This is a genomic window from Streptomyces hokutonensis, assembly GCF_000376565.1.
Classification (GTDB): domain Bacteria; phylum Actinomycetota; class Actinomycetes; order Streptomycetales; family Streptomycetaceae; genus Streptomyces; species Streptomyces hokutonensis.
Genome location: NZ_BARG01000065.1, coordinates 1 through 57,545, shown reverse-complemented (window position 1 = coordinate 57,545; position 57,545 = coordinate 1). Strand labels below are relative to the sequence as shown.

Annotated in this window: 47 protein-coding genes and 1 pseudogene (1 of these 48 running past the window's edge); 15 read left to right on the top strand and 33 right to left on the bottom strand. The window is 70.4% G+C overall.

The genetic code is table 11. The features are described 5' to 3' along the window. The 7 genes from SSP08S_RS38165 to SSP08S_RS38135 all read right to left on the bottom strand — a co-directional run. Positions 1-918, bottom strand: the 5' portion of a protein-coding gene (locus SSP08S_RS38165; protein ID WP_043260012.1) for an RNA polymerase sigma factor. Its footprint begins 624 nt before the window's first position; 918 of the gene's 1,542 nt are visible here — the first part of the coding sequence; it begins with the start codon at positions 916-918; its stop codon lies beyond the left edge, outside the window. Positions 919-1,348: 430 nt separating this feature from the next. After that, a complete protein-coding gene (locus tag SSP08S_RS38160) occupies positions 1,349-2,236 on the bottom strand; it encodes a FadR/GntR family transcriptional regulator (protein ID WP_086022045.1) in 888 nt (295 codons plus the stop codon). A 162-nt stretch (positions 2,237-2,398) separates the two neighbouring features. Further along, positions 2,399-4,501 carry an ATP-binding cassette domain-containing protein gene (locus SSP08S_RS38155; RefSeq protein ID WP_026179193.1) on the bottom strand — a complete coding sequence of 701 codons (2,103 nt, stop codon included), beginning with the start codon at positions 4,499-4,501 and terminating at the stop codon, positions 2,399-2,401. Positions 4,502-4,592: 91 nt separating this feature from the next. Then, positions 4,593-5,351 (bottom strand): NUDIX hydrolase, encoded by a 759-nt coding sequence (locus SSP08S_RS38150; RefSeq protein WP_019072914.1) that lies wholly within the window; start codon positions 5,349-5,351, stop codon positions 4,593-4,595. A gap of 130 nt (positions 5,352-5,481) precedes the next feature. Beyond that, on the bottom strand, positions 5,482-7,464 hold the full coding sequence (locus tag SSP08S_RS38145; protein WP_019072913.1) for a glycogen debranching N-terminal domain-containing protein: 1,983 nt from the start codon (positions 7,462-7,464) through the stop codon (positions 5,482-5,484). Between the two features lie 431 nt (positions 7,465-7,895). Further along, a complete protein-coding gene (locus SSP08S_RS38140) occupies positions 7,896-9,383 on the bottom strand; it encodes a DUF4192 domain-containing protein (protein ID WP_019072912.1) in 1,488 nt (495 codons plus the stop codon). A gap of 168 nt (positions 9,384-9,551) precedes the next feature. Continuing rightward, positions 9,552-11,711, bottom strand: coding sequence for a RecQ family ATP-dependent DNA helicase (locus SSP08S_RS38135; protein ID WP_019072911.1), 2,160 nt, complete (start codon positions 11,709-11,711; stop codon positions 9,552-9,554). A 393-nt stretch (positions 11,712-12,104) separates the two neighbouring features. Between SSP08S_RS38135 and SSP08S_RS38130 the strand changes: the two genes are divergently transcribed. Next, complete coding sequence (locus SSP08S_RS38130) at positions 12,105-12,740, top strand: hypothetical protein (protein WP_019072910.1); 636 nt, start codon at positions 12,105-12,107, stop codon at positions 12,738-12,740. 277 nt (positions 12,741-13,017) lie between these two features. Here SSP08S_RS38130 and SSP08S_RS38125 read toward each other — a convergent pair whose 3' ends face one another. The 3 genes from SSP08S_RS38125 to SSP08S_RS38115 form a co-directional block, all read right to left on the bottom strand. After that, entirely contained in the window at positions 13,018-13,659 is a 642-nt protein-coding gene (locus SSP08S_RS38125) for a hypothetical protein (protein ID WP_078532647.1), read from the bottom strand. Positions 13,660-13,727: 68 nt separating this feature from the next. Further along, complete coding sequence (gene rnhB, locus SSP08S_RS38120) at positions 13,728-14,429, bottom strand: ribonuclease HII (protein WP_019072908.1); 702 nt, start codon at positions 14,427-14,429, stop codon at positions 13,728-13,730. Positions 14,430-14,511: 82 nt separating this feature from the next. After that, the gene (locus SSP08S_RS38115) at positions 14,512-15,135 is read right to left on the bottom strand and encodes a TetR/AcrR family transcriptional regulator (RefSeq protein ID WP_019072907.1); all 624 of its coding nucleotides are present in this window, start codon (positions 15,133-15,135) and stop codon (positions 14,512-14,514) included. A gap of 187 nt (positions 15,136-15,322) precedes the next feature. Between SSP08S_RS38115 and SSP08S_RS38110 the strand changes: the two genes are divergently transcribed. After that, a complete protein-coding gene (locus tag SSP08S_RS38110; protein WP_043260004.1) occupies positions 15,323-16,870 on the top strand; it encodes an MFS transporter in 1,548 nt (515 codons plus the stop codon). Positions 16,871-17,099: 229 nt separating this feature from the next. On the opposite strand, the gene SSP08S_RS38105 is transcribed toward SSP08S_RS38110, so the two are convergent. The 3 genes from SSP08S_RS38105 to SSP08S_RS56695 all read right to left on the bottom strand — a co-directional run bounded on the left by SSP08S_RS38105 (position 17,100) and on the right by SSP08S_RS56695 (position 19,477). Next, positions 17,100-18,050, bottom strand: coding sequence for an ADP-ribosylglycohydrolase family protein (locus tag SSP08S_RS38105; protein WP_169400769.1), 951 nt, complete (start codon positions 18,048-18,050; stop codon positions 17,100-17,102). Positions 18,051-18,062: 12 nt separating this feature from the next. Further along, positions 18,063-18,722, bottom strand: a complete 660-nt coding sequence (locus SSP08S_RS38100; protein ID WP_026179190.1) for a histidine phosphatase family protein — start codon at positions 18,720-18,722, stop codon at positions 18,063-18,065. Between the two features lie 149 nt (positions 18,723-18,871). Continuing rightward, the gene (locus SSP08S_RS56695; protein ID WP_043260002.1) at positions 18,872-19,477 is read right to left on the bottom strand and encodes a YdbC family protein; all 606 of its coding nucleotides are present in this window, start codon (positions 19,475-19,477) and stop codon (positions 18,872-18,874) included. A gap of 155 nt (positions 19,478-19,632) precedes the next feature. Here SSP08S_RS56695 and SSP08S_RS38090 point away from each other — a divergent pair, with 155 nt between their 5' ends. Next, a complete protein-coding gene (locus SSP08S_RS38090) occupies positions 19,633-20,166 on the top strand; it encodes a TerD family protein (protein WP_026179189.1) in 534 nt (177 codons plus the stop codon). A 20-nt stretch (positions 20,167-20,186) separates the two neighbouring features. On the opposite strand, the gene SSP08S_RS38085 is transcribed toward SSP08S_RS38090, so the two are convergent. The 3 genes from SSP08S_RS38085 to nrdR all read right to left on the bottom strand — a co-directional run bounded on the left by SSP08S_RS38085 (position 20,187) and on the right by nrdR (position 24,662). Next, positions 20,187-20,879, bottom strand: a complete 693-nt coding sequence (locus SSP08S_RS38085) for a DUF6215 domain-containing protein (protein WP_019072901.1) — start codon at positions 20,877-20,879, stop codon at positions 20,187-20,189. Between the two features lie 171 nt (positions 20,880-21,050). After that, positions 21,051-23,945: a vitamin B12-dependent ribonucleotide reductase gene (locus tag SSP08S_RS38080; RefSeq protein ID WP_019072900.1), complete on the bottom strand. Its 2,895-nt coding sequence runs from the start codon at positions 23,943-23,945 to the stop codon at positions 21,051-21,053. 165 nt (positions 23,946-24,110) lie between these two features. Then, the gene (nrdR, locus tag SSP08S_RS38075) at positions 24,111-24,662 is read right to left on the bottom strand and encodes a transcriptional regulator NrdR (protein ID WP_019072899.1); all 552 of its coding nucleotides are present in this window, start codon (positions 24,660-24,662) and stop codon (positions 24,111-24,113) included. Positions 24,663-25,227: 565 nt separating this feature from the next. On the opposite strand from nrdR, the gene lexA reads away from it, so the two are divergent. Further along, a complete protein-coding gene (lexA, locus tag SSP08S_RS38070; RefSeq protein WP_026151025.1) occupies positions 25,228-26,007 on the top strand; it encodes a transcriptional repressor LexA in 780 nt (259 codons plus the stop codon). 147 nt (positions 26,008-26,154) lie between these two features. Here lexA and SSP08S_RS38065 read toward each other — a convergent pair whose 3' ends face one another. From SSP08S_RS38065 to SSP08S_RS38055, 3 genes are all read right to left on the bottom strand, one after another. After that, on the bottom strand, positions 26,155-28,149 hold the full coding sequence (locus SSP08S_RS38065; protein WP_019072898.1) for an ATP-dependent DNA helicase: 1,995 nt from the start codon (positions 28,147-28,149) through the stop codon (positions 26,155-26,157). Positions 28,150-28,384: 235 nt separating this feature from the next. Then, positions 28,385-29,116 (bottom strand): GNAT family N-acetyltransferase, encoded by a 732-nt coding sequence (locus SSP08S_RS38060; protein ID WP_019072897.1) that lies wholly within the window; start codon positions 29,114-29,116, stop codon positions 28,385-28,387. Positions 29,117-29,181: 65 nt separating this feature from the next. Further along, on the bottom strand, positions 29,182-31,197 hold the full coding sequence (locus SSP08S_RS38055; RefSeq protein ID WP_019072896.1) for an IucA/IucC family protein: 2,016 nt from the start codon (positions 31,195-31,197) through the stop codon (positions 29,182-29,184). Positions 31,198-31,495: 298 nt separating this feature from the next. Here SSP08S_RS38055 and SSP08S_RS38050 point away from each other — a divergent pair, with 298 nt between their 5' ends. Then, positions 31,496-32,725, top strand: a complete 1,230-nt coding sequence (locus SSP08S_RS38050) for a trypsin-like serine peptidase (RefSeq protein WP_019072895.1) — start codon at positions 31,496-31,498, stop codon at positions 32,723-32,725. A 63-nt stretch (positions 32,726-32,788) separates the two neighbouring features. Here SSP08S_RS38050 and hflX read toward each other — a convergent pair whose 3' ends face one another. The 6 genes from hflX to miaA form a co-directional block, all read right to left on the bottom strand. Then, a complete protein-coding gene (hflX, locus tag SSP08S_RS38045) occupies positions 32,789-34,282 on the bottom strand; it encodes a GTPase HflX (RefSeq protein ID WP_019072894.1) in 1,494 nt (497 codons plus the stop codon). 140 nt (positions 34,283-34,422) lie between these two features. Continuing rightward, on the bottom strand, positions 34,423-35,910 hold the full coding sequence (locus SSP08S_RS38040; RefSeq protein ID WP_019072893.1) for a M1 family metallopeptidase: 1,488 nt from the start codon (positions 35,908-35,910) through the stop codon (positions 34,423-34,425). 146 nt (positions 35,911-36,056) lie between these two features. Then, positions 36,057-38,192 (bottom strand): RelA/SpoT family protein, encoded by a 2,136-nt coding sequence (locus tag SSP08S_RS38035; RefSeq protein ID WP_026179188.1) that lies wholly within the window; start codon positions 38,190-38,192, stop codon positions 36,057-36,059. A 283-nt stretch (positions 38,193-38,475) separates the two neighbouring features. Next, positions 38,476-39,345 (bottom strand): diaminopimelate epimerase, encoded by an 870-nt coding sequence (dapF, locus tag SSP08S_RS38030; protein WP_019072891.1) that lies wholly within the window; start codon positions 39,343-39,345, stop codon positions 38,476-38,478. Positions 39,346-39,418: 73 nt separating this feature from the next. Beyond that, positions 39,419-39,919, bottom strand: coding sequence for a hypothetical protein (locus tag SSP08S_RS38025; protein WP_019072890.1), 501 nt, complete (start codon positions 39,917-39,919; stop codon positions 39,419-39,421). 108 nt (positions 39,920-40,027) lie between these two features. Next, positions 40,028-40,966 carry a tRNA (adenosine(37)-N6)-dimethylallyltransferase MiaA gene (gene miaA, locus SSP08S_RS38020; RefSeq protein WP_026179187.1) on the bottom strand — a complete coding sequence of 313 codons (939 nt, stop codon included), beginning with the start codon at positions 40,964-40,966 and terminating at the stop codon, positions 40,028-40,030. Between the two features lie 182 nt (positions 40,967-41,148). Here miaA and SSP08S_RS38015 point away from each other — a divergent pair, with 182 nt between their 5' ends. Beyond that, on the top strand, positions 41,149-41,418 hold the full coding sequence (locus tag SSP08S_RS38015; RefSeq protein ID WP_019072888.1) for a hypothetical protein: 270 nt from the start codon (positions 41,149-41,151) through the stop codon (positions 41,416-41,418). Positions 41,419-41,441: 23 nt separating this feature from the next. Beyond that, positions 41,442-41,732, top strand: coding sequence for an antitoxin (locus SSP08S_RS38010; protein ID WP_019072887.1), 291 nt, complete (start codon positions 41,442-41,444; stop codon positions 41,730-41,732). A 258-nt stretch (positions 41,733-41,990) separates the two neighbouring features. Here the strand turns inward: SSP08S_RS38010 and SSP08S_RS38005 are convergent, their stop codons facing one another. The 3 genes from SSP08S_RS38005 to SSP08S_RS37995 form a co-directional block, all read right to left on the bottom strand. Further along, positions 41,991-42,704 carry a class III extradiol dioxygenase subunit B-like domain-containing protein gene (locus tag SSP08S_RS38005; RefSeq protein ID WP_019072886.1) on the bottom strand — a complete coding sequence of 238 codons (714 nt, stop codon included), beginning with the start codon at positions 42,702-42,704 and terminating at the stop codon, positions 41,991-41,993. 112 nt (positions 42,705-42,816) lie between these two features. After that, positions 42,817-44,334, bottom strand: coding sequence for a tRNA (N6-isopentenyl adenosine(37)-C2)-methylthiotransferase MiaB (miaB, locus tag SSP08S_RS38000; RefSeq protein WP_026179186.1), 1,518 nt, complete (start codon positions 44,332-44,334; stop codon positions 42,817-42,819). Between the two features lie 63 nt (positions 44,335-44,397). After that, positions 44,398-44,823 carry a pyrophosphohydrolase domain-containing protein gene (locus SSP08S_RS37995; protein ID WP_019072884.1) on the bottom strand — a complete coding sequence of 142 codons (426 nt, stop codon included), beginning with the start codon at positions 44,821-44,823 and terminating at the stop codon, positions 44,398-44,400. A gap of 88 nt (positions 44,824-44,911) precedes the next feature. Here SSP08S_RS37995 and SSP08S_RS37990 point away from each other — a divergent pair, with 88 nt between their 5' ends. Then, positions 44,912-45,910: a TAXI family TRAP transporter solute-binding subunit gene (locus tag SSP08S_RS37990; RefSeq protein ID WP_019072883.1), complete on the top strand. Its 999-nt coding sequence runs from the start codon at positions 44,912-44,914 to the stop codon at positions 45,908-45,910. A 64-nt stretch (positions 45,911-45,974) separates the two neighbouring features. On the opposite strand, the gene SSP08S_RS37985 is transcribed toward SSP08S_RS37990, so the two are convergent. Then, complete coding sequence (locus SSP08S_RS37985; protein ID WP_019072882.1) at positions 45,975-47,387, bottom strand: sensor histidine kinase; 1,413 nt, start codon at positions 47,385-47,387, stop codon at positions 45,975-45,977. A gap of 9 nt (positions 47,388-47,396) precedes the next feature. Further along, complete coding sequence (locus SSP08S_RS37980) at positions 47,397-48,083, bottom strand: response regulator transcription factor (RefSeq protein ID WP_019072881.1); 687 nt, start codon at positions 48,081-48,083, stop codon at positions 47,397-47,399. 288 nt (positions 48,084-48,371) lie between these two features. Between SSP08S_RS37980 and SSP08S_RS37975 the strand changes: the two genes are divergently transcribed. From SSP08S_RS37975 to SSP08S_RS37945, 7 genes are all read left to right on the top strand, one after another. Further along, positions 48,372-49,148, top strand: a complete 777-nt coding sequence (locus SSP08S_RS37975) for an amino acid ABC transporter ATP-binding protein (protein WP_019072880.1) — start codon at positions 48,372-48,374, stop codon at positions 49,146-49,148. Between the two features lie 199 nt (positions 49,149-49,347). After that, positions 49,348-50,190, top strand: a complete 843-nt coding sequence (locus SSP08S_RS37970; protein ID WP_019072879.1) for a glutamate ABC transporter substrate-binding protein — start codon at positions 49,348-49,350, stop codon at positions 50,188-50,190. Positions 50,191-50,241: 51 nt separating this feature from the next. Next, the gene (locus tag SSP08S_RS37965; protein ID WP_026179185.1) at positions 50,242-50,910 is read left to right on the top strand and encodes an amino acid ABC transporter permease; all 669 of its coding nucleotides are present in this window, start codon (positions 50,242-50,244) and stop codon (positions 50,908-50,910) included. Then, positions 50,907-51,815 (top strand): amino acid ABC transporter permease, encoded by a 909-nt coding sequence (locus SSP08S_RS37960; protein WP_019072877.1) that lies wholly within the window; start codon positions 50,907-50,909, stop codon positions 51,813-51,815. The genes SSP08S_RS37965 and SSP08S_RS37960 overlap by 4 nt, the downstream gene beginning before the upstream one ends. A gap of 175 nt (positions 51,816-51,990) precedes the next feature. Further along, entirely contained in the window at positions 51,991-53,586 is a 1,596-nt protein-coding gene (locus tag SSP08S_RS37955) for an FAD-dependent monooxygenase (protein WP_019072876.1), read from the top strand. A gap of 240 nt (positions 53,587-53,826) precedes the next feature. Continuing rightward, positions 53,827-54,366, top strand: coding sequence for a cupin domain-containing protein (locus SSP08S_RS37950; protein ID WP_026179184.1), 540 nt, complete (start codon positions 53,827-53,829; stop codon positions 54,364-54,366). Continuing rightward, positions 54,363-54,764, top strand: coding sequence for a rhodanese-like domain-containing protein (locus SSP08S_RS37945; protein ID WP_019072874.1), 402 nt, complete (start codon positions 54,363-54,365; stop codon positions 54,762-54,764). Before SSP08S_RS37950 ends, SSP08S_RS37945 begins: the two co-directional genes overlap by 4 nt. A 62-nt stretch (positions 54,765-54,826) precedes the next feature. Here SSP08S_RS37945 and SSP08S_RS37940 read toward each other — a convergent pair whose 3' ends face one another. The 3 genes and pseudogenes from SSP08S_RS37940 to recX all read right to left on the bottom strand — a co-directional run bounded on the left by SSP08S_RS37940 (position 54,827) and on the right by recX (position 57,388). Next, positions 54,827-55,756 carry a sugar ABC transporter substrate-binding protein gene (locus tag SSP08S_RS37940; RefSeq protein WP_019072873.1) on the bottom strand — a complete coding sequence of 310 codons (930 nt, stop codon included), beginning with the start codon at positions 55,754-55,756 and terminating at the stop codon, positions 54,827-54,829. A 148-nt stretch (positions 55,757-55,904) separates the two neighbouring features. Then, positions 55,905-56,267: pseudogene (locus tag SSP08S_RS64815) on the bottom strand (FtsX-like permease family protein); the annotation flags it as partial. Positions 56,268-56,404: 137 nt separating this feature from the next. Then, complete coding sequence (gene recX, locus SSP08S_RS37930; RefSeq protein ID WP_019072871.1) at positions 56,405-57,388, bottom strand: recombination regulator RecX; 984 nt, start codon at positions 57,386-57,388, stop codon at positions 56,405-56,407. Positions 57,389-57,545 lie beyond the last annotated feature (157 nt).

The window sequence follows — 57,545 nt, the reverse complement described above, 5'->3', positions numbered from 1 at the left end:
GATGAGGTCCAGGAAGAGCATGCCGCGGCCGGTGTAGCGCTTGGCCAGGGAGACCACCAGGCGGAGGTTGGCCTCCAGGAGGTGGTTCTTGGCGCGGCGGCCGTCCTCGGCGATGATCTCCAGCTCGCGCTTGAGCTTGGGGGCGAGCTTGTCGGCGTTGGCCAGCTTGTCCTCGGCGAACAGACCGGCCTCGATGCGCTTGGCGAGCTCGACCTCCTGCTCGGCGTTGAGGAGGGGGACCTTGCCGATCTGCTTGAGGTAGTCCTTGACGGGGTCGGCGGTGGCACCGGCGGCGGCGACCTGCTGCGCGGGCGCGTCGTCCTCGTCCTCGTCGGAGAGTACGAAGCCGGCGCTCTCGGCGCCCTCGGGCTCGTCCCCGGTCTTGCCGGGGGTCTCCTCGACGGCCTCGTCGTCGACGATCTCGGCGTCGTCCTTCTTGGCGCTGGTCTTCTTGGCCGCCGCAGCGGTCGTCTTCTTGGCGGCGACCTTCTTGGCGACCGCCTTCTTGGCGGGCGCCGCCTTCTTGGCAACGGCCTTCTGGGCGTCGTCCTCGGCGGGAGCGTCGGCGAGGGGCGCCGCCGGAGTCGCGGTGGCGGTGGCCTTCTTGGCGGTCACCGTCTTGGCGGCGACCGTCTTGGTGGCGGTGCGCTTGGCCGGACTCTTCGCTGCGACGCTCTTTCGGGTGCGCTTGGGCTCCGCGGCACTGACCATCAGCGTCACACCCTCTTCCTCGAGGATCTGGTTGAGGCTGCGCAGTACGTTCTTCCACTGAGTGGCCGGAATCTGGTCAGCTTCGAAGGCCCGACGCACGTCATCGCCGGCGATCTGCCCCTCAGCCTTTCCCCGCTCGATGAGCGCCATGACAGAGACGGACTCGGCGATCTCCGGCGGGAGCGTACGGGATGTGCTGGCCGACACGAACAACCTCTCGGAACGATGGAAAACGGCTTCCGGCCCCGTCCGGTACGGACAGGAACCGACGACCGCCGACTGGGGATGGGCCGACGGCGCGGGCTGGGGCCGGGAAGAATCACAGCGCCTTGAACGGCGTCCGTATTCCCTTCCGCGGCTGTCACCTCTTAGGTCATCGCGCAGTTCCCGCGAGCGTTACGCCCAATCTGCGTGGCCCGAGTCACACCCCGTAAGCGCTCAAAAACGGTCAGACACGGGCAGAGGAGGTCACCCAGGGCCGCGAGAGGCACTTCTCAGCGAGATCCGGCGCCCCGTCGCACCGCCGGACCCCGCCGGTTCCCTGGAGGATCCTGCGGGGTCCGGCGGAAGACGGCGACCAGGCCGGGCGGCGCCACGGGAGTGCGGCGCGCCTCGACCGCGCCTGCCACCCCGCGCGTCAGTGTTCGCGCGGGGCGGGCACCACGCGCTCCACCTCGGGGTGCACGATGAGCAGCTGCCGCATGGCCGCCTCGGCCGCCGCGCCGTCGCCGGCGGCGAGGGCGTCGACGATCCGGGCGTGGTGCGCCAGGGAGGCGTCGTTCGGGCGGTCACAGCCCGTGACCGGGCCGCCGGAGACCTGCAGGGCCGAGGAGACGATCCCGGAAAGGTGCTCCAGCATGCGGTTGCCCGCGACCTGGATGAGCAGCGAGTGGAACTCGGCGTCCGCGCGGGAGAAGGTCAGCGCGTCGCCCTGCGCCATGGCGTGACCCATGATCTCCACCATGTCGGAGAGGCGCTGCTGGACGTCCTCGCGCCCGTGCCCGGCGGCTAGGCGCGCGGCCAGCGGCTCGATCGTCCAGCGCAGCTCGCTCAGCTCGCGGCGCTGGTTGTCGCGCTGCGGGCCGAAGGCGCGCCACTCGATGATGTCCGGGTCGAGGAGGTTCCAGTCGCTGACGGGACGCACGCGCGTGCCGACGTTCGGGCGGGCGCTGACCAGGCCCTTGGCCTCCAGGACGCGCAGCGACTCGCGGACGACGGTGCGGGAGACCTCGAAGCGCTGGCCGATCTCCTCGGGCACCAGCGGGCGGTCGGCGCCCAGGTCGCCGGAGACGATCATCTGGCCCAGCTGCTGGACGAGTTGGCCGTGCAGTCCGCGTCCGCGGCTGCCCGCGGCACGACGGCCCACGCGGCCCAGCTCCGGGTCGGAACCGTCCCAGGAAGGGGCTCCGAGGCGCTCGGTGACGGGCGCCTCGGCATAGGGGTAGCGGTCGAGTTCGCCCGGGCCGGCGAGGCCGGAGTCTGCGGAGCGGGCGGCGGTCATCATGGTGTGCGCAAGGGTACTCACGGATCCTTTGTCGGCGTTGGTCCCAACTCCCTTGAGGTCTTTGGTGAAAAGCACACGAAAGGGTGATCGCTCACCCCGTCGCAATTGACGCCTTATCGGAAAGAAATGGGCTTTCTCCGGGGAGTTGTGCGCAGAGCGGGACCCGAAGGGTGCGCACGGTCGTCATCGGACCCTGCTACGCAGGGTCGTGAGCAGATACGCGCAGAGCAGTGCGGTCAGCGACAACGCCAGTGCCCCGCCCACGGGTTGGACGATCACCCGCGCCGCCGCGGACAGATACCGCTCGCCTCCGAAGGGCCACTGCAGCAGGAACACCTTCCGCAGCCGCAGGGGAAAACCCGCCGCGGCCCGCACGGCCGGCCCTTCCAACGCCTTGTGCACGAGGGGTACGACGAGAATCGGTACGGCGACCACCGCGGCGAGCCCGGCCGTGGTGGACCGGAAGATGCCCGCGGCCAGCACTCCGGCCCAGGCGCACCCGACGACCAGTCCGGTCCAACTCGCGCCCGTCGAAAGCCAGTCGGCGGGAACCTGCGCGAGCTCCCGTCCGTATACGAGATAGAGCACCTCGGCGTCGCAGCCCACCGTGAGGAAGCCCAGCAGCAGCGCGGTGGCCGCGGAGACGAGGAGCTTCGCGAGGAGCAGCCCCATCCGCCTGGGGACGGTGCCGCGGTCCGCCGCCAGGGCGGGGTGCCGGAACTCGTCGCCGAACGCGAACGCCCCGAGCAGCCCCGCGCCGAGCGCCGCGGGCGGCAGGGGCAGTTCCCGCGGCCACGCGGCCAGCAGACGCGGCTGCGGGGTGTGCCCGATGCGGGCCAACAGCAGTGCGGTGAGGGCGGACACGACGAGTACGGCGGCCCCGGTGAGGAACCCGGTGCCGATACCGGTGGCCCGGCGCAGCTCGTAGCGGAGCGGGCGCAGCGGGCTGGGGGCGGAGCGGACGGAGATGGGGGGCGGGAGCGGGGACAGGGCATCGAGGGTGGCGGCTCGCGAAGGGCGCGGGGCACGCGCGGAGGGCAGTGCGCCGGTCGCCTCTTCGGGGTCGACGAGAGGGACGAGTCGGGAGCGGGCGGGGCTCGGCGCGCGGGGGCCGGGGGTCGCAGGGAGGCCTGCGGTGGTCGGCTGAGCCGCGGGGTCAACGGCGGTGTCCCGCAAGGGGCTGACGGCAGCCGCCTGTTCCTCGTACGGCGGGTGGGCTTGGGCGACGGGTTCGGGTGCTTCGGCGGTGGAGGGCTCGGAGGTGGGCAGCTCAGGTCTGATCGGGGGCGAGGGCTGCTCGGCGAACGGCACGTCCGTGAGAGGCGATCCCGTCATGGCCGGCGACGAGGGGGCAGGCACGCGCGGCTCGTCAGTGGTTTCCGGCTCGCCTCTGGCGGACGTACCGGCGCCAGGCCCCATGTCGCCGATCTCGTCGGCGAGTTGGTGTACGAGGATGTCGTGCCGGAACGCCGTCTCACCGACGTCCGCGCACGTACTGCCGTACACGGAAAGGCGGTTGCCCTCCTCGCGTACGACTTCGACGGAGCGGTGCGCGGTGCGGGCCTCCTTGGTGAGGAGGGCGGCGAGGCGGGCGGCGTGCGGGGTGCGGACGGCGACGCGGGGGCGCAGGCGGGTGCGGGCGAAGTCTCCGGCCTCCTGGTCGGCGAGGAGTCTGCCCTGTTCGAGGGTGACGACCCGGTCGGCGCTGCGGGCGGCCTCCTTGGGGTCGGCCGTGGTGAACAGGACCGTGCCGCCCTGGGCGGCGTGCGCGTGCAGCATGCCGTACAGCCAGCGGCTTTCGCGGGCGGAGAGTTCGCCGGCGGGTTCGTCCAGCACCAGGGTGTGCGGGTCGGACAGCAGGGCGCAGGCGAGGCCCAGGCGGCGGTCCATGCCGCGGGCGAGGCTGCCGAGGCGTTCGTCGCGCAGGCTGACGAGGCCGACCACTTCGAGGACCTCGTCGGCCCGCCGGGCCGGAACACCCGCAGCGGCACACAGCATCCGCAGATGGCCACGGACCGAGCGGGCCGGATGTCCCGGCACGTCGCCCAGGAGCACGCCGACCTCGCGCGACGGGTGGGCGATGCGGTGCAGGGGGCGGCCCCTGAAGTAGGTGATTCCACGCCCCTGTTGGAGTTCTAGCATGAGCCTGAGCGCGGTCGTCTTTCCCGCACCCGGGGCTCCGAGGAGTGCGGTGACACTGCCCGCACGGGCCTCGAAGGAGACGTCGACGACGGCGGGCGGATGCTCCTTGCGGGCGTTGCTGGTCAGTCCGAAGGCCTGGATCACCCACAGCAAGATAGCGCGCTATGTCCGTTTTTTCGGGCACCGAACGGCCCGTACCGCAACGCTTGGTCAACCCGTTCGCGCTGCTACGACGTCACACCTCGGGGCGCAGCATGGGCGGGTTGAGCAGCGTGGCCCCGCCGGCCCGGAACAGCTGCGCCGGGCGTCCGCCCTGACGGGTCGTCGTACCGCCGGTCGGGACGAGGAAGCCGGGCGTGCCGGTCACCTTGCGGTGGAAGTTGCGCGGGTCGAGCGCCACTCCCCACACCGCCTCGTAGACGCGGCGCAGTTCACCGACGGTGAATTCGGTGGGGCAGAACGCCGTGGCCAGGGAGGAGTACTCGATCTTCGAACGGGCGCGCTCCACCCCGTCGGACAGGATCTGCGCGTGGTCGAAGGCGAGCGGCGCCACCGGGTCGCCGTCGCGTCCGAAGCCGCCCTGTTGCAGCAACTCCTCCACGGGTGCCCAGCGCGCGTTGCTGGCGTCGCCGCCGGCGCGGGGTGCGGGCAGGTCGGGGGCGAGTGCGAGGTGGGCAACGCTGACGACACGCATCCGCGGGTCACGCTTGGGGTCGCCGTAGGTGGCGAGCTGCTCCAGATGCGCTCCGTTGTCCTGGGCAGGGACCGCCGGGTCGTGGGCACGCAGTCCCGTCTCCTCGGCCAGTTCGCGGGCGGCGGCCTGGGCCAGATCCTCGTCGGCCCGCACGAAGCCGCCTGGCAGCGCCCAGCGTCCCTGAAAGGGCGGCTCGCCCCTGCGTACCGCCAGCCCGCACAGAGCATGGCGGCGCACGGTCAGCACGACCAGGTCCACGGTGACGGCGAAGGGCGGATACGCTGACGGGTCGTAGGACATGCGGCGATCATAGTCGTCTGCCTGACGATAAACACTCCCTTCGTCGGTACCGCCGTGACTGATCCACTTCGGTGCGATACGCGGTTGATCCTCCGCTTACGGCCGTCGACCGAAACGGACTCGTGCGAGGTCACGCCCCCAATTGCAGTCCGGCAGCCGCCTCCTCGACCATGGCGACACCGAGTCGGCCGACCCGTACGGAGAAGGGGGCGCCCGCGATCCGCAGTCCGGTCAGGCCGATCTCGCCCAGGGGCGCGCTGCGGACCGGACGGAGGGTGACCGTCCCGGCGGGGGCGTCCGGGCGGATGCCCGCCAGGGTGGCCAGCAGCAGGACTCCGGCGGCGGCTGCCGTGGCCGCCGGGCGGCAGGCGGCCGGGTGGGGAACGGGAGCGCTCCCCTCCGTCCGCTGCTCTCCCGCGTACATCTCGGGGAGCCGGTGTCCGAACGCCTCGGCCGCCGCCAGGACTCCCCGCAACAGCGAGGTGGCCTCCTTCTCGTAGCCGCCGGCGGCCAGGCCCGCGACGGCGATGGCCGTCTCCTGCACCCGCACGGCGCCGCTCCGGTGGCCGAACGGGCTGAATCCCGGTTCCTTCGCGCCCAGGCCGCGCAGTCCCCAGCCCGAGTCCATGGCCGGGCCTCCGAGCAGCCGGGCGAGTTGTTCGGCCCGCGCCTTGTCGAGCAGGCCGGGTGCGTACTCGCCGCCGCCCAGCAGTCCGGTGTCGAGGAGGTGGGCCGCGGTCGCGCCGAGGTGCGGTACAAGGCGTCCGTCCGGAAGCCGGGCCGCCGCCGGGCGACCGCCGCCCAGGTCCCCGATCCAGAAGTCCGCGCGGAAGACGCTGCGCAACTCCTGGGCCCATTCTCGGAGTTCGGCAGCGCCGGGTCTGCCGAACGCGTCCAGCAGGTCGGCTCCGAGCAGCGCCGCCCGGTGGGCATGGGCCTGTGTCTCGCAGCGGACGGGTCCGCCGGGGTGCGGGTCGCGCAGATAGGTGCCGTCGCCCACGGTGGTCCGCAACCAGGTCAGACAGCGCTCGGCGGCCGGCAGCAGCTCCCGTGTCTCCTGCTCTGGGAGCCCCCAGCGGCGGGCCTCCGCGAGCAGCACCGGGAAGAGCAGGGTCGCCTCCGTCCCCGTGCAGCCCGGCGGCAGATGGGCGCCGGCGTCGCGGCGCGGTCCCGGGATCATTCCGAACTGTGCTCCGGGGCGCGGGAGTTGGGTCCGGGCCAAGGTCCGCAGTGTGCCCGCGGCGAGCCGGGTACCGAGGGGCAGCGTCATACGGGCCGCCGTGAGCGACTCCGCCGGGGCCAGACCGCACCGCCAGGGCGCGCCCGCCGCGAGGTGCGTGTCGGAGGGGTGCGCGGGGTCGCGCAGCAGCAGTGCCTGGAGATCCTCGACGCTGGTTCGCAGCAGCGCCTGGACTCGGGGGTCGTCACCGGCCGCCCGCGCGGAGGCCAGGGGGCTGGTCGCCCCGTGGCCCACGGCCCGGACCGGTCCCGCGCCGTCCGGCCGTACCCGCAACTCCACGCTCGCCGTACCGCCCGGCGGCAGTTCGAACTCCCAGCGCAGCAGCCCTGCGGAGGCCAGCGCGTCGGCGGGCGGCGGGTCGGCGGTGACCGTCGAGTTCCCGGTGGCGCCGGACCAGCGCAGCCCGGAGTCGTGCACGGTGGCGGGGAGTTCGGGTCCCGTGCCGCCCGCGGCGATCGCGCCGAGGTCCGCAAGGTCGGTGCCGAGCGCCACCTCGACCGGCAGCCGCAGCGGGCGCCAGGACACGCTGCGCAGGGTGATGCGCTCCGTACCGTCGGCGTGCCGGGTCCGCTCGACCACGAGGTCGGGGTCCGGGCCGCAGTCCGGGGACACCCGCACGGTTCCCACGAACCGCGCACGGTCCGCTGCCGTCATCCTGGCCTGCACCGGCAGCGGTTCACGTCCGGCCACCCGCACCTGACAGCGGGCGAGCACCCGCCTGCCCGCACGGTAGAACCCCTCCAACCCCCGGCCGTTCAGCTGGCCCTGCTCGGTGGAGACCGCGAGTCCCGGGAGAGCGACGCAGATCAGCGTGTTGTGAGTGGGCGGCAGTTCGAGGGAACGGCGGGGCGTCGGACGAGGCGTGTGCGGCACGGGGCTCTGCGGCGGGGAGAGCGAAGAGGACCGGAGTGGGGACGGGGATGGGGACCGTGATGGGGGTGGCGGCGGACGACGGATCTGGCCGGGCGCCAAGCCTCCCGCCGGCCGTTGCGACGGCTGCGACGGCTGCGACGGCTGCGACGGCTGCGACAAGCTTCCGCCAGGGCGGCCACCGGCATCGGAGGGCGGAGTCGGCTGATGCATGGGCGGCTTCTTCTGCGCTCTGTGCGCCTCGGACGTGTTCGGCGCCGGATGGAGAGTCCCGAGAGGACAAGGGCTGTACGGCGACACGACCCGATCAGGCGTTCCGCCACTCAGGTGAACGGAGCCGGGCTCCTCCTGGTCACGCCCGCGACCCGGGAAGCCGACCGAATGGCGGCGGGCCGGAGGAGACAGCCTCTCGACATCGGTCCTCCACCTCTTGATCACCCGTCCCCCTCAATGCCGTTGCTCCCCGGCAGAGGCCGCTCCGAGCAGGTGTCACGGCGCCGCGAACCGCTCTTCCCGGAGGTGCGTGTACGCGTGCCGCCGGGACGTGCGGTGCCCTGAGCCGATGTGCGAGGGCGGGAACCGTCCGGTTCCGCAGAACGCGGACGGTCCTCGACTCCGTCGGCAGTTCGCGCGCGGCGCCGACGGCGCGAAGCCGTGGGCGTTGCCACCGGTGCTGGGACGTCGCTGGAACCGCTCGCCCCCTGCGGTACGGAACCATCGGCAACCGCCGATTCACCCACCCCAGCACGGTCCTTCCGTTCCGCGCGCAGGCAGCGGCGGATCGACTCCGGGTCCAGGCCCTCGTTGCAGGCCTGGTGCAGGAGGCGGGCGAACAGGTAGTCGGAGTCGGCGCCCAGGGCCATGGCCAGGGCCTCCCGGGCCTCCAGGTCGTCGCCGGTCGACCAGGCGACCCAGCCCGCGAGTGTGAGCGGAGCCGCGGCGTGTTCGCCGTAGGGCCCGACGCAGCGGCGGGCCAGCGCGCGCCAGAGGCGCAGAGCCGCAGCCGCCTCGTCGCCCTCCATCCATTCGGCCGCGCGGTCGCGGGTCGAACGGTCCTGAAGACCGAGGATCAGTGTGGCCGCTTCGTCGTGGGCGAGCAGTGCGTCGTCGCGCAGGTCCGACTGGAGCGGGCCGGACACGGGCGGTGCCGCGGCGAACCGGCCGATGATCAGCTGGGCGAGGTCCAGCGTCTCGTGCGCCACGTCCGCGCGGTAGGCGTCGTCGAGGATGCGAGGTACCAGGGCCGAACCGGCGGCGTCGAGGGCGGCTTCCTGCTCCAGCGCGGCGACGGTCTCCCACGGTTGCAGCCTGCTGCGCAACTCGCGCAGTGTGCCGCGTACTTGGAGTCCCGCGTAGGTCGCCGCGGCGGCCAGCACGGAGGTGCCGGGCAGGCCCATCGGGGATCCGTCGACGGGGCAACATCCCTCGATCGGGCAGCAGTAGGACCAGAAACGGCCGTCCGAGATGCAGAGCGCCTCGATGACCGTCACATCGAGCCGGCCGCACTCGGTGCGCAGACTCTGCACCAGCGGACGTAGCCGCTCCATGACCTGGCGCCCCGTCTCGCCGGGCGCCGGTTCCTGGCAGACGTAGGCGATCATCTGCTCGGGCCGGGTGCCCCTGCGCTCGCTGCCGGTGACCAGGCCGTGGGCCAACTGTCGTGCCACGGAGGCCCAGTCGTCCGCGCCGGCGGGAATGCCCAGCCGGGCTCGGCCGCCGAACCGGCCCCGGCCGCCGCGATCGTGCAGGGCGACGAGGACGATGCTGTCCTCGGGGCGGTATCCGAGGAGGTAGGGCAGGGCGTCGGCGAGTTCGGCCGGGGTGCGCAGGGTGACCTGGTGGTCGGCGCCGTGCCGGTCGTACGCGGTGGGCTCGATGTCGCCGTTTTCGGAGGATCCGGTCGTTTCGCTGTGATTCGTCATGCGTTGACGATCTCGCGAATCGCCCCATTCCGCTTGAGCCTGTGGATAAGTCCGGTCAGGGGCACGTCATATGGAGTTCGGTGCGGCCAAGTCGGCCCGGGCGACCGGGACATGCGATCCGGAATCGCCCGCTCGGCCGCCTGCCGGCACAGATCCCGCTACGGAATCTCAGCCCGCCGCAGCAAGGACCAGCGGAAGCACCTGTTCGCTGCCTGCACGGCGGAGCAGGCGGGCGGCGACCGCCAGGGTCCAGCCGGAGTCGGTGTAGTCGTCCACGAGCAGGACGGGGCCTGGATTGGCAGTCAAGGCCGCGGTCAGTTCCTCGGAGACGGCGAAGGCGTCGGACAGTGCCCTGAGGCGTTGGGCGGAGTTGCTGCGGCGGGCCCCGTGGGTGCCGTCCGGGCCCGTGTGCGTCAGGGTGCCCAGGAGGGGGAGGCGACCGATGGTCGCGATGCCCTGGGCGAGGGAGCCGACCAGTTGCGGGCGGGCCAGGGACGGTACGGCCACGACGCCCACGGGACGGGCGGAGGCGTCGGTGACGTTCGGTGCCCAACCACCCGGAGAACGCGCCCAGTCGGCGAGGACCGCCACCGCGGCCTTCAGGACGTCGTCGGGGACCGGGCCGTCGGGTGCGTTCTCGGCCAGCAGTGGGCGCAGCCTGTTGCCCCAGCCGATGTCCGAGAGCCGCCCCAGGGCACGTCCCGTGGAGCACTGGTCCTTCGCCGGGATGCGTCCCTTGAGGTCGACGCCCAGTGCGGCCATTCCGGTCGGCCACATCCGGCGCGGCTCGATCTCCGTGCCCGGGCGGTCCAGTTCCTTCGTCGCCCCGGTCAGCGTCTCCGCCGAGACCGACGCGTCGATCCAGGCGCCCGCGCAGTTGTCGCAACGGCCGCAGGGCACCGCCCCTTCGTCGTCCAGCTGCTGGCGCAGGAACTCCATCCGGCACTGGGACGTACTCACGTAGTCGCGCATGGCCTGCTGCTCGGCCGCTCGCTGTTTGGCCACCCAGGCGTACCGCTCGGCGTCGTACACCCAGTCGGCTCCCGTGGCCGCCCAGCCGCCCTTGACGCGCTTGACCGCTCCGTCGACGTCCAGGACCTTCAGCATGGTCTCCAGGCGGCTGCGCCGGAGGTCCACCGCCGTCTCCAGGGCGGGTACGGACAGCGGCCGTCCCGCATCGGCGAGGGCCGAGAGGGTCTGGCGGACCTGTGTCTCGGGCGGGAAGGCCGTATCGGCGAAGTAGCGCCAGATGGCCTCGTCCTCCCTGCCCGGCAGGAGCAGTACGTCGGCGTGGGCCACTCCGCGCCCGGCACGGCCCACCTGCTGGTAGTAGGCGATCGGCGAGGAGGGCGAGCCGAGGTGGACCACGAAGCCCAGGTCCGGCTTGTCGTAGCCCATGCCCAGGGCCGACGTGGCGACCAGTGCCTTGACCCGGTTCTCCTGGAGGTCGATCTCGGCCTGCAGCCGGTCGGCGTTCTCCGTCTTCCCGGTGTACGAGGCCACCTTGAAGCCGCGCTGCCGCAGGAAGGCGGTGGCCTCCTCGGCGGCGGCCACGGTGAGCGTGTAGATGATCCCCGAGCCCGGCAGCTCGTCCAGGTGCTCGGCGAGCCAGGCCAGGCGGTGAGCGGCGTCAGGGAGTTGGACCACCCCGAGCCGCAGGCTCTCCCGCTCCAGCGGGCCGCGCAGCACCAGGGCCTCACCGGCGCCGGTGCCCAACTGCTCGGCCACATCGGCGGTCACGCGCGCGTTGGCGGTCGCCGTGGTGGCCAGCACCGGTACGCCTGTGGGCAGTTCGGCCAGCATCGCCCGCAAGCGGCGGTAGTCCGGGCGGAAGTCGTGTCCCCAGTCGGAGATGCAGTGGGCCTCGTCGACCACCAACAGGCCGGTCGTGGCGGCCAACTTGGGCAGCACCTGGTCGCGGAAGTCCACGGAGTTGAGCCGCTCCGGGCTGACGAGGAGGACGTCGGTCTCGCCCTTTTCGACCTCTCCGTAGATGCTCTCCCACTCCTCCGGGTTGGCCGAGTTGATGGTGTGCGCCCGGATGCCCGCCCGTGCCGCCGACTCGACCTGGTTGCGCATCAGGGCCAGCAGCGGCGAGATGATCACCGTGGGCCCGGAGCCGCGCCGGCGCAGCAGGGCCGTGGCGACGAAGTACACCGCCGACTTGCCCCAGCCGGTGCGCTGCACCACCAGCGCGCGCCGGCGCTCCTCCACGAGGGCGGCCACCGCCTGCCACTGGTCCTCGCGCAGCCGCGCCGTACCACTCGGATCACCGACCAGCTCGGCGAGGATGGCGTCGGCTTCGGCACGCAGCTCCTGGTTGCTCATGTCCCCATGCAACCTCACGCCACTGACAACGGCCCAATCCCCCGCCGCGGTAAAGAGGCGCTTCCGGCCGTCCCGACCGCCTGTCCCGGGCGCCCCACGCCCCCTGGCCCACCTGCACCCTCTGGACCTTCCGCACCTCAATGGCGTACGAAAGTGTCGTGCTCGAACGTCCCAGGCGTCGCCGGACGACGCATTGGGTAGGGATATAAGCCACAGACCATCAGATAAGGGGCTGTGGCCCCATTTGCTCGTTGCCGCATCCCAGTTCGACAGCAAGAATTGGAGTCCGCTCCCCGCACGGTTCGTCCGTGATCCGGTAGGGCTCTGCTGCGGTGTGCGCTCCCCCGAATCCGACCTCGCCCGCAGTGTGGGCGCGTAGCCGAAGGGAGGACCGTGACCTTCGGATTCGCTCCGTCCTCCGCGGCATCCACGTCGACGTCAGCCGACCTGTCCGCCGCTTCCGCCAACCCTCTGGCCCGTATGCTCGAACCCTCCGAGTGGGCCGCCGCCGGAATCCCCTTGCTGCGCAATCCCCGCGAGGTCGTCAGCGGGCTGCACTCCCGGCACCGCCCGAGACCGGCGACCGCGATCGTGGCCGTCCTCGACCCGGACGAGCGGCTGCTCGCGAGCGCCTCGTTCGTCCGCCGGTCCGCCCCGGCCGACGGCTGGATGTTCCGCAACGCGCTGCTCGCGCAACTGCGCCGGGTCATCCCGCACGACCTGCGTCGCCGCACCCCGGTGCGCACCGCCGTGCTGCTCTACTGCCGTGAGGGCGACGCGCGTTGGACGGAGGAGGACGGGGCGTGGATGTGGGGGCTGCGCGACGCCTGCACACTGCACGGGCTGCGCTGCGGGGCGTACATCACACTGACCCGTGACGGCTGGCAGGTGCTTGGTGAGGGGCGTGGCGGCCGACGCCCGAGCGCGGACTCGACGCCGGAACCTTTCGCCATGTCCGAGGTACCGCCCCTGCTGCCCCGCACCGGCGGCGCCGCCTCGGAGGTTCTGCGCCGCGCCGCTGCCCGCTGAAACCCGGTCCGGGCTCCGCGCCCGGACCGTACGGCGGCGATACGAGACCCCTACAGGAGAAGTCCGTACGACGCCGGGCCGCGCCGGGTGAAGACTCCCGCCCGGCCGATTCACCACGCACGGGACGGGACGGAACGCCTGTGGAAGGCACCCTTCGTCAACCGCGCCCGGTCTTACGGGCACGGCGAATCGCTCACCCTGCGCAGCCGGACGCAACGGCGCCCGAGGTGGCCACCGTCGGTCTCAGAGAGCCTTCCGGACGTTCCGGAGAGGGCTCTCAGACGCCCGCGCCCAGCACCGAGTTGATCTGCTGCGGGTCGCCGCAGACGATCAGCAGGGCGCCGGCCCGGCCGAGGGCCAGCGGCAGTGCGGTGGCGGCAACGGTGTCGAGGCCTCCGTTGACGGCGACCACGACGACGGGTCGGGACGCGGCCCGGCCCGCGACGGCGGCGTCCGCGTAGAAGACGTCGTCGCGCGCGTCGTGCTGCGCCCAGTAGGACGCTTCACCGAAGGACAGTTCGTGGGCGGCCCACGGGTGCGGTTCGCCGGTGGTGATCACCAGCACGTCACCGGGGGTACGGCCCGACTCCAGAAGCAGGTCGACGGCTTCCTCGGCGGCGTCCAGCGCACCCTCGGCCGAGGCCGGGACGAGCTGGATCTGCGGGGTCGCCGCAGCGGTGCCGGAAGCGGCGGGGGCAGCCGGACCGGACGGTCCGGGCTTGACGGCGGCCACGTCACGCGGCGTGCGTTGCACCGGCGCCGTGGGCCGCAGGGGGCCGGGGCGACCGGGACGCAAGGGCGCCGCGGGGCGGGGGCCTGGTACGGGACGGGGGGTCGGCGCGACGCGGCCGCTGGCCGGAGTGGCGCGGGGACCCTGGGCACTCTCGTGAATCTGAGGCTCCTCGGGAATGAGAGGCATGAGCTGATTTTTATCAAACGTTGGCGCCGCTCGCGTCGGCGGGTGGCACATGAGTGCGAGCGGAACGGTCAGAAGTCGAAGCCGAGCTGCCCCTCGATCTCCGGAACGTTTCCCTCCGCCCAACTGCGGGCCTTCTTGAGGTGCCGCCACTGGGGCAGCGCATCAAGATAAGCCCACGACAACCGGTGGTACGGGGTGGGGCCCCGCTCCTCCAGCGCGGCCTTGTGCACGGGTGACGGATACCCGGCGTTGGCCGCAAAAGCGAAGTCTGCATGGTCGATGCCCAGTTCGGCCATCATTTTGTCGCGCTGAACCTTGGCGATCACCGAAGCCGCGGCCACCGCCACGCACGACTGGTCGCCCTTGATCACCGTACGGACCCGCCAAGGGGCCCCGAGGTAATCATGCTTCCCGTCGAGAATGACCGCGTCCGGGCGAACCGGCAAGGCCTCAAGGGCACGCACCGCGGCGAGCCGCAGCGCGGCCGTCATCCCCAGGTCGTCGATCTCCTCCGGGGAGGCGTGTCCCAGGGCGTACGCCGTGACCCACTTGCGGAGTTCCTCGGCGAGTTGGGCACGGCGCTTGACCGCGATGAGCTTGGAGTCGGTGAGTCCTTCGGGGGGTCGGCGCAGTCCGGTGACCGCCGCGCAGACGGTGACGGGGCCGGCCCACGCGCCGCGCCCCACCTCGTCGACGCCGGCAATGACCTTGGCTCCGGTCGTGGCGCGGAGTGAGCGCTCGACGGTGTGAGTAGGTGGTTCGTACGGCATGGCGACCTCAGGGTACGCCGCCCGGGACCCCCTGCGACACCCCGGTTTCCCAGGGTCCCCTCAAGAGCGTCCCGGCCCGGCTTCAGGCACCGCTCGGCCGGAGCAGCGGAAGCATCAACTGGTCGAGCATTTCCTCGATCTCCTGGTCGCTCCATTCACTGCCGCACACCTTCGATCTGTACATCATCATCGCCGGGATGGCGTCGAAGACATAGCTGTTGGAAGCGTCGGGACGAGCCTGACCCCGCTCGATTCCCCGGTCGACGGCGTCGCGGATCAGCCGGAGCGTCGGTTCCACGACCCCTTCGATGATCACGCCGTGGAAGCGCTCCGCCTGCGCCATGTCGCATTCGTGAATCACTGAGCGCAGGGCGGATCCGGGGCGCGAGAACATCGCGTCGCGCGCCCGCGTGCACAGCGCCAGCAGATCCGCACGCACATCGCCGAGGTCGGGCATCTCTTCCAGACTCGGCAGTCCGGCCTGCAACGCGTCCGCGACGAGGTCCTCCTTCGAGGACCAGCGGCGGTAGACCGCGGCCTTGCCCGTCTGGGCGCCGGCGGCGACGCCTTCCATCGTGAGGGCGTTCCAGCCGACCGTACTGAGTTGCTCCAGTGCGGCGTCCAGGATCGCGCGTTCGAGCACGGCGCCGCGACGGCGGAGGGAGGTCGCCCGAGCGGGGGCGGCCGTCCAGCCCGAAGTAACCATCTGAGTCTCTCCAGCGAGCAGTGGAATGGGGAATTCCGGGGATGGGGGACACGTCGCGCGGCAGCGACGGGGGACGCGTCATACGCGGGCGAGTTAAGTGAACGCTTGCGTTCACTGTCGGGGACTCACTACCGTTGACGCGGCAGTGAACGCGGGCGTTCACTAACACACTTGTGGGGGACCCATAGTGACAACCTCTCAGTTGACCCAGAAGCCAAAACCAGGAGCGGCCCGCCGGGAGGGACATCCCGGCATCGCGCTCGCGGTCATCGCGGCCTGCCAACTCATGGTGGTACTCGACGCGACGATTGTGAACATCGCTCTCCCGCACATTCAAGCCGCACTCAGTTTCAGCACCACCGACCTCACTTGGGTCGTCAGCGCCTACACGCTCACCTTCGGCGGCCTGCTGCTTCTCGGTGGCCGGGCCGGCGACATCCTCGGCCGGCGCCGGGTGTTCATCACCGGCATCCTGCTCTTCACCTTCGCCTCGCTGCTCGGCGGACTGGCCCAGGAACCCTGGCAGTTGCTGGCCGCACGCGTCCTGCAGGGCGTGGGTGGCGCGATCGCGTCGCCCACCTCGCTGGCGCTCATCACCACCACGTTCCCCGAAGGGCCGGAACGCAACAGGGCGTTCGGCGTCTTCGCCGCGGTCTCGGCGGGCGGCGGCGCGATCGGCCTGCTCGCGGGCGGCATGCTCACCGAGTGGCTCGACTGGCGCTGGGTGCTCTTCGTCAACGTGCCGATCGGTCTGCTGATCGCCGTCCTCACACCGCTGTACATCAGCGAGTCCGAACGGCACACCGGCCGGTTCGACATCGCGGGCGCGCTGACCTCGACGGCGGGCATGGCATCCCTCGTCTACGGCTTCATCCGCGCGGCGGACAAGGGCTGGCGCGACAGCCTGACCATCGGATCCTTCGGCGCGGCGGCCGTCCTGCTGGTGGCCTTCGTGATCATCGAAACGCGGGCCAAGGAACCGATCACCCCGCTCAGGATGTTCGCCGACCGCAACCGCTCGGGCACCTACGTGATCATGCTGAGCCTGGCCGCCGCGATGTTCGGCATGTTCTTCTACATCGTGCTCTTCGTGCAGAACGTGCTGGGGTACAGCCCGATCCAGGCAGGTCTCGCCTTCCTGCCGGTGACGGTCGTGATCGCGGCCGGCGCGGGGCTGTCCCAGCAGTTCCTGCCGCGGTTCGGACCACGGCCGTTCATGCTCGTCGGGTCGACCCTCGCGGTGATCGGGCTGGCCTGGCAGACCCTCATCAGCTCGGACAGCTCGTACGTCGGCGGAGTGCTCGGCCCCATGCTCGTGTTCGGCTTCGGCATGGGCCTGAACTTCGTGACGCTGACGATCACCGCGGTGTCCGGTGTCGCCCCGCACGAGGCGGGCGCCGCGTCCGCGCTCCTCAACGCCATGCAGCAGGTGGGCGGTTCGCTCGGTCTGTCCATCCTGACCACGGTGTTCGGCTCGGCCAGCAGGGACGAGGCGAAGAAGCAGCTGCCGAAGTTCCTGGCCGACGGTTCGGCGGAGCAGAAGCAGGAGTTCGCCAAGTCGCACCAGCTGCCCGCGCCTTGGGGGCACGAGGTGCTCGCGCACGGCATCTCGACGGCCTTCATCCCGGCCGCCGCGATGGCCGTACTCGCCCTGGTCACGGCCTGGTTGGTGATCCGGGTCCGCAAGAGCGACCTCGACGCCCTCGCGGGCACGGCGGGTCCGGGGATCGGCTGACCGGTCGGGCCCGACGCGGGCCCGACCGACCGGCAACAGCACCTGCCTCGGCATCGGCGAAAACCCCATGACCACCCCCGCAACTCTCGCGTCCTGTCTGTCCTGTGTGGACTCATGTGTCACACAGCGACTGCCAGGACAACGGCCGGGCGGTCACGCAGAGTTCCCATCGGGCACAGAGAGTTTCCGTCGCGTGCGGGTGGCGCTGCCGACAGGGACGTCGGAGCCGTCAGGCGGCTGTCGGCGCCCAGCCCGGCAGGGCCTCCGTCCGCTCCACCCACTCGGCGGGCGGCGTCCCGGCCTTCCCGCCGGCGATCACGCCGCCCACGATGGCGCAGGTGGTGTCCACGTCCCCGCCGACCTGCGCGGTGGTCCAGAACGCCTGTGCGTAGTCGCCGAGACCGCGAGCGGCCGACCAGAGCGCGAAGGGGACCGTGTCGTGCGCTGTCGTACGACGTCCGCAGCCCAGCACCGCCGCGACGGTGTCGGCATCGGCGTAGTCGAGCATGTCGCGGGCGCGCCGCAGTCCCGTGCCGACGGCGCTCTTCGGGACGAGGGCGATGACGCCGTCGAGGAGTGCCTCGGCGCTCGGCGGGCCGCCAGGGGCTGCGGTCAGTGCGGCTGCCGCGGCGACGGCCATGGCGCCGACGACGCCCTCACGGTGCTGGTGCGTGGGGTAGGCCGAGATCTCGGCCTGGTGGGTCGCCTGCTCGGGGTCGTCCGCGTACCAGGCGCCCAGGGGTGCGATGCGCATCGCCGCGCCGTTGCCCCATGAGCCCTGTCCGTTGAAGAGCGCGGCGGACAGCTCGCGCCAGTCGCCGCCCTCGCGGACGAGGCGCAGCAATCGGTTGACGGCGGGGCCGTAGCCGCGGTCGAAGTCGTGGTGCTGCGCGAAGGAGTGGGCCAGGGCGTCCTGGTCGACACGGTGGTGGGCGGCGAGGACCGCGACCACGGAGCAGGCCATCTCCGTGTCGTCCGTCCACTGCCAGGGGTCCGGGGGCAGCTCACGGCGCTTGAGGAGCGGGTAGTTCACGGGGACGAAGAACTGGGAGCCCAGCGCGTCCCCCACGGCGAGTCCGCGCAGGCTGGCCAGGGCGCGGCCCAGGCGCCCGCCGGGAGAGTCAGGAGAATCGGAAGGATTGGAGGAGTCGGAAGAATTCGAATAGGAGTCGGTTGTCATCGGTCCGCCAGCCTACCCACTGATCCCGTACGGCTCCGGATCCCGCCAGCTGTCGAACGGCCGGTCCAGCGCGTACCGGCCGTCGTCTCCGAGAACGAGCATCCGCATCTCGGCGTTCCCCGGATTGGACAGCGACTCGAACTCCGCGACCGTCCAGTGGAACCAGCGCATGCAGAAGAGTCGCATCGCCAGGCCGTGTGTCACCAGCAGCACGTTGGGCGGGTGGTCCGGGGCCTCGAAGCTGCGGTACAGGCTCTCCAGGAAGCCGCCGACCCGGTCGTAGACGTCGGCGCCGGACTCGCCCTGGGCGAAGCGGTAGAAGAAGTGCCCGTAGGCGTCCCGGTACGCCTTCTGGAGGCGTACGTCGTCCCGGTCCTGCCAGTTCCCCCAGTCCTGTTCGCGGAGCCTGGGTTCCTCGCGTACGCGTACGAGGTCGGGGTCGAGGTGGAAGGCCCGGAAGGTCTCGTGGGTGCGGCGGTACGGGGAGACGTACACGCTGATGCGCTCGCGGCCGAACACCTCCCGCAGCCGCTTGCCGGTCTCCTCGGCCTGACGCCATCCCTGGTCGGTCAGCGCCAGGGCATGGTCGGGTTCACGCTCGTACACGGTGTCATCAACATTGCCCGTTGACTCGCCGTGCCGGACAAGGACGATGCGCCGTGGTCGTGCCATGCCAAAACCCTAGATCCAGTGGTGGCATATCGAGCACTCGTACGGGCTCCATACGGCGTAGGTCACACGAATTCTGCCCGATGGGCCACATAGGGGCGCACGATTCACACACCGGGACGTCGGTGACGGTGCTCCCGTCAGTCCGGATTTCAAACCGTCCAGCTCGGTTCCAGCTCCACGATGTCCCCCGTGAGGGACGCCACGTCCGCCTCGATCTGGGCCCTCAGTGCGAGCCGTTCCACTCGCTCGGTGCGGTATTTGCCGTGTTCGGCGGCCGAGTGCCACATCGAGAGCACCATGAACTCGTGCCCCGGCGCCTCGCCGAACAGCCCGCGGAGCATGCCCGGGGAGCCGGCCATCGCGGGGTTCCACACCTTCTCCTGCATCAGCGTGAAGTGCTCGGCGCGCTCCTCGTGGACACGGCACAGGGCCACTCGCACCAGGTCGGCGTCGGTGAAGCGCGGCTCGAAGCCGGTCTTCACGTCGAAGCGGTGGTCGAACAGCTTGACCTGCGCGTCCTTGAAGGTGCCCGCCTGGGCCGACGCCAGCCGGTCGTGGGATCGGGCCATGAAGGAGTCGTAGAAGGCACGGCTTTCCCAGAACGCGAAAATGTGTGCCACTCCTGGCCGCGCTCTGCTCCAGCCGCCCCCCTGTCCCCGAAATCCCGGCTCCCCCAGAAGCCCCGCCCACTTTCGCTGCCCGCGCTCGAAGCCGCGGCGGTCCATCACGGTGCAGCGAATCCACTTGACCAGCACCGCGCCATCGTAAGGCCACGGAGCGTGGCGCCGGTCACGCTCCGGCGGAGATCGTCCGCGCATACGCCCCCGCGCGCGTGGCACGATGGACAACGAACGCTGATCGCCCGGCAGTTGGGGCGCGCGATCGAGGCGCACGGGGAAGGGGAACTGTGGTGAACGGCCTCAACAAGGGGATCCGCAAGGCGGAAGTCGGGCTCCAGTGGGATCCGAGTCCCACCGGGCAACCGCCTGTCGATCTGGACATCGTTGCCACCACGTATGTGGCGAACGATCTCTACGGCACTCCCGCATACGCGGTGTACTTCGACAGCCGGTCCCCCGACGGCACCATCTATCTCAACCGCGACAGCAAGGACGGCAAGGGCTTCGGCTGGGACGAGGTCATGACGCTGGAACTCGACCGGCTCGCCGACCGGTACGCGCGCGTGGTGGTCGGTGTCGTCATCCAGCAGCGGGTGGCCCACCGCACATTCGTGAACGTCCTCAACCCGAAGCTGCGCATCCGCGAGGGGTACAGCGTCCTCACCGAGGAGGACTTCGGTGACGTCCTCGGTGCGACGGCGGCGACGGTCGGGGAGTTCACCCGGGACGAGTCCGGAAGCTGGGACTTCCATCCCGGCATCCAGGGCTTCGACGACGACCCGGCGACCTTCACCAGGACGATGGGCAGGGCTCGGCAGTCCTGAGCCCCGCCCCGGGCAACGTGTCAGCCGGCGGTCCAGCCCGGGACCGTCGGCAGCACCGCCTCGGCGATACGGAACAGCGCCTCGTCGTCCGGCGGCACGTCGTCCTGGCGCCAGATGGATATCTCGAAGGAGTCGCCGCCGTCCTTGGCGCTCGTGGAGACCAGCAGGCTGCGGGCGATGCCTCCGGGGCCCGTACTGGCCTTGCCGCCGCCGAGGTTGAAGCTGATGGCGACGGTCCGGTCCGAGTAGAGGACGGCCGGGTGCCCCAGGACCTTCTTCACCTGCGAGGTCGAGTCCACGTAGCGGGCCGCCTGGGCGACGGGGATGTCGTCGTAGGACGCCGACAGCCGCACGGAGTACGTCCTCAGGTCCACGTCGGCCTCAGGGCTGGCGATCTTCGTGCCGCCGGCCAGCGTCATCCAGCCCGCGCTGCCCGAGGCGGTCTCCGCGTGTTCGTCCGGAGTCCCCAGGAGCACCGGTAGGTCCGCGCGGTTCAGCGCGGTGCAGAGCGCTGTCGGCGAGACATACTTCGCCGGCAGGGTTTTGTCCGTACTCGCCGAGCAGATCGCCGGCTTGGTGTCCTGCGTCGTCTTCGGCAGGACTCCCCCGAGTCCCCACAGACCACCCACGACACCGCCGACCACCACGATCGCCGCGACTGCCTGGGCCCCCGCCCGCATACCCTTTTCGGGCTCGACGAAATCGTCGGCCATGTCCCCCACCCTCCCCTGTGCGCACGCTATGCGCGCTGAGGGAGATTAACCGCTGATCGTTCTGCTGGGAAACCGGATTCTCCCCGGGGCGGGAAAAGCCGAGGGCGGCGAAGCCGGAACACCGACTCCACCGCCCTGACCAGCTAGTTCACTTCAAGCAGATGCCCTGGCTCAGCTGCATCCGCTGGTGGAGCCGCATCCCTCGCAGATGTAGCAGGAACCGGCCCGCTGCATCTTCGTACCGCAGGAGAAGCAGAGCGGGGCGTCCGCCTGGATGCCCAGCTGCATCTCCACCAGTTCGGCGCTGGTGTGCGCCTGCTGCGGGGCGGGCTTGGCCGCCTCGACGACGGCCTTCGGCGTGGCCACCGCCTTCAACTCCTGGGCACGCGGCGCCGACTGGGCCAGGCCCTCGACGTCGACCTCGTCCTCGGTCGGCTCGTACGAACCGGTCTCCAGGTGACGCTGGCGCTCCTCGGCGGAGTGGATGCCGAGCGCGGAGCGCGTCTCGAAGGGGAGGAAGTCGAGCGCCAGGCGGCGGAAGATGTAGTCGACGATCGACTGCGCCATCCGCACGTCCGGATCGTCCGTCATGCCGGCCGGCTCGAAGCGCATGTTGGTGAACTTCGAGACGTACGTCTCCAGGGGGACGCCGTACTGCAGGCCCACGGAGACGGCGATCGAGAAGGCGTCCATCATGCCCGCGAGGGTGGAGCCCTGCTTGGACATCTTCAGGAAGACCTCGCCGAGACCGTCGTCCGGGTAGGAGTTGGCGGTCATGTAGCCCTCGGCGCCGCCGACCGTGAAGGAGGTCGTGATGCCCGGGCGGCCCTTGGGGAGGCGCTTGCGGACGGGGCGGTACTCGACGACCTTCTCGACCGCGGTCCGGATGGTCTCCTCGGCCTTCGCCGTGACCTCGGCCTTCTCCTTGTCCTTGGTCTTGGCGGAGAGGGGCTGGCCGACCTTGCAGTTGTCGCGGTAGATCGCGAGCGCCTTGACGCCCATCTTCCAGGCCTCGAAGTAGACCTCTTCGACGTCCTCGACGGTCGCCGTCTCCGGCAGGTTGACCGTCTTGGAGAGCGCGCCGGAGATCCAGGGCTGGATGGCGGCCATCATGCGGACGTGGCCCATCGCGGAGATGGAGCGCTCGCCCATGGCGCAGTCGAACACCTCGTAGTGCTCGGTCTTGAGGCCCGGGGCGTCGATCACATTGCCGTTGTCGGCGATGTGGGCGACGATCGCCTCGATCTGCTCCTCCTGGTAGCCCAGGCGGCGCAGGGCCTGCGGGACGGTGCCGTTGACGATCTGCATCGAGCCGCCGCCGACGAGCTTCTTGAACTTGACCAGGGCGAGGTCGGGCTCAAGTCCCGTGGTGTCGCAGGACATCGCGAGACCGATGGTGCCGGTCGGGGCGATGACGGACGCCTGCGAGTTACGGAAACCGTTCTTCTCGCCGAGGCGCAGCGTGTCCTGCCAGGCCTCCGTGGCGGCAGCCCAGATCGGCGTGTCCAGGTCGTCCACGCGCGGGGCCGTGGTGTTGGCGTCGGCGTGCTGCTTCATGACGCGCAGGTGCGGCTGCTCGTTGCGGGCGTAGCCGTCGTACGGGCCGACGACCGCGGCGAGTTCGGCGGAGCGCTTGTACGACGTGCCGGTCATCAGGGAGGTGATGGCACCCGCGAGGGCACGGCCGCCGTCGGAGTCGTACGCGTGGCCGGTCGCCATCAGCAGGGCGCCGAGGTTGGCGTAGCCGATGCCGAGCTGGCGGAACGCGCGCGTGTTCTCGCCGATCTTCTGCGTCGGGAAGTCCGCGAAGCAGATGGAGATGTCCATCGCGGTGATGACGAGCTCGACGACCTTGGCGAAGCGCTCGACCTCGAAGGACTGGTGGCCCTTGCCGTCGTCCTTGAGGAACTTCATCAGGTTCAGCGAGGCGAGGTTGCAGGACGTGTTGTCCAGGTGCATGTACTCGCTGCACGGGTTCGAGCCGTTGATACGGCCGGACTCCGGGCACGTGTGCCACTGGTTGATGGTGTCGTCGTACTGGATGCCCGGGTCGGCGCAGGCCCAGGCGGCCTCGGCCATCTTGCGGAACAGCTCCTTGGCGTCGACCTCCTCGATGACCTCGCCGGTCATACGGGACGTCAGCCCGAACTTGTCGCCGTTCTCGACGGCCTTCATGAACGTGTCGTTCACGCGGACCGAGTTGTTGGCGTTCTGGTACTGCACCGACGTGATGTCGTCGCCGCCCAGGTCCATGTCGAAGCCCGCGTCGCGCAGGGCGCGGATCTTCTCTTCTTCCTTGACCTTGGTCTGGATGAAGTCCTCGATGTCGGGGTGGTCGACGTCCAGGATGACCATCTTGGCCGCGCGGCGGGTGGCGCCACCGGACTTGATGGTGCCCGCGGAGGCGTCGGCACCGCGCATGAAGGAGACCGGTCCCGAGGCGTTGCCACCGGAGGAGAGCAGTTCCTTGGAGGAGCGGATGCGGGACAGGTTCAGGCCCGCGCCGGAACCGCCCTTGAAGATCATGCCCTCTTCCTTGTACCAGTCGAGGATCGACTCCATGGAGTCGTCGACGGCCAGGATGAAGCAGGCCGAGACCTGCTGGGGCTGGGGGGTGCCCACGTTGAACCACACGGGGCTGTTGAAGCTGAAGACCTGGTGCAGGAGGGCGTACGCCAGCTCGTGCTCGAAGATCTCGGCGTCGGCGGGCGAGGCGAAGTACTTGTGGTCCTCGCCGGCCTTCCGATACGTCTTCACGATGCGGTCGATGAGCTGCTTGAGGCTCACCTCGCGCTGCGGGGTGCCCACGGCACCGCGGAAGTACTTGCTGGTGACGATGTTGACCGCGTTCACCGCCCATTCGGCGGGGAACTCGACGCCACGCTGCTCGAAATTGACCGAGCCGTCGCGCCAGTTGGTCATGACGACGTCACGACGCTCCCACTCCACCTCGTCGTACGGATGCACGCCGGGGGTGGTGTGAATACGCTCGATGCGCAGTCCCTTGGTGGTCTTGGTGCCCTTCGTGCGGGAACCTCGTGCCGGACCGCTCGCCGTCTCTGTCATGCCGCCTCCCTGTACAGGCAAAAACGCCCTGAAATGCCACGATGTTCCCGTGGCAGAGTGTTTGTCTGGTGTCACGGCAGCCCACACGCTCATGGCTCCGCGACAAGTCCTGGTCCGCCGCCGTCCGGCCGGATCCGGGGTCTCCGCCCGGTTCCGGCCCGCCGGTCAGTCGGCGGAGTGGGCGGGCACCGGGACCTGAACAGTCCCTCCGGGCCCGCCGTCGTCTTCCTGGCTCCCCGATCCCGCGTCTTCGTCGTCCGCGGCGGGGCCTGGCGTCGCTTCCCTCAGTTCCACGATCGCGGCCTCGAAATCGTCCAACGAGTCGAACGCCCGGTAGACGGAGGCGAATCGCAGATAGGCGACGAGGTCGAGTTCCTGCAACGGGCCGAGTATGGCCAGCCCGACGTCATGGGTGGTCAGTTCGGCACTTCCGGTGGCCCGCACCGCTTCTTCGACCCGCTGGCCGAGCTGGGCGAGTGCGTCCTCGGTGACAGGCCGTCCCTGGCATGCCTTGCGCACACCGTTGATGACCTTGGTACGGCTGAAAGGCTCGGTGACTCCGGACCGCTTGACCACCATGAGCGAGCACGTCTCCACGGTCGTGAAACGACGGGAGCAGTCAGGGCACTGGCGGCGCCGGCGGATCGACGTGCCGTCGTCCGTCGTACGGCTGTCGACGACACGGCTGTCGGGGTGCCTGCAGAAGGGGCAGTGCATGGTCTCCAACCCTCCCTCACAGCAGACTCAATAGCCTCGTAAGACCCCTTGGGCCTCTCGAAGCAGCCCCAAGCATAGGCGATGGCCGAGACGATGGAGACCCGGGGGACCACAACTTCTGGGCTGCTGCCGCAATCCAACCACTAGATGTGGTGATTGGCTTACACAAACACGCCGTACGCGCGTGTCGCACCCGTATTGGCATGTGCCATACGGCCATACCGTCGCCCCGAACACGCGGGCGCACACCCGTACCGCCAGGGCACTTACGGAGATACCGTGAGCGCGGCACGGAGAAGACGTGGGGCTCCCGCACAGACCCGGACCGGCCCCCGGCCGCCGGAACACCGGGTGGCAGACTGGGGCGACAACCCGCAAGGTCACCACCCGCGCGGCGAAGGGCCCGGCAATGGGCCCCTTTGTCCGTCAGGTGACGCGCTGGCCATACACCCAGACACATGATCGCGGCAGGCTATCCGCGTTTTTTCACTCGAACGTGTGTTTGGCGCAACCTTTCGAAAGCAACTACCGTTGTCCAGCAGGGAGAACATCGAGAGGGGCCGACGTGACCACCACCGCAGACAGTGCCACCATCACTGCCCAGGATCGCTCCCAGGGCCGACTCGAGCCGGTGCATGCAATGAACGAAGCCGCGAATCCCGAGGGACACAAGCGCTCGCTGCCGGGCCGACCTCCCGGCATCCGGGCGGACAGCTCGGGGCTCACGGACCGGCAGCGCCGGGTGATCGAGGTCATCAGGGACTCGGTGCAGCGACGGGGCTACCCGCCGTCGATGCGCGAGATCGGACAGGCGGTCGGCCTGTCCAGCACGTCCTCGGTCGCACACCAGCTGATGGCACTGGAGCGCAAGGGCTTCCTGCGCCGCGACCCGCACCGCCCGCGCGCGTACGAGGTCCGCGGCTCCGACCAGTCCTCGTCGGTGCAGCCCACGGACACCGCGGGCAAGCCGGCCGCGTCGTACGTCCCGCTGGTGGGCCGGATCGCCGCCGGTGGCCCGATCCTCGCGGAGGAGTCGGTCGAGGACGTCTTCCCCCTCCCCCGCCAACTGGTCGGTGACGGTGAGCTGTTCGTCCTCAAGGTCGTCGGTGACTCGATGATCGAGGCGGCGATCTGCGACGGTGACTGGGTCACCGTACGCCGCCAGCCGGTCGCGGAGAACGGCGACATCGTGGCCGCCATGCTCGAGGGCGAGGCCACCGTCAAGCGCTTCAAGCGCGAGGACGGCCATGTCTGGCTCCTCCCGCACAACTCCGCGTACGAGCCGATCCCCGGTGACGACGCGACGATCCTCGGCAAGGTGGTGGCGGTGCTGCGGCGCGTGTGACGGCCGCGGCGGGCGGGGCCGTATCGGCCCGGCCCCCTGACCGGACCCCGGGACCCCTGCGCCGGTTCCGGGGTCCTGTGCTGTCCCGGGTCCGGCGGGAGCCGCTGTGGATCGGCGGTTGCCCTGAGACACCAGGGCAACCGTCGTTCACTCCGTCTCCGCTTCCGCCTCCGCCTCCGCCTGCTTCGCCTTAGCGTCGATCGCGGCCAGCGACCTCCGGGCCTGGTTACGGTCCGTGGTGTACCAGAAGTCGGGCAGTGACGCCTTGAGATAGCTGCCGTAGCGGGCGGTCGCCAGCCGCTGATCCAGTACGGCGACCACACCCCGGTCGCCCGATGCCCGGACGAGACGGCCGGCGCCTTGGGCCATGAGCAGCGCGGCGTGCGTCGCGGCCACCGCCATGAAGCCGTTGCCCCCGGCGTCCTCGACGGCCTTCTGGCGGGCGCTCATCAGCGGGTCGTCGGGACGCGGGAACGGGATCTTGTCCATGACGACCAACTGGCAGCTGGGGCCGGGGACATCGACGCCCTGCCAGAGGGACAGCGTGCCGAAGAGACAGGTCTTCGGGTCGGCCGCGAAGTTCTTGATCAGCTCGCCGAGCGTCTCCTCGCCCTGGAGCAGGATCGGGTACTCGGGGATTCGGGAGCGCAGCTCCTCGGCGGCGAGTTGGGCACCCCGCATCGAGGAGAAGAGGCCCAGGGTGCGACCGCCCGCCGCCTGGATCAACTCGGTCAACTCGTCCAGCATGTCGGCGCGATCGCCGTCCCGCGCGGGACGCGACAGGTGCTTGGCGACGTACAGGATGCCCTGCTTCGGGTAGTCGAAGGGCGAGCCCACGTCGACGCCCTTCCACTGCGGGAGCTCGTCGCCCGCTGTGCCCTCGGGGGCGAGGCCCAGGGACGCTCCTACGCCGTTGAAGTCGCCGCCGAGCTTCAGCGTCGCGGAGGTCAGGGTGACCGAGCGATCCGCGAAGAGCTTCTCCCGCAGCAGGCCCGACACGGACATGGGGGCGACGCGCAGGGAGGCACCGAAGCGGTCGTGGCGTTCGTACCAGACGACGTCCCACTCGGAGCCGTTGGTGACGCGCTCCGCCACGTCGTGCACGGCCTCCACGGAGGCCAGCGCCTGCTTGCGGACCGCGTCCTCGTCCTGCACGGACTTGTCGCGGGTGGCGCCGATCCCGGAGATCACCGTACGGCAGGCGTCCCGCAGTGCCATGAGCGCGTAACCGAGGTCCTCCGGGATCTCCTCAAGGCGGCCCGGCAGGGCGAGCTCCATGAGCCGCTCGAAGCCCTCGGCGGCGGTCTGGAGCTGGTCGGCCGCCTTTTCGTTGACCAGCTTCGCGGCGCGGCGCACCGCGCGGTTGACCTGGCCCGGGGTGAGCTCGCCGGTGGCAACTCCGGTGACTCTTGAGACCAGTTCATGGGCCTCGTCGACGATCAGCACCTCGTGCTGCGGGAGGACGGGGGCGCCTTCGATCGCGTCGATCGCGAGCAGCGCGTGGTTCGTGACGACGACGTCGGCGAGCTTGGCGCGCTCGCGGGCCGCCTCGGCGAAACACTCCGCTCCGTAGGCGCATTTCTGGGCGCCCAGGCACTCGCGCGAGGACACCGACACCTGCGCCCAGGCGCGGTCGGAGACGCCGGGCGTGAGGTCGTCGCGGTCGCCGGTCTCGGTCCCGTCCGTCCAGTCGCGCAGCCGCAGCAGGTCCTGGCCCAGCTTGCTGGTGGGGCCCGCAGCCTCGAACTGGTCGAAGAGGCCCTCCTCCTCGTCCTGCGGCACGCCCTCGTGGAGGCGGTGCAGGCACAGGTAGTTCGACCTGCCCTTGAGCATCGCGAACTGGGGGCGGCGGCGCAGCAGGGGATGCAGTGCGTCGACCGTGCGCGGCAGGTCGCGCTCCACCAGCTGGCGCTGGAGCGCGAGGGTGGCGGTCGCCACGACCACACGCTCCCCGTGCGCGAGCGCGGGCACCAGGTAGCCGAGCGACTTTCCGGTACCGGTGCCGGCCTGGATCAGCAGATGGGAGCCGTCGTCGATCGCCTCCGCGACGGCTTCGGCCATGGTCACCTGGCCGGGGCGCTCCGAACCGCCGACGGCAGTGACGGCAGCATGCAGGAGTTCGGGGAGTGAGGGCTTCGTCATAGCGCGACCAACCCTACGGGGCGGGACTGACAACAGTCCGATCAAGGCTGAGAGAGGGGGTGGATCAAGACCGGTGGGCTTTCGGAGGGGGCGGTTTTCGTTCGGGTGGGGATCGGATGGAGATCGGGTCGGATCGAACGGGGATTGGGTGGGATCGAACGGGGATTGGTTTGGGCGAGGTGGAACCGGATCGGGCCGGGCGGTGTACCAAAAGTGATGGCGGCGCCGCATGGCGCTACAGCAGATCGCGCACGGAACGGTCCCGGATCATGAGGGCGGCCCGCTTGGCCGGCAGGTCCACCTCGGCGGAGAACCGGAAACCGGCGCTCAGGAACGCGGCTACGGAGGGGGTGTTGCGAAGGTCCGGTTCGGCGACGACTCGGGCGCAGGCGGGGCGCTTGTCGAGTACGAGGTCGGCTACGGCCCGGAGGAGGGCGCTGCCCACCCCTCGTCCCCTGTCGACGGCGTCAGCGACGAGCAGGTGGATGCCGGTGTCGTGCGGTCGGGCGGGGTAGTGGCGGGCCAGGGGGTCGAGGTCCGCCCGATAGATCTCCCAGTAACTCATCGGGCTGCCGTCCAGCACGCCGAGGCAGGGAACGCTGCGTCCGTCGCCGGCGATTTGGGTACGCAGATGGGCCTCGGTGAGCGTCTGAGGGCCGGCCAGTTCCCAGAACGCCGCGACTGCGGGGTCGTTCATCCAGCGGGTGATCAGCTGCAGGTCGCGTTCGATCCCTACGGGGACGAGCTCGAAGGCTCCCACGGATGTACGGGTCCTCCCCCAGTCTCCGACACGGTCGAGGAGTTCGTCGCGGGTGGCGTCCGCGTCCGCCTTGGCGCAGAGCGCGAGGAACTCCTCGGGCAGGCGGAGGTGGAGGGTGTCCTCGCCGTCCGTGGCCGGGCTCCGACCGGCACTCGCGTCGGAGCCGGGGGCGGTCGCGGTGTCAGCGCTCGCGTCGGTGGGAGGCACGGTCGCGCTCCTCTCAGGAGACGGGGTGGGTCATGTTCCTCAGCGGCAAAGGGAGTTGAGGGTGGTCAGGAATGAAGGGGGTTGGCGATGGTGACGTAGACGGACTGGGTGTCGACCGGGCCGACGAGTTCGTCGAGGCCGTGCAGTCGGGTCAGGAGGTTGGCCTTGCAGCGCAGGACGGGTGAGTCGAGCAGGCGGGCCGGCAGGGAGGTGCGCAGCGGGGTGGGACCGGAGGCCACGTCACGGAGGAAGCGGCGGAAGGCGGAGAGCAACAGCCCTTCGTCGGCGAGACCTTGGGAACCGAACGCTCCGATGAGACCGAGAACGTTGTTGATCGCGAGGTAGTACGCGAAGCGTTCGTCGGTGACCTCGTCGGAGACGAAGGTGTCGCTGCGTTCGCCGATGCCGGGCAGGCGGGCGTCGAGTTCCGCGCGCCGGGACGCCCGGAAGTAGTAGCCCTGGTTGTCGCGGTAGCGGCCCCCTGCGGGCCAGCCCGCACCGTCCAGCAGGAGCAGCGTGTTCTGCTGGTGTGCCTCCAGGGCGATGCCCGCCTCGCCGTCCAGCCACAGCACGGGACGGACGACCTGCTCCAGGTAGCGCAGGAACCACTCGGCGGCGACTGCTTCACGGGGCCGGCCGGTCCGCTCGGCGAGGCCGGTGACGACTTCGGCCAGCCGGGACCGCAGCGGAGGCGCACCGGACGCGGCGTGGCCGGAGTTGCCGGTCCGCGAAGTCGCCTGCGGTCCGCCGACGTTGCCCCTCCGCGCGGTGTACGGCCGGGGCGACACAAGCCCGGCGACACAGGAGACGTCGTCGGACGGGCCGAACGGGTTGTGCCGGATCACCACGTCGATTCCGGGCAGGGGCACACGGGTACCGCCCGCGCTCCCTTGGCCCCGGTCGGCACCGCACCCGTCCGCCGGCGCGTCGACGGCCAGCCAGGCCGGGTCACGGACGATGTCGAAGCCCGGGTGGACGGCCTGCCACTGCTGGGACAGTCCGCTGCGCAGCAGGCGGTGCACTTCTACGCCGCGATGGAGTTCTTTGCGGAGGTTCTCACGACGGGAGTTGGTGATGCGGAGGCCCAAGGACAGCTTGAGCATGGCGGGGGCGCCGGATTGATGGACGGTTCGCACGGAGGACGTGGGGTGCCACGGGGTGCCGTAGGGACCGAGGTCCTGGATGGAACCGGCGTCGAGCAGGGCCGCGATGTCGGCGCGGTGTCGGATCTCGCGCCACTGCCAGGGGTGCAGGGGCAGTGCCGCGTGTCCGTCCGGCAACGGCAGTCCGGTTCCGGCGAGTCGGGCCGTGAGCCGGGCGGCGGAGACAGGTCGGCCGCGTTCCGTCCAGGCCGAGTCGGTGGCGAGTACGGAGGGGGCGACGGCCAGCCAGTGCAGTGCGAAGGAGCCGCGCAACTCCGGTGAGTACAGCCGGACTTCGGCCTCGGAGAGACCCTCTCGACTCTTCGGGGTCGGGTGGAGCGGGTGCCCGAGGAGCAGTGCCTGTTCGGCGGAGAGGAAGAGGTCTGGGCCGTCGGACGGGTGTGCGCGGCGGTCGGTGATGAAAGTGACGGTACGTCGGAGGGAGTCGGCGACCCGGGCCACCAGATCGGTGCCGGTGTCGGGTGTCGTCGCAACTGCCACCGCCGATTCCCGTGCGGCGTCGCCGTCGCGCGCGGCCGTCTCCCTGGCGAGCAGCGCCGCGATCGTCAGCGCGTCGGCCGGTGGCGCGCTGTGGGGAGCATTGGACAGGTACGGAGGGCCGAAGCGGTGCCAGCCCGTCGGGGACCAGTAGTGGACCTGGGCGTGGAGGGCCGTGCCGCTGGCGGGGAGGGGGATGCGGAGGGTGCCGTCGCATGGGGCGGGGAGGTTCGTTTCGCGCACCCAGCAGCGCAGCAGGTTCTCGACGGCCGCTGCCTGGGCGGCAGTTCCGGGGTCCGGATGTTCCAGGAGGTCGGCGTCCGTGCCTCGGGGCCTGCCCGCTTCCGGGCTGCGCGGCTGCTGCCGGGGGACGGACTCGGTCGACGCCACCGCCAGGGTGTGCGGGTGGGAGTGGCTGTCAGAGGTGGATGTGGGGTTCAAGACTGTTCCTCGGGATGTGAGATCTCGCGTCGCCCCGGGCACAGCGGACCACCCACCGAACAGCAGCCCCCTCCGCCCCTGTCGAAGCCAACTCCCGTACCGCCCAACGGGTTACGGGTTGCTTCAAGATCCTTGCCGTAGCGAAACCGTTGCCGTTCCGTCGGAAGTCCCCCACAGCGAGCGCATAGTGTGTGATGCCGTTCCCGAAGGTCGTGAGTTCGGCGTGAACTCACCATGAGTTCCGGCTGAGATCACAGCCGTGGCGCACCATCCGTTCACTCCAGGGGGAGTCAAGACCATGCGATCGATACGGCCGTCCTTCACCGCCCGGCGTGGGAGGGGTGCGCGTCGCGGAACCACCCCCGTACTGACCGCCGTTGCTCTCGCCTCGGCGCTCGCGCTCACCGCGACGGCCTGCGGCTCCGGTGACACCAAGGCGGACGGCCAGGCCACCGCGTCGGCGACCAGCGGTGACACCGGTGACGGCAAGATCAAGATCCCGGACGACATCAAGAACAAGCTCAAAGAGCACGGGATCGACATCGACAAGTGGAAGCACGGCGCCTGGAAGAACTGGGACAAGGACGACTGGCTGCGCGAGGCCAACGACTACATCAACCCGATCATCGACGGGCTGTGGAGTTCCGGCCGGATGCGGGACGCAAACGACCCGGACAAGGGTGTCGACACCAACGACATCTCCGGTGACCAGGGCGTGACCGACCCGACGCCCGCGGTGGTGGACGCGAAGGCCGTGTCGCCTACGTACCACGCCAACGCGGCGACGGCGGGCAAGGTGTTCTTCGATGCCCCCGAGGGCACGATGGTCTGCTCGGCGACGGTCGTGGAGGACCCGGCGCACCCGGGCAAGTCCAACCTGGTGTGGACGGCGGGCCATTGCGTGCACGCCGGCAAGAAGGGCGGCTGGTACCGCAACCTCGCGTTCGTGCCGTCGTACAACAACTCGGGTATGTCGACAGCCCAGTTGGAGACGGCCACCCGGGCCCAGGTCGCTCCGTACGGCGTCTGGTGGGCCGACTGGGCGCAGACCTCGCAGCAGTGGATCGACCAGGGCGGCGAGACGGGTGGGCAGGGCTCGTCGTACGACTACGCCGTGATCCATGTGACGCCCGAGAAGGGCAGCGGGGGCAAGTCCCTTGAGGAGACGGTCGGTTCGGCGCTGCCGGTGAACTTCGACGCGCCCGCTGTGCCGAAGGTGTCGAGCATCACGGCGACCGGCTATCCCGCGGCGAAGCCGTACGACGGTTCGACGCTGTACCAGTGCGCGGACAAGCCCGGGCGGCTGTCGATCAACGCCTCGGACCCGACGATGTACCGCATCGGCTGCAGCATGACCGGTGGTTCCTCCGGCGGCGGCTGGGTGGAGACGGGCACGGACGGCAAGCCGGCGCTGGTGTCCAACACCTCGATCGGCCCGGTGACTTCGGGCTGGCTGGCGGGTCCGCGGCTGGGCGATGTGGCCAAGGGTGTGTACGACTCGGTCAGCAAGAAGTTCGCAGGGCAGTAGACGCGACTGAGGCTCGCCCCGGGTGATCCGGGGCGAGCCTCAGGACGTGCTGCGCTACGACCGTCAGGCCAGCGGTGCCGGGACGTACGGCGCGAGTTCCGCCGCCAGTTCCTCGTGCACCCGCACCTTGAGCTGGGTGCCCTCCGGGGTGTGCTCCTCGGAGATCACCTCGCCCTCGGAGTGGGCGCGGGCGACCAGCTTGCCGTGGGTGTACGGCACGAGCGCCTCGATCTCGACCGAGGGGCGCGGCAGTTCGGCGTCGATGAGCGCGAGCAGTTCGTCGATGCCCTGGCCGGTGCGGGCCGAGACGGCGATGGACCGCTTCTCGTTCCGCATCAGCCGCTGGAGCGTCAACGGGTCTGCCGCGTCCGCCTTGTTGATGATCACGATCTCGGGCACCTTGGTGGCGCCGACATCCCGGATCACTTCGCGTACGGCGGCCAGCTGCTCCTCCGGGACCGGGTGCGAACCGTCCACCACGTGCAGGATCAGGTCGGCGTCGCCGACCTCCTCCATCGTGGAACGGAAGGCCTCGACCAGGTGGTGCGGCAGGTGCCGGACGAATCCGACCGTGTCGACCAGCGTGTACAGCCGCCCGCCCGGCGTCTCGGCCCGGCGCACGGTCGGATCGAGGGTCGCGAACAGCGCGTTCTCGACCAGAACGCCCGCGCCGGTCAGCCGGTTCAGCAGCGACGACTTGCCGGCGTTGGTGTAACCGGCGATCGCGACCGAGGGCACCTTGTGGCGACGGCGCTCCTGGCGCTTGATGTCGCGGCCGGTCTTCATGTCCGCGATCTCCCGGCGCATCTTCGCCATCTTCTCGCGGATACGGCGCCGGTCCGTCTCGATCTTGGTCTCACCGGGACCACGGGTGGCGAGGCCGCCGCCCGAGCCGCCGCCCATCTGACGGGACAGCGACTGACCCCAGCCGCGGAGCCTCGGCAGCATGTACTGCATCTGCGCGAGCGCGACCTGCGCCTTGCCCTCCCGGGACTTGGCGTGCTGGGCGAAGATGTCGAGGATCAGGGCCGTACGGTCGATGACCTTGACCTTGACGACGTCTTCGAGGTGGATCAGCTGGCCCGGGCTCAGCTCACCGTCGCAGATGACGGTGTCGGCGCCGGTCTCCAGGACGATGTCCCGCAGTTCGTTGGCCTTGCCGGAGCCGATGTAGGTGGCCGCGTCGGGCTTGTCGCGGCGCTGGACGACACCGTCGAGCACGAGCGCGCCCGCGGTCTCCGCGAGAGCGGCCAGCTCGGCCAGGGAGTTGTCCGCGTCCTGTGCCGTACCCGTGGTCCAGACGCCGACGAGTACGACGCGCTCCAGGCGGAGCTGTCGGTACTCGACCTCGGTGACGTCCTCGAGCTCGGTGGAGAGGCCCGCGACGCGGCGCAGGGCCGCGCGCTCGGAGCGGTCGAACTGGTCGCCGTCCCGGTCTCCGTCGATCTCGTGGCTCCAGGCGACGTCCTCTTCCATCAGGGCATCGGCCCGAAGACCTTCGGGGTAGGTGTGCGCGAAGCGCTCAGTGTCCTGGGAAGGGGAAGAAGAGGAGGTCATTGGGTCCTTACGTCGATGGGAGTCCTGCAAAGGTGACAACGTGCGAGGGCCTCCGGAGATTCCCGATGACCGGAGATTCCGGGCGATCCGCGCCGCCGACCCGACGATGGTCGCACGGTACGGATCGCCTCGTCACGGCCTTATTTCACAGGTGCCTGCGACACCCAGTCCGGGTGACCCGGCATCGGCGGGGTCTTCGCGCCGTAGAGCCAGGCCTGGAAGAAGTCGCTCAGGTCACGGCCGGAGATCGCGGAGGCGAGGTCCTCGAAGTCGGCGGTGGTGGCCGCGCCGTCCCGGTGGACGCTCACCCAGGTGCGCTCCAGGCGCTCGAAGGCGGGGCGGCCGATCTCCTGGCGCAGGGCGTAGAGGACGAGGGCGGCGCCGTCGTAGACGTTGGGGCGGAAGATGCTGATCTTCTGGCCGGGCGCGGGCGCCTTGGGAAGCGCGGGCGGTCCGCCGGCGGCGCGCCAGCCGTCGGAGGCGCCGTAGGCGGCCTTCATCCGCGTCTCCATGGGCCTGTTCGCCTTCTCCTCCGCGTACAGCTCCTCGTACCAGGTGGCGTGTCCCTCGTTGAGCCACAGGTCGGACCAGGTGCGGGGGCTGACGCTGTCGCCGAACCACTGGTGCGACAGCTCGTGCACCATGATCGACTCGACGTACCACTTGGGGTAGGCGGGCTCTGTGAAGAGATCTCTCTCGAAGAGAGAGATCGTCTGGGTCTCGAGTTCGAAGCCGGTGGACGCGTCGGCCATGAGCAGGCCGTACGTCTCGAAGGGGTAGCGGCCGACCTTGCTCTCCATCCAGGCGATCTGGCCGGGGGTCTTCTTGAGCCACGGTTCGAGCTGCTTGGCGTCCGCGGCGGGCACGACGTCGCGCATCGGCAGGTCGTGCGGTCCGGTGCGGTGCAGTACGGCTGAGCGGCCGATGGACACCTGGGCCAGTTCGGTGGCCATGGGGTGCTGGGTGCGGTACGTCCAGGTGGTGTTCGCGCCGACCTTGTCGACGCCGGCCGGCAGTCCGTTGGCGACGGCCGTGTAGGCGTTGGGCGCGGTGACCCTGATGGTGAACATCGCCTTGTCGGAGGGATGGTCGTTGCACGGGAACACCAGGTGCGCGGCATCGGCCTGGTTGGCCATCGCGAGCCCGTCCTTGGTGCGCACCCAGCCGCCGTCCTGGCCCTTGGCGGAGACGGGGTCACTGGTGTGCCGCACGGTGATCCGCGTCCAACTGCCTTCGGAAAGCGGCTCCTTCGGGGTGACGACCAGGTCCTCGCCGACGCTCTCGAAGGCGGCCGGCCGCCCGTCGACCTCGACCGAGTCCACGGTGCCGTGCGCGAAGTCGAGGTTGATGCGGTCCAGGGACTCCGTGGTCCACGCGTCGATGGTGGTGACGGCCTGGAGGGGCTTGCTGTTGGTGCCGGGATAGGCGAAGGAGAGGTCGTACGACGCCACGTCGTAGCCCGGGTTGCCCAGGTCCGGGAAGAGGCGGTCCCCGACGCCCAGGGGCGTGGGCGGCGCGCCCGCGGCGACGAGGCAGACGGACACGGCGGAGGCGAGCAGGGCCGCCTTCAGCCGTCGGGGAGCCCTGGTACCGGCCCCAGGGGTGGCGGTGCGGGGGGTGAGCAGCATGGACCACCGCTACCAGCGCGCGCGTACCGCACGCCGACGACTCGCGCCCGGCCCACTCGAACGAGGTCTTCCGGGGGCCTACGGAGCGTCGGGCACGCCGGAGGCGCGCGCCCCGAGGAGACGGGGGGTGCGGACCTGAGCCGGGCTCAGAAGGCCGTGGTGTGGTGCTGTGCCCGGCTCACGTCGTAGACGCCCGGCACATTGCGCATCGCCCGCATGAGGGCCGGGAGGTGCGCAGCATCCGGGAGTTGGAGGGTGTAGGTGTGGCGGACGCGCTGCTGGCTCGGGGGTTCGACCGTCGCTGAGACGATCTCGGCGCCCTCCAGGGCCATGGCCTCGGTGAGGTCGGCCAGCAGATGGGGGCGGCCGAACGATTCGGCTACCAGCGTGACCCGGCACTCGGTGGTGTCGCCCCAGCGCACACCGACCTCCGCGCGCCCCACGCTCTTCATGTGCGCCACCGCGCTGCACTCGACGCGGTGGACGGTCACGACCCCGCCGCGCACCGAGAATCCGGTGACCTCGTCGGGCGGGACGGGCGTGCAGCAGCCGGCGAGCCGTACGGTCGCGCCGGGCTGGTCGACGAGAGGGGTGGCGGGGTTGCTGGTGGGGGCGCCTTCGGCCGCAGGGGGCGCCGATCGGACGCTCTGCGCTCCCTCGTCCGCGTCGGCGTCCGCCTCGTCGCCGCGCCCCGGGTGCGCCGCGAGCCATCGCTGGATGGCGATCCGGGCGGCGGGGGTGTGCGCGTGCTCCAGCCACTCCCTGGAGGGCTCGGAGGCCGGGTCCTGGCCCATGAGGGGCTGGACGGTGTCGCCGTCCCGCAGAACCGTGCTGAGGGTCGCCAGACGGCCGTTGACGCGGGCGCCGATGCAGGCGTGGGCGTCCTCGCCGTACTGCGCGTACGCGGCGTCCACACAGGTCGCGCCGTCGGGCAGGCCCAGCGTGCCGCCGTCGGGCCGGAACACGGTGATCTCGCGGTCCTGGGCGAGGTCCTCGCGGAGCGTCGACCAGAAGGTGTCGGGGTCGGGCGCGCCCTCCTGCCAGTCGAGGAGGCGGGAGAGCCACCCGGGCCGGGTGGGGTCGGCGCGCTCACCGTCGCTCGTGGCCTGCTGCTCCTCCGAAGGAGGAGCGTAGGGATTGCCGAGCGCGATGACACCGGCCTCGGCGACCTTGTGCATCTGGTGGGTGCGGATGAGGACTTCGACGACCTGGCCGTCCGTGTGGGCGACGGCGGTGTGCAGCGACTGGTAGAGGTTGAACTTCGGTACGGCGATGAAGTCCTTGAACTCCGAGACCACGGGCTTCAGGCAGGTGTGCAGTTCGCCGAGGACGCCGTAACAGTCCGCGTCCTCGTTGACGAGCACCAGGAGGCGGCCGAAGTCGGCGCCGCGCAGCCTGCCGCGCTTGCGGGCGACGCGGTGCACGGAGACGAAGTGCCGTGGCCTGATGAGGACTTCGGCCTGGATGTCGGCGTCGCGCAGGACGGTGCGCACCTCGTCGGTGACCTCGGCGAGCGGGTCGTCCGCGCGGGAGGCGTTGTCGACGATCAACTCGCGTGTGTGGTCGTACTCCTCGGGGTGGAGGATCGCGAAGACCAGGTCTTCCAGTTCGGTCTTGAGTGCCTGGACGCCGAGCCGTTCGGCGAGCGGGATGAGGACGTCACGGGTGACCTTGGCGATACGGGCCTGCTTCTCGGGGCGCATCACACCCAGGGTGCGCATGTTGTGCAGCCGGTCGGCGAGTTTGATCGACATCACGCGGACGTCGCTGCCGGTGGCGACGAGCATCTTGCGGAAGGTCTCGGGCTCGGCCGCGGCGCCGTAGTCGACCTTCTCCAACTTCGTGACGCCGTCGACGAGATAGCGCACCTCGGCGCCGAACTCCTCGCCGACCTGATCGAGCGTCACCTCCGTGTCCTCGACGGTGTCGTGGAGCAGAGAGGCCGTCAACGTCGTGGTCTCGGCGCCGAGTTCGGCGAGGATCAGGGTCACGGCAAGGGGGTGCGTGATGTACGGCTCGCCGCTCTTGCGCATCTGGCCGCGGTGCGAGGACTCGGCCAGCACCCAGGCGCGGCGCAGCGGTTCGAGGTCGGCGTCGGGGTGGTGGGCGCGATGCGCCTCGGCGACATGGCCGATGGCGTCGGGCAGCCGGTCGCGGGCGGTGGGACCGAGCAGGGCCGCCCGGCCGAGCCGGCGCAGGTCGATCCGGGGGCGGGCCTTCCTGCGGGGCGCTGTGTTGGTCACAGGGCCTGGGCTCGCAGGGTTCGTGGCCTCCGCACTCATGGGCACCTCCGGCTGCTTGACCGGCGGACGGGTGCCCCATGGCGTACTCGGCTCAGGGGATCTTCGATCCCCCGTCCGGGCCGGTGCTTGATGCTACCGAGCCCACCACGTGCGACTGACCGCCTCTCGCCGAGCGTGAAACGGATCACCCATTCGAGCGAAGGTCGGGAGGTTTACGGTTTTGCGCCACACCCTCCGGGGTCGACCGTGCTTTCCGGCCGACCTGACCGCCGGAGACTTCGGATCAGGGTCTCCGGGGCAGCCTGGACTGCGAATCACCCGTTCAGCGGATGGCGCTTTCCAGCCACTCGGCATCGATCTCGCCCTCGGCGACGATCACCGCAGGACCGGTCATCTCGATCCGGCCGTCGGGCCACTCGGTGATCACCAGCGTTCCCCCGGGTACGCCGACGGTGTAGGTCGCCCGCGTTCCGGTGACGGCCGGGTCGGCGCCGTCGCGCCGGGCGGTGGCCACCGCGACCGCGCACGCGCCCGTGCCGCACGAGCGGGTCTCGCCCGCGCCGCGCTCGTGGACGCGCATGGCCACGTGGCCGGGACCCCGGTCGACCACGAACTCGACGTTCACGCCCTCCGGGTAGGCACCGGCCGGGCTGAAGGGCGGCGGGGAGTACAGGTCGCCGGCGTGTGCGAGGTCGTCGACGAAGGCGACCGCGTGCGGGTTGCCCATGTTCACGTTCCGCGCGGGCCAGCTGCGCTCGCCGACGCTCACCGTGACGTCCCCTTCGGGGAGGAGCGCCTTGCCCATGCCGACCGTGACGTCACCGTCCTTGGCGAGGTGGACGGTCTTGACTCCCCCGCGCGTGGCGACCGCGATGTCCCCTGCGGCCACATGTCCGGCGCGCTGGAGATAGCGCGCGAACACACGCACTCCGTTGCCGCACATCTCGGAGACCGAGCCGTCGCCGTTGCGGTAGTCCATGAACCACTCCGCCTCGGCCGCCATGTCCCGTGCCTCGGGGTGCGCGGCGGACCGTACGACATGCAGCAGTCCGTCGCCGCCGATGCCCGCGCGGCGGTCGCACAGGGCGGCCACGGCGGCGGGAGGAAGGTCGATGACGTTCTCGGGGTCCGGGACGATCACGAAGTCGTTCTCGGTGCCGTGCCCCTTGAGGAAGGCGATCCGCGTGCTCATTCCTCGATCGTACGGGGTGGCTACGACATCCCGGCGACCAGTTGTGAGCGACCACCGCGAGCAGCTGGGGCGCCTAGCGGAGCCTGGCCACGCGCCACACGGCGAGCACCACGACCACGGCCACCACCAGGGCGTAGGCGACGACGACCCGCCAGTCCAGGCGACGCCCGGAGCCGCGCTGCGGGAAACCGGGCCAGGTGTGGCCGACGCGGCGGGCCGCGGTCATGCCCCAGCCGGCCGCGCAGGAGCAGATGAGCAGGCCCAGCATGGCGATCACGGCCCCGCTGTCGCCGAAGTCGAAGGCGAGCGGGAAGGCGAACATCAGGGAGCCGACAGCGGCCAGGGCCACGATGGGGGCGAGCTGCCAGATGCGCAGACGACGCTGCGGGCGCAGCTCGACCTCGACCTCGGGCCCCGCGTACATCTCGTCGGGACCGGGACCGTCGGCGGTCACGCCGCCCTGGATCTCGTCCGGGCCGTCCGGGCTCAGTCGGCCGTCGGCCTCTTCCGGTTCACCACGGTCCGCGGTGACCTGCTCAGCGCCTTCTGCGGTGTCGCGAGGGCCGGCCTCCATCGCCACGCGCCCTCCCAACTCGGACTCCACTTGGTCGATCGAAGCTCGATGATGGCACGCCCCCGGAGGCCGCAACGGCGGCCGGAGCGTCCCGATGCCATGACGTGATCAGGCTGTGACCGGTCGTTCGACCAACGCCAGTGCCAGGTGCGGAAGTTCTGTGAGATCGGCCGCAGCCCCACTCAACCAGTGCACCCGGGGATCGCGTCTGAACCACGAATCCTGACGGCGCGCGAAGCGCTTGGTGGCCCGCACGGTCTCCGCGCGCGCCTCCTCTTCCGTGCACTCCCCCGCGAGCGCCGCGAGCACCTGCTGATAGCCGAGCGCGCGGGACGCGGTGACCCCCTCGCGCAGCCCGCGCACCTCCAGCTCCCGCACCTCGTCGACGAGTCCCCCGCTCCACATCCGGTCGACCCGGCGCGCGATGCGCTCGTCGAGTTCGGGGCGGGCCACGTCGACGCCGATCTGGACGGTGTCGTAGACCGAGTCGTGGCCCGGGAGGTTGGCGGTGAAGGGCTTGCCCGTGATCTCGATGACCTCCAGGGCCCGGACGATACGGCGGCCGTTGCTGGGCAGGATCGCGCGCGCGGCCTCGGGGTCGGCGGCGGCCAGGCGGGCGTGCAGGGCGCCGGAGCCGCGCAGGGCGAGCTCCTCCTCCAGGCGGGCCCGGACCTCGGGGTCGGTGCCGGGGAACTCCAGGTTGTCGACGGCCCCGCGCACGTACAGCCCCGAGCCGCCGACCAGGATCGGCCAGCGGCCCGCGGCGAGCAGGGCGTCGATGTGCTCGCGGGCGAGGCGCTGGTACTCGGCGACGGACGCCGTGACGGTCACGTCCCAGATGTCCAGGAGGTGGTGCGGGATGCCGCCACGCTCCTCGGGCGTCAGCTTGGCGGTGCCGATGTCCATCCCTCGGTAGAGCTGCATGGAGTCGGCGTTGACGACCTCGCCACCTAGACGCTGGGCCAGGAAGACGCCCAGATCGGACTTTCCGGCCGCGGTCGGTCCGACGACGGCGATGACTCGGGGGGCGGGGGGTGCGCTGCTCACGTTCACAGTCTCCCAAACGCCGGACCCCGCCTCGAACGAGTTACGTGACGGCACCCGTGTGGGGTCGTTGCCCGTTGGGAGATGTCCCGCCGCCGGTTTCTGGAGGCGGCGCCCCGGGTGACGCAAACGGACGCACCGGGCTACGCGGGATTTCGCCCGCACGAGTAACGTATGGAGTGGATATGGGCGTTTTTGACCGACTTCTTCGGAGGACGAAGGCTACGGAGGACGCGTCGACCGCCGGCACGCAGGCCGACGCGGAGACGGCCGAGGACCTCACGGCCGAAGCGGCGGACGAGGTGTCGGAGACCGAGGCGGGGGCAGGCGCCCAGGAAGCGGCGGAGACGACGGCGACGGAGGCCGTCGGGGCCGCGGAGGGCGTCGAGATCCCCAAGCAGCAGTCCGCCGAAGAGGCCGCCGACAACGAAGCCGGTGAAGGCGCCCGCACATAACCGCCCCGCGTGGAAGGTGAACCATGGGTCTGATGGACAGTTTGAAGGCCAAACTCGCCCCGGCGAAGGACAAGGTCTCGGGCCTCGCTCAGCAGCACGGAGGCAAGATCGAGAGCGGTCTCGACAAGGCCGCGAAGATGGTCGACGAGAAGACCAAGGGCAAGTACAGCGACAAGATCCAGACGGGCACGGGCAAGGCCAAGGACGCCATGGACCGACTCGCGCACAAGGACGACACGGGCAGCGCGGGAAGCACGGGGACGGAGCGCGGCGGCACGACCGCACCGCCGGACTCGCCCCCGCCGGCCACCTGACCGGCACCCGCACATCGATCGGCGGACGGCCGCGGAGCACTCAGCTCCCCGGCCGTCCGCCGTTTCGCGGCTGAGCCGTGTTCACGGCGGGCTTCGCGGCCACGCCGCTTTCACGACGACGTACACGGCTGGACCACGCGCACGGCTGGACCGCGCTGTGCGCTGCACCGCATTCTCGGCCGCGACGCGTTATCGACCGCACCACGTCCACGGCTGCACCGCGTTCTCGACCGCGCCACCTTCACGGCCGCACCGCGCCTACGACCAGGTCGCGACCACGTATCCGACGCCGTACGGCGCGTCCTCGTACAGCAGCGCGCCGCCGAGGTCCGCGCCCTCCGCCGCGCCCGCGAGGACCTGCCAGGGGGCACGGCCGGAGGCCTTCAGCTCGTACGCCAGGTCGGCGTCCAGCGCCTTGAGGGCGGGCACGTCCGCCGCTCCCAGCGCTCGCGCCACCTCGGCGTCGAAGGGTGCCGCGCGGTCGTCGAGATAGCCCGGTGCCTTCAGCGTCCGGCACGCGCTGGCGTCGCCCATCACCAGCAGCGCAACCCGCTCGGCCTGCGCGACGATGTCCCTCCCGACTTCGATACACCGCTCGGCCGCGAGAGGTTCCCCCACACCGAGTCCCTCGATCGGGGCGTCGGACCAGCCGGTCCGCTCCAGCAGCCACGCGGCGACGGCCAGCGAGGGGGGAAGCGACCGCTCCGGCACGGCGGCCCGGTCCTTCCCGAGGCGTACGTCGAGGTCCACTCCGAAGCCGCGGAACGAACCCCGGGCGCCTTCGGGGTGCGGCCCGCGCCCGCTCTGCTCGGCGGGTCCGACGACCACCAGACGGTCGGGCCGGGCGGCGGCGAGCACCCCGAGCGCGTCGGTGCACGCGGCACGCGCGGCGTCCATCTCGGAGGCGGCACCGGCGGCGACGTCGGGGACGAGAAGCGGGGGGCAAGGGCAGACGGCGGCGGCTACGAGCATGGCCGGAACACTAACAAGGAGCTCCGACGGTCCACTTGGCCACGCCGACGGACGCGTCGGCGCGGCTCAGCGGGTCGCGGCGCGGCTCAGTGGGTCGCGGCGGGTCGCGACCTCAGTCGCAGCCGCAGCCGCTCCCAGTGACCACCGGCAGCGGTGCGGGGGCGCCGATCTTCGGCAGGCCCAGCATCACACCGGCCGGCTTGGCGGCCTCGGCCGCGTTGCGCTTCTCCCAGGCGTCGCCCGCGCGCGTGGGACGCACGTTCAGGGTGGGGCCCTCGGCGAGAAGGTGGTGCGGGGCGGCGTAGGTGATCTCGACCGTCACCACGTCACCGGGGCGAACCTCCTGGTCCGGCTTGGTGAAGTGGACGAGGCGGTTGTCGGGGGCGCGTCCGGAGAGGCGGTGGGTGGCGCCGTCCTTGCGGCCCTCGCCCTCGGCGACCATCAGCTCCAGGGTGCGGCCGACCTGCTTCTTGTTCTCGTCCCAGGAGATCTCCTCCTGGAGGGCGACCAGACGCATGTAGCGCTCCTGGACGACCTCCTTGGGGATCTGGTTCTCCATCGTCGCGGCCGGGGTGCCGGGCCGCTTGGAGTACTGGAACGTAAACGCTTGCGCGAAGCGTGCCTCGCGGACCGCGTGCATCGTCTGCTGGAAGTCCTCCTCGGTCTCCCCGGGGAAGCCCACGATGATGTCGGTGGTGATGGCGGCGTGCGGGATGGCCGCGCGGACCTTCTCGATGATCCCGAGGTACCGCTCCTGGCGGTAGGACCGGCGCATCGCCTTCAGGATCAGGTCGGAGCCGGACTGCATGGGCATGTGCAGCTGCGGCATCACGTTCGGCGTCTCGGCCATCGCGGCGATGACGTCGTCGGTGAAGTCACGCGGGTGCGGGGACGTGAAGCGGACCCGCTCCAGGCCGTCGATGGTCCCGCAGGCCCGCAGCAGCTTGCTGAAGGCCTCGCGGTCGCCGATGTCGGAGCCGTACGCGTTGACGTTCTGGCCGAGCAGGGTGATCTCGGAGACGCCCTCGCCGACCAGGGCCTCGATCTCGGCGAGGATGTCGCCGGTGCGGCGGTCCTTCTCCTTGCCGCGCAGCGCCGGGACGATGCAGAAGGTGCACGTGTTGTTGCAGCCGACGGAGATCGACACCCAGGCCGCGTAGGCGCTCTCGCGCCGGGTCGGCAGCGTCGAGGGGAAGGCCTCCAGGGACTCCGCGATCTCGACCTGCGCCTCTTCCTGGACGCGCGCGCGTTCCAGCAGGACGGGCAGCTTGCCGATGTTGTGCGTGCCGAAGACGACGTCCACCCAGGGCGCCTTCTTCACGATGGTGTCGCGGTCCTTCTGCGCGAGGCAGCCGCCGACGGCGATCTGCATTCCGGGGCGCTTGGTCTTCATCGGGGCGAGGCGCCCGAGGTTGCCGTAGAGGCGGTTGTCGGCGTTCTCGCGCACGGCGCAGGTGTTGAAGACGACGACGTCGGCGTCGCCGTCCGACCCTTCGGGCGCGCGCACGTAACCGGCGCCCTCCAGGAGCCCGGAGAGCCGCTCGGAATCGTGGACGTTCATCTGGCACCCGTAGGTGCGCACTTCGTACGTTTTGACGTCCACTGCCCCGCTCCGGTCACCGCTGCTCATGCGACAAGGGTAGGCGGTGCCGGGAGTGACTCCTTCTGCGGCTGAGAACCGCCGTGACTCACGTCACTCGGAGCTACGGCCGGAATCCGGAGTTCCGCCGCTCCATCCCTGCTTTCGCAGCACCCCGCGCACATCCGGCGTCTCGTAGTGCTCGCCCTTGAGGACCTTGCCGTCGGCCCGGCGGGCGATCTCTCCGTCCGGGCCGATCTTGGTCATGTTGGAGCGGTGGACCTCGGCGATCACCGCGTCGAGGTCTATGCCGTGGACGAGGGCCGTGCCGTACGCGACGTAGACGACGTCGGCCAGTTCGTGCGCCAGTCGGTCGAGGGGGCCGCCGACCGAGACCTCGGCGACCTCCGCGGCCTCCTCGGCGAGCAGTTCGCCGCGGTGGGCGGCGAGGTCGGGGGCGACCTCGGTGGGTGTGCTGCGGGCGTCGAGCCCGAAGGCGAGGTGGAATTCGCGGACCAGGTCGGCGGGCGAAGAACTCATGCCACGACCCTATCGGCCGTCACTGACACCACCGGCCCGCGAGCCCGGCCCTGGTCAGTACCGCTCAAGGGCTGGCAGGATCGCGCGCATGCTCAAGGTGTTCTCCCATATCAGCAGGCGCCGGGCCCTGACGGGCGCGGCGGCCGGCTTCGTCGCGTTCGGGCTGCTGCTGTGGTGGCTGCTGCCCCTGGGCGACGAGCCGCCGACCGGGACGATCACCTTCAGCACCGGGACACCGCTCGGGGTCTACCAGGAGTACGGCAAGCTGCTGCGCGCCGAGCTCGACAAGGACATGCCGGGCCTCAAGGTGAAGCTGGTGAACAGCGCCGGGTCGCAGGAGAACGTCGCGCGCGTGGCGACCGGTCACGCCGACTTCACGATCGCCGCGGCCGACGCGGTGGAGACGTACGAGGCGGACGGTAAGCCCGGTGCCGCCGGGCTGCGCGGAATCGCGCGGCTCTACGACGATTACGTCCAGCTCATCGTCCCGCGCGACTCGGACATCAACTCGGTCGCCGATCTGCGGAACAAGCGGGTGGCCATAGGGCCGGACCGCTCGGGTGTGCGGCTGATCGCGAACCGGGTGCTCACGGCGGCCGGCATCGACCCGGAGAAGGGCGTCAAGCCGGTGGCGGCCGGCATCGACACCGGACCGGACCTGCTCAAGAAGGGCAAGCTCGACGCCTTCTTCTGGTCCGGCGGTCTGCCGACGGACGGCCTGAAGGACCTGGCCGCCCATTACGCGTTCCGGTTCGTGCCGATAGAGGCCACCCTCGTGGCGAAGATGCACGAGGAGGGCGACACCACCCGCTACTACCGCGCCACCAACATGCCGGAGTCGGCCTACCCCGACATCCAGCGGGGGTCCACGGTGCCCACCATCGCCGTCTCCAACCTGCTGATGACCCGCAAGGACCTGAACCCAAGACTCACGGAGTGGATCACCAAGACCGTGATCAAGAGCCGGGACGGCATCGGCGCGCATGTGCACTCCGCGCAGCTCGTGGACCTGCGCACGGCGATCTACACCGACCCCCTGGTGCTGCACGAGGGCGCCCGGCGCTACTACCGCTCCGTCAAGCCGTAGGCGCACAGCTGCCGTTGACGCCCTCTCAGGCCGTGGGCGCACAGGACGGCCCCCTGGCGCCCGCTCAGGCCGTGGGCCCGCTCCTGGGCACCGACACGGTCACCTTGAGCCCGTGCGGCTCGTGGTGGTCGTACGTCAGGGAGCCGCCGCCCGCGGCCAGCAGGACCTGGGAGATGGACAGGCCGAGGCCGGAGCCCTTGATGTTCTGGTGCCGGCCGCTGCGCCAGAAGCGGTCGCCGACGCGGGCGAGTTCCTCCTCGGTGAGGCCGGGGCCGTGGTCCGTGACGACGACCGTGGAGGTCTCGCCGTTCGACGCGACCGTCACCTCGACGCACTGCTCCTCGGGCGTGAACTTCACCGCGTTGTCGATCACCGCGTCCAGGGCGCTGGAGAGCGTGACCGGGTCGGCCCAGGCGGTGGTGGGCGGACAACTGCCCACCAGGCGCACGCCCTTGGCCTCTGCGGTCGGCGACCAGGCGGCGACGCGCTCGGCGGTCAGCGCGCCGATGTCGGTGATCCTGAGGTCGGCATCCGCGTGTTCGGCCAGGGCCAGGTCGAGCAGGTCGTCCAGGACCTGGGTCAGGCGTTTGCCCTCGGTGCGGACCGAGGCGATCTCGTCATTGTCCTCCGGCAGTTCGAGCGCGAGCAGTTCGATGCGCAGCAGCAGCGCCGAGAGCGGGTTGCGCAACTGGTGCGAGGCGTCGGCGACGAAGGCGCGCTGCTGCTCCAGCACGTCCTCGACGTTGTCCGCCATCTCGTTGAACGATCGGGCCAGGCGCTGGAGTTCCGGCGGCCCGCCGGCGGCCGCGACCCGGGACTTGAGGCGCCCTGTGGCGATGTCGTGGGTGGTGGCGTCGAGCACGCGTACGGGCCGCAGGACCCAGCCGGTCAGCCGCAGGGCCGCGCCGACGGCCAGCAGCATGGCGCCGATCTCGCCGGCGCCGATCGTCAGCCAGCCGCGCAGGGTCCGTGAACGCATCGGCCCGGTGGGCGAGTCGGTGACCACGACCGCTATGACGTCGCCGTCCCGGATGACCGGCGAGGCGACGACCAGGCGGTGGCGCTGCCAGGGCCAGACCTGTTCCGGGTCGTGGCTGCGGCGGCTGAGCAGGGCCTCGTCGAAGGCGTCGCGGACCTCGCCGGTCTTGGGGAGCAGGAAGTCGTCCGGCGCGTTCGCCATGGAGGTGTCGGTCCGGTAGAAGACGCCCGCGCGGATGCCGTAGACCTCGTAGTAGCTGGCGAGTTCGCGGTCCAGGGTCTGCTGGCGTTCGTCCGGGACCATGTCGGCGGGGCGGCTGCCCGTGGGCGCGTCGGTGACGAACTGGGCGAGCGCCGCGAACCGCGCGGTGTCGTCGATACGGTCGACGATCACCTTCTGCTGCTGGGCCGCGGCGACGCTGATGGCGAGCGGAACACCGAGGGCCAGCAGAACGGCCGCCATCAGGACGATGAGCAGCGGGAGAAGACGTGTGCGCACCCGTGCCCGCTACGTGGCCGGGGCGACGAGCCGGTAGCCGACGCCTCGTACGGTCTCGATCAGCGCGGGCATCCGCAGTTTGGCGCGCAGGGACGCGACATGCACCTCCAGGGTGCGTCCCGTGCCCTCCCAACTGGTGCGCCACACCTCGCTGATGATCTGCTCCCGCCGGAACACCACCCCGGGACGCTGTGCCAGCAGCGCCAGCAGGTCGAACTCCTTGCGGGTCAGCTGGACGACCGAACCGTCCACGCTGACCTGGCGGGTGGGCAGTTCGATGCGCACCGGGCCGAGCCGCAGCGCGGTGTCGCCACCCCCGGTCGCGTCCTCGTGCACACTGCGCCGGCTGACGGCGTGGATGCGGGCCAGCAGCTCCCCGGTGTCGTACGGCTTCACCACGTAGTCGTCGGCTCCGAGGTTGAGGCCGTGGATGCGGGAGCGTACGTCGGACCGCGCGGTCACCATGATCACCGGGGTGCTGGTGCGCTTGCGGATCTTGCCGCAGACCTCGTAGCCGTCCTGGTCGGGCAGGCCGAGGTCGAGGAGGACGACTCCGAAGACATCGCCCTCGGGGACGAGCGCCTGGAGGGCCTCCTCGCCGCTGCGGGCATGGGTGACCTCGAAGCCGTGCCGCGCCAGGACCGCGGACAGAGCGGCGGCGACATGGTTGTCGTCCTCGACGAGGAGCAGTCTCATCCCGGCCCCCTCCGGTTCATCGTTCGTATGGTCTCGGCCTGTACGAAAGCACGTCTCACGCGCGCGTGCACCCAGGCAGTCACGCTGATGGACGAAGACGCCGTCAAGGGGGTTCCGGTTGCGGGCGGTTTCCGTTACGCAGCCGGTACGCGGCCTTACGACAAGTGCTACGACACGTGTCCGATTGCTATCCGATCGTGATGCTCAGATCTCGCTCAGATGTGATGACGCTGGTCGTAAGGCCTCACTACTGTCCTCCGCAACCGACGAGGACGGAGCCAGCAAGCGATGACCAAGGTATCGGTGGCCAAGGAAGACGCGGTCCCGACGGGCGAACTGGTCGTCCTGAAGAGCGTCAACAAGCACTTCGGCGCGTTGCACGTACTCCAGGACATCGATCTGTCGATCGCCCGCGGTGAGGTCGTCGTGGTGATCGGCCCCTCCGGGTCCGGAAAGTCCACGCTGTGCCGCACCATCAACCGCCTGGAGACGATCGATTCGGGCGCCATCGCGATCGACGGCAAGCCCTTGCCCCAGGAGGGCAGGGAGCTGGCCCGGCTGCGTGCCGACGTCGGGATGGTCTTCCAGTCCTTCAACCTCTTCGCGCACAAGACGGTGCTCGAGAACGTGATGCTCGGCCAGGTCAAGGTCCGCAAGGCCGACAAGAAGCAGGCCGAGGAGAAGGCCCGGGCCCTCCTCGACAGGGTCGGCGTCGCCACCCAGGCGGACAAGTACCCGGCGCAGCTGTCCGGCGGTCAGCAACAGCGTGTCGCCATCGCGCGGGCGCTGGCCATGGATCCCAAGGTGATGCTCTTCGACGAGCCCACCTCGGCGCTCGACCCGGAGATGATCAACGAGGTCCTCGAGGTCATGCAGCAGCTGGCCCGGGACGGGATGACGATGATCGTCGTCACCCACGAGATGGGCTTCGCGCGTTCGGCGGCCAACCGCGTGGTGTTCATGGCCGACGGCCGCATCGTCGAAGAGGCCGTGCCCGACCAGTTCTTCAGCAACCCGCGCAGCGACCGGGCCAAGGACTTCCTGTCGAAGATCCTGCACCACTGACGACCAACCGAGAACGCCCAAGAGCCCCGAAGAACAACGGCAGAACCCAAGAGCACCGAAGAACGACGACAGCCGGCCGCTGACGGCCCGTCCACGACGGGTGGCCGCCGACTGCCGCCGTGGACCCCGCACACCCTCAGAGCCGCCGCCACGCGCCCTGACGGGCCCTCATCTCCCCACCACCCAAAGGATGTTCATCATGAAGCTTCGCAAGGTCACCGCCGTCGCAGCCACCGCGCTCGTCCTCTCGCTCGCCGCGACGGCCTGCGGCAGCAGCGACAAGGACGACTCCGGTTCGGGTTCCAGCGGCGGCGGCAAGATCAAGGTCGGCATCAAGTTCGATCAGCCGGGCATCGGCCTGAAGCAGCCGGACGGGAGCTTCGCCGGCTTCGACGTGGACGTGGCGACCTATGTGGCCGGGCAGCTCGGCTACAAGCCCGCCCAGATCGAGTGGGTCGAGACCAAGAGCGCCGACCGCGAGAACGCACTGGCGCGCGGTGACGTCAAGTTCATCGCGGCCTCGTACTCCATCAACGACGAGCGCAAGCAGAAGGTCGACTTCGCCGGCCCCTACCTGCTGGCCCACCAGGACCTGCTGGTCAAGAAGGACTCGACGATCGCCAAGGGCACGGACCTCAACGGCAAGAAGCTGTGTTCCGTGACCGGCTCGACCTCGGCGCAGAACATCCACGACACGATCGCCCCGAAGGCCAACCTCCGTGAGTACAGCGGCTACTCGGAGTGCATCGCGGGCCTGCAGAGCGGCGCCGTGGACGCGGTGACCACCGACGACTCGATCCTCGCGGGCTTCGCCTCGCAGGACAAGTACAAGGGTCAGTTCAAGCTCGCCGGCCTCAAGCTCAGCAACGAGAACTACGGCATCGGCGTCAAGAAGGGCGACTCCGCGACCGTCACCAAGATCAACACCGCGCTGGAGAAGATGGTCAGCAGCGGCGCCTGGCAGACGGCGGTCACCAAGAACTTCGGCCCGGCCGGCTACAAGAACGAGCCCGCCCCGAAGATCGGCAACATCGTCAAGTAGCCCTGGAAATCGCCCGTAAGGCAGGCCCCATACCCGGAAGCGCGGGAGATCGTGTTCGACTTTCTTCAAGGTTATGACGTCCTAGGGGCGTTCTGGATGACGGTGAAACTCACCGTCATCTCCGCCCTCGGCTCCCTGGTCTGGGGCACTCTGCTGGCCGGAATGCGGGTCAGTCCCGTCCCCCTGATGCGTGGCTTCGCCACCTTCTACGTCAACACCGTCCGGAACATCCCCCTGACGGTCATCATCGTCTTCACCTCGCTCGGCCTCGCCGACATCTTCGGCGTGACGATGGGCGCGTCCGACGACTTCAAGGTGCAGGGTTTCCGGCTCGCACTGCTGGGTCTCATCGCCTACCACGCGGCCTTCGTCTGCGAGGCGGTGCGCTCCGGCATCAACACCGTGCCCGTCGGACAGGCCGAGGCTGCGCGCGCCATCGGGCTGAGCTTCAGTCAGGTACTGCGGATCATCATCCTTCCGCAGGCGTTCCGCGCGGTCATCACACCGCTGGCCAACGTACTGATCGCCCTCACCAAGAACACGACCGTGGCGGCGGCGATCGGTGTCGCCGAGGCGGCCGCCCTGATGAAGTCGATGATCGAGAACGAGGCCCAGACGGTCGCCATCGGTGCGGTCTTCGCGTTCGGCTTCGTGGTACTGACCCTGCCCACCGGCCTCTTCCTCGGCTGGCTGGGCAAGCGAATGGCGGTGAAGCGATGACCTCCGTCCTCTACGACGCGCCCGGCCCCCGCGCCAAGCGGCGCAACGTGCTCCTGACCGTCGTCTTCGTGGTCCTGCTCGCCGCGTTCCTGTGGTGGATCTGGCGCACGATGGACGACAAGGGCCAGCTGAAGTGGGCCCTGTGGCAGCCGTTCACCACGTCGGACGCCTGGACGACGTATCTGCTGCCCGGCCTGGGCACCACCCTGAAGGCCGCCGCGCTCTCCATGCTGATCGCCCTCCCCCTGGGCGCGCTGTTCGGCATCGCCCGGTTGTCCGACCACCGCTGGGTGCGCATCCCGGCCGGCGTGGTGGTCGAGTTCTTCCGGTCGATCCCGGTCCTGCTGATGATGCTGTTCGCGAACGAGTTCTACGTCCGCTCCACGAACATCGGCAGCGAGGACCGGCCCCTGTACGCCGTCGTCACCGGCCTGGTGCTCTACAACGCCTCGGTGCTCGCCGAGATCGTCAGGGCGGGCATCCTGTCCCTTCCCAAGGGGCAGACGGAGGCCGCGTACGCGGTCGGGCTGCGCAAGGGCCAGACGATGACGAGCATCCTGCTCCCGCAGTCCGTCACCGTCATGCTGCCGGCGATCGTCAGCCAGCTCGTGGTGATCGTGAAGGACACCGCCCTGGGCGGCGTGATGCTCGGCCTCACGGAGCTGCTCAACTCACGCAGCACCCTCGCGGCCAACTACGCCAACGTGGTGGCGAGTTTCATCGTCGTCGGGATCATCTACATCTTGCTGAACCTCGTTCTCACCACCTTCGCGAGCTGGCTGGAGCGCAGGCTGCGGCGCAGCAAGAAGAGCACAGGCGCGACCGTCGCCCTCGAAGACGCCACCGGGCTCAACCCCGCGCAGGTGGCGGGCGGCTTCGGGACCGGCGCGGGCGGCACGATCTGATGATCGGTCATATGGCATGAACGACACGGAGGCAGTGGCATGATCGCCACTGCCTCCGTCACTTGACGCAAGCACCGGCAATGGGTTGCATACGTTCTGTGATCGTGCACCCTGCTCCAACTTCCTGTTCACATGCGTCCCTGAGGACACCGTCACGGGCAGGGGGCGCCGCACCGTGGACCCGGTGATCATCGTCGGAGCGGGGCCCGTGGGGCTCACGCTCTCCCTGGCGCTGGCGCGGCAGGAGGTGCCCTCCGTCGTCCTCGACGAGGGTCCGGGCAAGGACGAACCGCGCCCCGCGCGGACCGTCGTCCTGCGCGAGGACACCGCGGCGCTGCTGGAGCGGCTGACCGGCGTTCCGCTCGCCAAGGCCGGTGCGCACTGGGCCGGATGGCGGTCGATGCGGCGCAAGCAGGTGATGCGCGAGATCACCTTCGACGACACCGAGCCCGCCCCCCTGCACATCGCCCAGCACGTGCTGACCGGCGCCCTGCGCCAGGCCCTCGCGGGCGAACGACTCGTGAAGCTCGCGGTGGACAACCGCCTCGACGCGATCGAGCAGGAACCCTCGGGCGTCACCGCCCACACCCGCGGCCCCAAGGGCACCTGGTGGCGCGGCAGTTACCTCGTCGGGTGCGACGGCCCCCGCTCCACCGTGCGCAAGCTCCTGGACATCCGCTTCCCCGGCCGTACGGCGGTGGAACGACACGCCGTGGCCGCGCTGCGCACGGAACTTCCGTGGCCCGACCAGGCGTTGTTGCACCGGGTGCCGCCGTGGCGGACGTCCGGACCCTCGGCCGGGGAGGTCACCGGACGCCCTCTCCCGGACGGCGTGTGGCGCCTGGACTGGCTGCTGCCCCCGGGCAAGGACCTGGTCACGCCCGAGCTGCTGCTCACCCGCATCCGGGAGACCCTCGCGGGCTGGACCGAGGGGCCGACACCGCCGTACGAGCTGCTCGACACCGGTGTACACACCGTGCACCACCGGCTCGCGCGCCGGTGGCGGGTCGGGCGGGTGTTTCTCGCAGGGGACGCGGCGCATCTGCTGGGGGCGCTCGGTACGCAGGGGCTGGACGAGGGGCTGCGGGACGCCGACAACCTCGCCTGGAAGCTGGCGCCTGCCTGGCACCACGGGCCGCACGAGGCGCTGCTCGACAGCTATCAGGCGGAGCGGCGGTCGGTCGTAGCGGCCCGGCTGCGCGCCGCCGACCAGGCGCTGCCCTTGGTGCGCGGCGGTGCCGGGCTGCGCGCGGTCGTGCCCGGCTCTGCACGCGGTCACGACTCGCTGCTCACGGACGGTCACTTGGGGCGCGGCCCGCTCGGTGCGCCGGGGGCGTACGCCGACTCGCCGCTCGCGCCCCGGCACATCGAGGGCGAGGTCGACGTCGACACCCCGCCCGGCGCGCCGGTCACCGATGTCCGGGTCACCGCCGAGGACGGCTCCTTCGTACGGCTGCGGGACCGCCTCGGACTCGGTGCCCTGCTGGTCGTACTGGTCGCACCGGGCACGGGCGTGTGGGAGCGCAAACACTGGGTGACCGCCGGAGTCATGCCACGCCTGGCGGCCGCGGTGACGGCGCTGCCGCACCCGGCCGAGCTGCTGGTCGCCGAGAGCTACCCGGGCGCCGCCGCCCACACCGTCCTGCTCGTACGGCCCGACGGACACCTGGTCACCGCCCTGAGCGGGGTACGGCCGGCCGATCTGTACGCGGCGGCCGAGGCAACTCTGGGCGGCCCGGCGAAGACGGAGGCCACCGCCGGCTCCCGCTGAGGCCTCCCTACGCTAACTGTCCACATAGCGACGCTGAGTTGACCGGCCCGCACCGTCGTGCTGTACTCCGGATCATGACCGACACCTCTGTCCACCTCTGGCGGAAGGTCCATCTGGACCTCGTCCGCTACGTGGGCTGCGTCTGTCACGTCTCCTGCTGAATTCGCATCTCTCTCACTCGCGCGCGCCCTTTCTGTGGGCCCGCGCGTGCCCTCGCGAACACTCATCAGGACGGTGCACGTGTCTGTATCCCCCTCTGCCTCCGTGTCCCCCGCCGCGCCCGCCCAGGCTCCGACACAGGCGGACCTGCTCGACTTCGTACGGCGTACGGCCGCCGACGCCGAGCTCATCGCCTCGCTACCCCTCGACCCCGAGGGCCGCACCTGGGTGCGGCTCGAAGGACCCGGCGGCAGCGAGGCCTGGCTGATCGGCTGGCCGCCCGGCAGCGGCACGGGCTGGCACGACCACGCCGACTCGGTGGGCGCCTTCCTCACCGCCGCCGGTGAACTCAAAGAGAACTCGCTCGCCGCGCGGCTCCCGAGCCACGGCTGGAAGACCCTCGAACTGGAGGAGGGCGTGGACCGCGAGCGGCGACTGCCGACCGGCAAGGGCCGCGCCTTCGGCCACCACCACGTCCACGAGGTGCTCAACGAGTCTCCCGAGGAGCACGCGATCTCCGTCCACGCCTACTACCCGCCGCTGCCGCAGATCCGCCGCTACAGCCGCACCGGCCCGGTGCTGCGCCTGGAGCAGGTCGAGCGCCCGGAGGACTGGCAGTGAGTGCCGTACGCGAACTGCCGCCCGGCATAGACGAGTTGCTGGAGCGGGTCCGCGCGGACTATCAGCGGATCGAGGCCAGGGAGGCGTACGACGCCGCCCTCGACGGTACGGCCCTCCTGGTCGACATCCGCTACGCGGCCCTGCGCGACCGGGACGGCCTCATTCCCGGTGCCCTGGTCGTCGAGCGCAACGAACTGGAGTGGCGCCTCGACCCCCAGGGCAGCCACCGCGTCCCCGAAGCCACCGGCCACGACCTGCGCGTCGTGGTGATCTGCAACGAGGGCTACGCCTCCAGCCTGGCCGCCGAGTCCCTGCACCGGCTGGGCCTGCACCGCGCGACGGACCTGGTCGGCGGCTTCCAGGCGTGGAAGGCGGCGGGACTTCCTGTCACGTCGTAGACACGGTGTCTACGACGTGACAGTCCGGGTCCACCACGTGCCAGTGAGGCCCCCGTCTCCGCTCACAGTCCGTCGGAGGGGCAGTAGAGCGGGGCGGTGTCCGCGTTGGCCTTCGTGACCAGGCGGGCCGGGGTCGTGGCGATCTTCTCCACCTTCTCCTTACGGAGAAGGCTGATGACGTTGGTGACGGCCAGTTCGCCGGTGTCCTTGGCCGAGTTGGAGACAGTGGCGGCGAAACGGCCGTCCTTGAGGGCGGCGAGGGCCTCGTCGGTGCCGTTGACCGTCACGATCCTGACCTTCTTGCCGCCGGCCGCGTCGAACGCCTTGCGGGCGGCGAACGCCATCTCCTCGTTGGCGACGAAGGCGTAGTCCAGACCGGGGTGCGCCTTGATCATGTCCGCGGCGACGGTCTTCGCCTTCGCGGCGACGAACATGGCGGGCTGGTTCGCGACCACCTTCGCGTTCGCCGGCAGTCCCTTGGTGAATCCGCCGACCAGGAGGTCGGAGGCGGCGCCCGGTGCACCCGCGATGACGGCCACCTGCACCTCGCGACCGGCCGCGTCGTCCTCGATCCAGTCGGCGTCGAGCTTGCCCACCGTCTTCAGGTCGACGACGACGGCTCCGAGGATGTCGGACGGATCGGCACTGACCGAGGTCAGGAAGATCGGAATGTGCGCCTTCCTGGCCTTGGCGATGTCGCTCTTGAGCGCGTCGGTGTTGACGGTCTGCACGATGATCGCGTCGACATGACGCGCGATCATGGACTGGATGTTGGAGAGTTCCTGCGCGGCGTCCTGATGCGAGTTGGCCGTGACGAGCCTCGCGAAGTTGCTCTTGGCCGTGTTCGCGATCGACTCCTGCAGACAGGTGTGGAACTCGGTACTGCCGCCGTTGACGAACCCGAGCGTGATCGGCCCGTCGTCGGCGGGCGCGGCACTCGACTCGAGTCCGCAGCCACTCAGTAAGAGGCCGACACCCACCAGGGTGGCCATCAGCGGTCTTCGGTGGTGCGCGGGCGGGAACAAGGGGCCGCCTTTCATGACATGCGAAGGATCGGCCGATGGAACGGCCTGAAGACGCTCAGGCAGGCCTGACTGCGGCTCAGCAGGCGAGAGGGCCGGGGAGTGACGGCAGCAGAAGCTACTCCCGCACCAAACATGCGAACCCTTCACGGAACGCACACTTAGCGTGCGGAGCACGCGCCCTCGGCGAATCGGGAAACGGTGCGTCGCGAGGCAGGCGGGACTTGTGCGGACACGGCCTGGTGACGACAGCGAGGGAGCAGCCACTGGGCCGTTTCCGCACCTGGAGCGCCGCCCGCCCTGGGAGGGCCGTGGCGACGAGCGCGAGCGCCGCGGCGAGCAGCACCACCGACAGCGCCTCGATCCGCAACATCCGCAGCACCTGACGCCGGGGCGCCCCCGCGATCCGCAGCAGCGCGAACTCCCGGACCCGCTCGGCGACCCACATGGCGAGCGAGTTGTCGACGTGCCGGGCGAGGAAATCGTGCGCGAGCCTGAAGCCTCGGCCGGTGCTCGCCTGAACGCGGTCGGCGCCCCCGCGCGTCCACCGTGTTCAGGCTGTCTGCACCGCCGAGAAACCGGAGCCGGAACCGAGCAGGAACCGGACGGGAACCCGGATCAGTACCCTTCGTCCCCGAGGAACTCCGTGTCCTCGCCCTCTTCTTCCAGTGCCTGCCGGACCACTCTGAGGGCCATGCCCTGGGAGTAGCCCTTGCGGGCCAGCATGCCCGCGAGGCGCCGTAGCCGCTTGTCGCGGTCGAGGCCTTGAGTGGACCGCAGTTTGCGGTCCACCAGTTCGCGTGCCGTCGTCTCTTCCTGCTCGGAGTCGAGCTGGGAGACGGCCTCGTCGATCAGCGTGGAGTCGACGCCCTTGGTGCGCAGCTCCTGGGCGAGCGCGCGCCGCGCCAGTCCCCGGCCGTGGTGCCGGGACTCCACCCAGGCGTCCGCGAACGCACCGTCGTTGATCAGTCCGACCTCCTCGAACCGCGACAGCACCTCGTCCGCCACCTCGTCCGGGATCTCCCGCTTGCGCAGGGCGTCCGCGAGTTGCTTGCGGGTGCGCGGGTTCCCGGTGAGCAGGCGCAGACAGATGCCCCGCGCCCGCTCGGCCGGGTCCGCCGGTGGCTCCTCCTTCTCGGCCCTCGACGAGGAGAAGTCACCCCCGTCACCTCCGGACGACTCTCCGAAGCCGCGACCACGGCGCCCACGCCTACCGCGTGAGCCACCCTCCCGTGAGCCGCCTTCCCATGAAGCGCCCCCGCCGCGCGCTCCGCGGCTGCGGCGCGAGCCGCGGCCGGATGCGCCGTCGTCGGTCGATCCCCCGTCGGTCGATCTCCCGTCGGGCGAGGTGCCGTCGGACGCCGAACTCCGGAAAGGCCGACCGCTGCCCACCGAACCATCGCCGGACTCCGGGCCGCCGAACGGCGGACCGGACGCACCGGCGAAGCCGAAGCCACCGGCCGACCACTCGCCGCCCGGCTCATCGCCGTACGACTTCTCGGGTACGCCGTCCGCACCGTAGGCCAGGCTGTCGCCGCCTTCCCCGCGCCCCTGCGGGGCGCCGGGATACGCGTACTCGGCCCAGTCCGTTCGTCGTGTCACGGGTCAGCTCTTGGCTGCCGTGGCCTTGGCCTTGGTGGTCTTGGCCGCAGCCGCCGGAGCGGGCACCGCCTTGGCGGCGTCGTCCGTGGCGGTGGTGACCGCCGCGTCCGCGGCCGGCTCGGCAGGCTTCTCCTTCTCCGGACGGACGCCCACGCCC

Bases quoted from the DNA above. Each gene is read 5' to 3' on its own strand.
- SSP08S_RS38150 (WP_019072914.1), bottom strand. From the start codon at position 5,351: ATGTCCTACGACCCGTCAGCGTATCCGCCCTTCGCCGTCACCGTGGAC.
- SSP08S_RS38140 (WP_019072912.1), bottom strand. From the start codon at position 9,383: ATGACGAATCACAGCGAAACGACCGGATCCTCCGAAAACGGCGACATC.
- SSP08S_RS38135 (WP_019072911.1), bottom strand. From the start codon at position 11,711: ATGAGCAACCAGGAGCTGCGTGCCGAAGCCGACGCCATCCTCGCCGAG.
- SSP08S_RS38125 (WP_078532647.1), bottom strand. From the start codon at position 13,659: ATGCCTCTCATTCCCGAGGAGCCTCAGATTCACGAGAGTGCCCAGGGT.
- rnhB (WP_019072908.1), bottom strand. From the start codon at position 14,429: ATGCCGTACGAACCACCTACTCACACCGTCGAGCGCTCACTCCGCGCC.
- SSP08S_RS38115 (WP_019072907.1), bottom strand. From the start codon at position 15,135: ATGGTTACTTCGGGCTGGACGGCCGCCCCCGCTCGGGCGACCTCCCTC.
- SSP08S_RS38105 (WP_169400769.1), bottom strand. From the start codon at position 18,050: ATGACAACCGACTCCTATTCGAATTCTTCCGACTCCTCCAATCCTTCC.
- SSP08S_RS38100 (WP_026179190.1), bottom strand. From the start codon at position 18,722: ATGGCACGACCACGGCGCATCGTCCTTGTCCGGCACGGCGAGTCAACG.
- SSP08S_RS38085 (WP_019072901.1), bottom strand. From the start codon at position 20,879: ATGGCCGACGATTTCGTCGAGCCCGAAAAGGGTATGCGGGCGGGGGCC.
- SSP08S_RS38080 (WP_019072900.1), bottom strand. From the start codon at position 23,945: ATGACAGAGACGGCGAGCGGTCCGGCACGAGGTTCCCGCACGAAGGGC.
- nrdR (WP_019072899.1), bottom strand. From the start codon at position 24,662: ATGCACTGCCCCTTCTGCAGGCACCCCGACAGCCGTGTCGTCGACAGC.
- SSP08S_RS38065 (WP_019072898.1), bottom strand. From the start codon at position 28,149: ATGACGAAGCCCTCACTCCCCGAACTCCTGCATGCTGCCGTCACTGCC.
- SSP08S_RS38050 (WP_019072895.1), top strand. From the start codon at position 31,496: ATGCGATCGATACGGCCGTCCTTCACCGCCCGGCGTGGGAGGGGTGCG.
- hflX (WP_019072894.1), bottom strand. From the start codon at position 34,282: ATGACCTCCTCTTCTTCCCCTTCCCAGGACACTGAGCGCTTCGCGCAC.
- SSP08S_RS38040 (WP_019072893.1), bottom strand. From the start codon at position 35,910: ATGCTGCTCACCCCCCGCACCGCCACCCCTGGGGCCGGTACCAGGGCT.
- SSP08S_RS38035 (WP_026179188.1), bottom strand. From the start codon at position 38,192: ATGAGTGCGGAGGCCACGAACCCTGCGAGCCCAGGCCCTGTGACCAAC.
- dapF (WP_019072891.1), bottom strand. From the start codon at position 39,345: ATGAGCACGCGGATCGCCTTCCTCAAGGGGCACGGCACCGAGAACGAC.
- SSP08S_RS38025 (WP_019072890.1), bottom strand. From the start codon at position 39,919: ATGGAGGCCGGCCCTCGCGACACCGCAGAAGGCGCTGAGCAGGTCACC.
- SSP08S_RS38015 (WP_019072888.1), top strand. From the start codon at position 41,149: ATGGGCGTTTTTGACCGACTTCTTCGGAGGACGAAGGCTACGGAGGAC.
- SSP08S_RS38010 (WP_019072887.1), top strand. From the start codon at position 41,442: ATGGGTCTGATGGACAGTTTGAAGGCCAAACTCGCCCCGGCGAAGGAC.
- SSP08S_RS38005 (WP_019072886.1), bottom strand. From the start codon at position 42,704: ATGCTCGTAGCCGCCGCCGTCTGCCCTTGCCCCCCGCTTCTCGTCCCC.
- miaB (WP_026179186.1), bottom strand. From the start codon at position 44,334: ATGAGCAGCGGTGACCGGAGCGGGGCAGTGGACGTCAAAACGTACGAA.
- SSP08S_RS37995 (WP_019072884.1), bottom strand. From the start codon at position 44,823: ATGAGTTCTTCGCCCGCCGACCTGGTCCGCGAATTCCACCTCGCCTTC.
- SSP08S_RS37990 (WP_019072883.1), top strand. From the start codon at position 44,912: ATGCTCAAGGTGTTCTCCCATATCAGCAGGCGCCGGGCCCTGACGGGC.
- SSP08S_RS37980 (WP_019072881.1), bottom strand. From the start codon at position 48,083: ATGAGACTGCTCCTCGTCGAGGACGACAACCATGTCGCCGCCGCTCTG.
- SSP08S_RS37975 (WP_019072880.1), top strand. From the start codon at position 48,372: ATGACCAAGGTATCGGTGGCCAAGGAAGACGCGGTCCCGACGGGCGAA.
- SSP08S_RS37970 (WP_019072879.1), top strand. From the start codon at position 49,348: ATGAAGCTTCGCAAGGTCACCGCCGTCGCAGCCACCGCGCTCGTCCTC.
- SSP08S_RS37960 (WP_019072877.1), top strand. From the start codon at position 50,907: ATGACCTCCGTCCTCTACGACGCGCCCGGCCCCCGCGCCAAGCGGCGC.
- SSP08S_RS37940 (WP_019072873.1), bottom strand. From the start codon at position 55,756: ATGGCCACCCTGGTGGGTGTCGGCCTCTTACTGAGTGGCTGCGGACTC.